The organism is Streptomyces sp. NPDC042102, from assembly GCF_055582305.1.
Window position 1 is genome coordinate 1 of the sequence record NZ_JBVJDL010000004.1, and the last position, 57671, is coordinate 57671.

Annotated in this window: 29 protein-coding genes and 1 pseudogene (1 of these 30 running past the window's edge); 4 read left to right on the plus strand and 26 right to left on the minus strand. The window is 74.7% G+C overall.

Annotated elements, in window-relative coordinates:
* The 8 genes and pseudogenes from ACZ6KO_RS18375 to ACZ6KO_RS18410 form a co-directional block, all read right to left on the minus strand.
* Positions 1–11096 (minus strand): SDR family NAD(P)-dependent oxidoreductase (locus tag ACZ6KO_RS18375; protein WP_469305699.1); only part of this gene is annotated, 11096 nt, incomplete at its 3' end.
* Between the two features lie 21 nt (positions 11097–11117).
* A pseudogene (locus tag ACZ6KO_RS18380) lies at positions 11118–11168 on the minus strand (hypothetical protein); the annotation flags it as partial.
* 39 nt (positions 11169–11207) lie between these two features.
* Positions 11208–12398, minus strand: a complete 1191-nt coding sequence (locus ACZ6KO_RS18385) for a 4-hydroxybenzoate 3-monooxygenase (RefSeq protein WP_469305019.1) — start codon at positions 12396–12398, stop codon at positions 11208–11210.
* The gene (locus tag ACZ6KO_RS18390; RefSeq protein ID WP_469305020.1) at positions 12395–14806 is read right to left on the minus strand and encodes a beta-glucosidase; all 2412 of its coding nucleotides are present in this window, start codon (positions 14804–14806) and stop codon (positions 12395–12397) included. The genes ACZ6KO_RS18385 and ACZ6KO_RS18390 overlap by 4 nt, the downstream gene beginning before the upstream one ends.
* Positions 14803–17019: an aminodeoxychorismate synthase component I gene (pabB, locus tag ACZ6KO_RS18395; RefSeq protein ID WP_469305021.1), complete on the minus strand. Its 2217-nt coding sequence runs from the start codon at positions 17017–17019 to the stop codon at positions 14803–14805. Before pabB ends, ACZ6KO_RS18390 begins: the two co-directional genes overlap by 4 nt.
* 5 nt (positions 17020–17024) lie before the next feature.
* Positions 17025–18602, minus strand: coding sequence for an FAD-dependent monooxygenase (locus tag ACZ6KO_RS18400; protein WP_469305022.1), 1578 nt, complete (start codon positions 18600–18602; stop codon positions 17025–17027).
* Positions 18599–19816 carry a macrolide family glycosyltransferase gene (locus ACZ6KO_RS18405; RefSeq protein ID WP_469305023.1) on the minus strand — a complete coding sequence of 406 codons (1218 nt, stop codon included), beginning with the start codon at positions 19814–19816 and terminating at the stop codon, positions 18599–18601. Before ACZ6KO_RS18405 ends, ACZ6KO_RS18400 begins: the two co-directional genes overlap by 4 nt.
* 103 nt (positions 19817–19919) lie before the next feature.
* Entirely contained in the window at positions 19920–32348 is a 12429-nt protein-coding gene (locus tag ACZ6KO_RS18410) for an SDR family NAD(P)-dependent oxidoreductase (protein WP_469305024.1), read from the minus strand.
* A 245-nt stretch (positions 32349–32593) separates the two neighbouring features.
* On the opposite strand from ACZ6KO_RS18410, the gene ACZ6KO_RS18415 reads away from it, so the two are divergent.
* Positions 32594–33787, plus strand: a complete 1194-nt coding sequence (locus ACZ6KO_RS18415; RefSeq protein ID WP_469305025.1) for a cytochrome P450 family protein — start codon at positions 32594–32596, stop codon at positions 33785–33787.
* 114 nt (positions 33788–33901) lie between these two features.
* Here the strand turns inward: ACZ6KO_RS18415 and ACZ6KO_RS18420 are convergent, their stop codons facing one another.
* The 15 genes from ACZ6KO_RS18420 to ACZ6KO_RS18490 all read right to left on the minus strand — a co-directional run bounded on the left by ACZ6KO_RS18420 (position 33902) and on the right by ACZ6KO_RS18490 (position 51047).
* Entirely contained in the window at positions 33902–39718 is a 5817-nt protein-coding gene (locus ACZ6KO_RS18420) for a type I polyketide synthase (protein ID WP_469305700.1), read from the minus strand.
* A gap of 5 nt (positions 39719–39723) precedes the next feature.
* A complete protein-coding gene (gene zapE, locus ACZ6KO_RS18425) occupies positions 39724–40773 on the minus strand; it encodes a cell division protein ZapE (RefSeq protein ID WP_469305026.1) in 1050 nt (349 codons plus the stop codon).
* 197 nt (positions 40774–40970) lie between these two features.
* Positions 40971–42158: a cytochrome P450 gene (locus ACZ6KO_RS18430; RefSeq protein ID WP_469305027.1), complete on the minus strand. Its 1188-nt coding sequence runs from the start codon at positions 42156–42158 to the stop codon at positions 40971–40973.
* 237 nt (positions 42159–42395) lie between these two features.
* Entirely contained in the window at positions 42396–43037 is a 642-nt protein-coding gene (locus ACZ6KO_RS18435) for an RICIN domain-containing protein (RefSeq protein ID WP_469305028.1), read from the minus strand.
* Positions 43038–43147: 110 nt separating this feature from the next.
* Positions 43148–43621, minus strand: a complete 474-nt coding sequence (locus tag ACZ6KO_RS18440) for a hypothetical protein (protein ID WP_469305029.1) — start codon at positions 43619–43621, stop codon at positions 43148–43150.
* A gap of 124 nt (positions 43622–43745) precedes the next feature.
* Positions 43746–44423, minus strand: coding sequence for a maltokinase N-terminal cap-like domain-containing protein (locus tag ACZ6KO_RS18445; protein ID WP_469305030.1), 678 nt, complete (start codon positions 44421–44423; stop codon positions 43746–43748).
* Positions 44424–44539: 116 nt separating this feature from the next.
* Positions 44540–45205, minus strand: coding sequence for a contact-dependent growth inhibition system immunity protein (locus ACZ6KO_RS18450; RefSeq protein ID WP_469305701.1), 666 nt, complete (start codon positions 45203–45205; stop codon positions 44540–44542).
* Positions 45206–45240: 35 nt separating this feature from the next.
* Positions 45241–45570 carry an RNase A-like domain-containing protein gene (locus ACZ6KO_RS18455; protein ID WP_469305702.1) on the minus strand — a complete coding sequence of 110 codons (330 nt, stop codon included), beginning with the start codon at positions 45568–45570 and terminating at the stop codon, positions 45241–45243.
* A 4-nt stretch (positions 45571–45574) separates the two neighbouring features.
* Positions 45575–46141, minus strand: a complete 567-nt coding sequence (locus tag ACZ6KO_RS18460; RefSeq protein ID WP_469305031.1) for a hypothetical protein — start codon at positions 46139–46141, stop codon at positions 45575–45577.
* The gene (locus ACZ6KO_RS18465) at positions 46138–47778 is read right to left on the minus strand and encodes an RNase A-like domain-containing protein (protein WP_469305032.1); all 1641 of its coding nucleotides are present in this window, start codon (positions 47776–47778) and stop codon (positions 46138–46140) included. The genes ACZ6KO_RS18460 and ACZ6KO_RS18465 overlap by 4 nt, the downstream gene beginning before the upstream one ends.
* Positions 47779–47866: 88 nt before the next feature.
* Positions 47867–48172, minus strand: a complete 306-nt coding sequence (locus ACZ6KO_RS18470) for a WXG100 family type VII secretion target (protein ID WP_469305033.1) — start codon at positions 48170–48172, stop codon at positions 47867–47869.
* Positions 48173–48180: 8 nt separating this feature from the next.
* Positions 48181–48564, minus strand: a complete 384-nt coding sequence (locus tag ACZ6KO_RS18475; RefSeq protein ID WP_469305034.1) for a WXG100 family type VII secretion target — start codon at positions 48562–48564, stop codon at positions 48181–48183.
* Positions 48565–48726: 162 nt separating this feature from the next.
* Complete coding sequence (locus ACZ6KO_RS18480) at positions 48727–50151, minus strand: chloride channel protein (protein ID WP_469305035.1); 1425 nt, start codon at positions 50149–50151, stop codon at positions 48727–48729.
* 45 nt (positions 50152–50196) lie between these two features.
* Entirely contained in the window at positions 50197–50472 is a 276-nt protein-coding gene (locus ACZ6KO_RS18485) for an SHOCT domain-containing protein (protein WP_469305036.1), read from the minus strand.
* Positions 50473–50573: 101 nt separating this feature from the next.
* Positions 50574–51047 (minus strand): DUF6325 family protein, encoded by a 474-nt coding sequence (locus ACZ6KO_RS18490; RefSeq protein WP_469305037.1) that lies wholly within the window; start codon positions 51045–51047, stop codon positions 50574–50576.
* A 178-nt stretch (positions 51048–51225) separates the two neighbouring features.
* On the opposite strand from ACZ6KO_RS18490, the gene ACZ6KO_RS18495 reads away from it, so the two are divergent.
* Positions 51226–52128 (plus strand): YhjD/YihY/BrkB family envelope integrity protein, encoded by a 903-nt coding sequence (locus tag ACZ6KO_RS18495; RefSeq protein WP_469305038.1) that lies wholly within the window; start codon positions 51226–51228, stop codon positions 52126–52128.
* A 105-nt stretch (positions 52129–52233) separates the two neighbouring features.
* Positions 52234–53658 (plus strand): DUF2252 domain-containing protein, encoded by a 1425-nt coding sequence (locus ACZ6KO_RS18500; protein WP_469305039.1) that lies wholly within the window; start codon positions 52234–52236, stop codon positions 53656–53658.
* An 84-nt stretch (positions 53659–53742) separates the two neighbouring features.
* Here the strand turns inward: ACZ6KO_RS18500 and ACZ6KO_RS18505 are convergent, their stop codons facing one another.
* Complete coding sequence (locus ACZ6KO_RS18505) at positions 53743–55074, minus strand: hypothetical protein (RefSeq protein ID WP_469305040.1); 1332 nt, start codon at positions 55072–55074, stop codon at positions 53743–53745.
* 176 nt (positions 55075–55250) lie between these two features.
* Between ACZ6KO_RS18505 and ACZ6KO_RS18510 the strand changes: the two genes are divergently transcribed.
* Positions 55251–55646: an SHOCT domain-containing protein gene (locus tag ACZ6KO_RS18510; RefSeq protein WP_469305041.1), complete on the plus strand. Its 396-nt coding sequence runs from the start codon at positions 55251–55253 to the stop codon at positions 55644–55646.
* A 21-nt stretch (positions 55647–55667) separates the two neighbouring features.
* Here the strand turns inward: ACZ6KO_RS18510 and ACZ6KO_RS18515 are convergent, their stop codons facing one another.
* Positions 55668–57572, minus strand: a complete 1905-nt coding sequence (locus ACZ6KO_RS18515; RefSeq protein WP_469305042.1) for a peroxidase family protein — start codon at positions 57570–57572, stop codon at positions 55668–55670.
* Between the two features lie 86 nt (positions 57573–57658).
* A protein-coding gene (locus tag ACZ6KO_RS18520; RefSeq protein ID WP_469305043.1) for a cytochrome P450 crosses the window boundary here: on the minus strand, positions 57659–57671 show its 3' portion. It continues 1349 nt past the right edge of the window; 13 of the gene's 1362 nt are visible here — the last part of the coding sequence; its start codon lies off the right edge, out of view; the stop codon is at positions 57659–57661.

A 57671-nucleotide genomic window follows, 5' to 3' on the forward strand; every position in this document is an offset into this window, starting at 1 on the left:
GGATCAACCAGCCGATCCCCCACACCCACCGACACCGCACCACGCGTCACACACCACAACCGAGCCGCAACACCGGCATCACCCAACGCCTGGACCAGCGTCAACGACCCCGCCACACCAAGCCCCGACACCACACCGTCCACCCGGCCACCCACACCCGCCAGCAGACCCGCCACCTCACCACGCGAAGCCCCACCAACAACCAGCTCCACCACGTCCACACCAGCCGACCGCAACACACCAGCCACCGCAGACCCGTCCACCACCACCCACCGACCGGACAAACCAGCAGTGAGGTCGGCGCGGGCAGGCTGCCACGTCACCTCGTAGAGCAGGTCGTCCAGCGCGTGCGCGCCGCGGCGCGGCACGAGCCAACTCGGCGGTTCGGGCTGCTCCGTGATGCGCGGCCAGTAGCGCTCGTGCTGGAAGGCGTACGTCGGCAGGTCGACAACGGCGTCCGGCGTCCCCGCGAACAGCGCGGGCAGGACGGGCGCGAGGCCGCGTGCGTGGGCCCGGCCGAGGGCGCCGACGAGGGTCGTGGCCTCGGCGCGGTCACGGCGCAGTACGGGCAGGAAAGCGGCGGGCGCGTCGAGGCACGCCTGGCCCATGCCGGTCAGCACGGCGTCGGGCCCGATCTCCACGTACGTCCCCACGCCTTCGGCGGCCAGGGTGCGTACCCCGTCGAGGAAGCGGACGGCTTCGCGGACGTGCCGGACCCAGTAGTCGGAGGACGACAGCTCCCCGGCGCTCGCGACCCGCCCGGTCAGCGTCGAGACGAATGGAATCGTCGGAGCCGCGTACGTGAGCCCTTCCGCGACCTCGCGGAACGCGTCGAGCATCGGTTCCATCAGCGGCGAGTGGAAGGCGTGCGACACCGTCAGCCGCTTGGTCTTGCGGCCCTGCCCGGCGAACCGGGCGGCCACGGCCAGGACGGCGTCCTCGGCACCCGAGATGACCACGGACCGCGGCCCGTTTACGGCCGCGATGCCGACATCTGCGCCCAGCAGCGGACGTATCTCGTCCTCCGTCGCCTGGACGGACACCATCGCACCACCCGCAGGCAGCTCCCCCATCAACCTGCCTCGGGCCGCCACCAGACGCGCCGCGTCCGCCAGCGAGAACACCCCCGCCACGTGCGCAGCCGCGATCTCACCGATCGAATGACCCGCCACGAAGTCCGGCCGCAGACCAAACGACTCGACCAGCCGGAACAGCGCCACCTCCACCGCGAACAAGGCCGGCTGGGTGAACTCGGTCCGGTCGATCTCCTCACCGTCCCCGAACACCACCTCCTTCAGCGGCAGTTCGAACTGCGCACACACCTCGTCGAAGGCCGCGGCGAACACCGGGAACGACGCGTACAGCTCACGCCCCATCCCCGCCCGCTGCGCACCCTGCCCCGAGAACAGGAACGCCGACGCGCCCGTCCCCGACGGCACGTGGTCGGTCTCCGCTTCGCCGCGCGCCACCGCGTCGAGTGCCGCGAGGTACGCGTCCCGGTCGGACCCGATGACGACGGCCCGGTGCGGGAACAGCGTGCGGGCCGCGGCCAGGCCGCGGCCGACGGCGGTCGGGTCGAGCCCGGGCCGGTCGGCGACGTACTCGCGCAGGCGCAGGGCCTGGCCGCGCAGGGCCCGGTCCGAGGTGGCCGACAGCAGCCATGGGGCGGCGGCCGGAGCCGGTGCCTCGGGCGTGCCGGGTGCGTGCGCAGGCGCGGCGGGCGCCTGTTCCAGGATCAGGTGGGCATTGGTGCCGCTCATGCCGAACGAGGAGACCGCCGCCCGCCGGGGCGCGCCCGTCTCGGGCCACGCGGTCGGCTCGGTGAGCAGGGCGACCGTTCCGGCCGACCAGTCGACGTGCGGGGTCGGCTCGTCCACGTGCAGCGTGCGCGGCAGGACGCCGTTCCGCATCGCCATCACCATCTTGATGACGCCGCCGACGCCCGCGGCCGCCTGGGTGTGGCCGATGTTCGACTTCAGGGACCCGAGGTGGAGGGGCTGGTCGGCGGTCCGCTCCTGGCCGTACGTCGCCAGCAGGGCCTGCGCCTCGATCGGGTCGCCCAGCGGGGTGCCCGTGCCGTGCGCCTCGACGGCGTCGACGTCGCGGGCCGCCAGGCCGGCGTTGGCGAGGGCCTGCCGGATGACGCGTTGCTGCGCCGGGCCGTTGGGCGCGGTCAGACCGTTGCTCGCCCCGTCCTGGTTGACGGCGGAGCCGCGGATGACGGCGAGGACCTGGTGGCCGTTGCGGCGGGCGTCCGAGAGGCGCTCGACGAGCAGCAGGCCCACGCCCTCCGACCAGCCGGTGCCGTCCGCCGCGGCCGCGAACGGCTTGCACCGGCCGTCCGGCGACAGCCCGCGCTGACGGCTGAAGTCGATGAAGGACTGCGGGGTCGACATCAGGGTCACACCGCCGGCCAGGGCGAGCTCGCACTCACCGCGCCGCAGCGACTCCGTGGCCAGGTGCAGGGCGACCAGGGACGACGAGCAGGCGGTGTCCACGGTCAGGGCGGGGCCCTCCAGGCCCAGGGCGTACGCGATCCGGCCGGAGGCGACGCTGCTCGCGCCGCCCGTACCGAGGTAGCCCTCCAGGCTCTCGGCCGACTGGGCGGCGAGCGCCGTGTAGTCCTGGCCGTTGGTGCCGACGAACACACCCGTGGCAGTACCGCGGGCCGAGCCGGGTGGCAGTCCCGCCCGCTCGAACGCCTCCCAGGCCACCTCCAGCAGCTGCCGCTGCTGCGGGTCCATGGCCAGCGCCTCGCGCGGCGAGATCCCGAAGAAGCCCGCGTCGAACTCGGCCGCCTGCCGCAGGAATCCACCGGCCCGCGTGTACGTGGTGCCCTGGCGGTCGGGGTCGGGGTCGTAGACCGCGCCGACGTTCCAGCCGCGGTCCCGCGGGAAGGGGGTGATCGCGTCGGTGCCGGAGGCGACGAGGTCCCACAGGTCCTCGGGGGAACTCACGTCGCCGGGGAAGCGGCAGCTCATGCCGACGATGGCGATCGGCTCGTCGCTGCCGACCGTACGGCGTACGGCGGCCTGGCCTGCCGTACCGCCCAGCAGGACGGACTTCAGGTGGCCCACCAGCGCCGCCGGGGTGGGGTGGTCGAACACCAGGGTGGCGGAGAGCGGCAGTCCGGTGGCCGCGCCGAGACGGGTACGGAACTCGACCGCGGTCATCGAGTCGAAGCCGAGGTCGCGGAAGGCGCGGTCGGGGTCGGCGGTCTCCTGTTCGGTGTGCCCGAGGACGGCGGCGACGGTGTCGCGGACCAGGTCGAACAGGACGCGCTCGGGGTCGTCCGCCGACTCCATCCGCTGCGCGAGCGGGGAGGCGGGCGGCACGTCCCAGGCGGGGACCAGGTCGGTGTCGGGCCAGTAGCGCCGCCGCTGGAAGGCGTACGTCGGCAGGTCGACGCGCCGGCCGGGCACGAGCGTGGGCCAGTCGGCGGGCAGGCCGCGGGTCCAGGCGTCGGCGAGCGCGCCGAGGAAGGCCTCCGCCTCCGGACGGTCCTTGCGCAGGACCGGCGTCAGCAGCCCGGCGAACTTCTCCGGCAGCGACTGACCCGCCATCGCGGACAGCACGCCCTGCGGACCCAGCTCCAGGAAATGCCCCACACCCTGCTCGACCAGGTGCCCGATCCCGTCGCCGAAGCGGACCGCACCCCGCACGTGCTCCACCCAGTAGCCGGCCGAGAACTCCGTGACGAGCTCACCCGTCACGTTCGACACCACCGGGACCACCGGAGCCGCGTACGTCAGCCCTTCCGCGACCTCGCGGAACGCGTCGAGCATCGGCTCCATCAACGGCGAGTGGAACGCGTGCGACACCGTCAGCCGCTTCGTCTTACGGCCCTGCCCGGCGAACCGTTCCGCCACGGCCAGCACGGCGTCCTCCGTGCCGGAGACGACCACCGACCGCGGACCGTTCACCGCGGCGATGTCGACATCGGCGCCCAGCAGCGGACGTATTTCCTCCTCGGTCGCCTGGACGGACACCATCGCGCCGCCCTCAGGCAGCTCCCCCATCAACCGGCCCCGAGCAGCGACCAACCGGGCCGCGTCCGCCAGCGTGAGAACACCCGCCACGTGCGCGGCCGCGATCTCACCGATGGAGTGACCGGCCACAAAGTCAGGTCGCAGGCCGAACGACTCGACCAGCCGAAACAGCGCCACCTCCACCGCGAACAGCGCCGGCTGCGTGAACTCGGTCCGGTGGACCCGATCCCCGTCCTCGAACACCACCTCCTTCAGAGGCAGTTCGAAGTACGCACACACCTCGTCGAAGGCCGAGGCGAACACGGGGAACGACGCGTACAGCTCCCGCCCCATCCCCGCCCGCTGCGCACCCTGCCCCGAGAACAGGAACGCCAGTCCACCACCGGAGACCGCGCCCTCGGCCACACCGGCCGCCGAACGCCCCTCGGCGAGGGCGGCGAGTCCCGCCATCAGGCCTTCGCGGTCCGCCGCGACGACGGCGGCGCGCGAACCGAGCGCCGCCCGGGTCGTCATCAGCGAGTGCGCCACGTCGGCCGCGGCCGGCGCGCTCTGCCCCGACACCAGCTCCAGCAGGCGGGCCGCCTGGCCCCGTACCGCGGCCGCGTCCCGGCCCGACAGCACCCACAGGGGCGGTACGGGGGAGGCCTCGGCCTCCGACGCGCCGGCCGGCATCTCGTCCGGGGCCTGCTGGAGGATCGTGTGCGCGTTGGTGCCGCTGATGCCGAAGGAGGAGACGGCCGCGCGGCGCGGCTCGCCGGTCTCCGGCCAGGCCACCTGTTCCGTCAGCAGCCGGACCGCGCCCGCCGACCAGTCGACGTGCGGGCTCGGCGCGTCCACGTGCAGGGTCTTGGGCACGATGCCGTGGCGCAGGGCCATGACCATCTTGATGACGCCGGCCATGCCGGCCGCCGCCTGGGTGTGGCCCAGGTTGGACTTGACCGACCCCAGCAGCAGCGGGCGGTCGGTGGGGCGGTCCTGGCCGTACGTCGCGAGCAGGGCCTGGGCCTCGATGGGGTCGCCCAGGGTGGTGCCCGTGCCGTGGGCCTCCACGACGTCGACCTGGCGGGAGGTCAGGCGGGCCCGGTCCAGGGCCTGTTCGATGACGCGTTCCTGGGAGGGGCCGTTGGGGGCGGTCATGCCGTTGGAGGCGCCGTCCTGGTTGACGGCCGAGCCCTGGACCACGGCCAGGACCCGGTGGCCGTTGCGGCGGGCGTCGGAGAGGCGCTCCAGCAGGAGCATGCCGGCGCCCTCGGACCAGGAGGTGCCGTCGGCCGCGGCCGCGAACGGCTTGCAGCGGCCGTCCGGTGCCAGGCCGCGCTGGCGGCTGAACTCGATGAACGTGTTCGGGGCGGCCATGACCGTCACGCCCCCGGCCAGGGCCAGGGTGCACTCGCCCTGCCGCAGCGCCTGGCCGGCCAGGTGGACGGCCACGAGGGAGGAGGAGCAGGCGGTGTCGACGGTGACGGCCGGGCCTTCCAGGCCCAAGGTGTAGGCGATGCGGCCGGAGGCGATGCTGCCGGCGCTGCCGTTGCCCGCGTACCCCTCCAGGCCCTCCTGGTCGTGGAGGAGGTTGACGTAGTCGTGGTACATGACGCCGGTGAACACGCCGGTGCGGGTGCCGCGGACGCTGTCCGGGGCGATGCCGGCGCGTTCGAAGGCCTCCCAGGAGGTTTCCAGGAGGAGCCGCTGCTGGGGGTCCATGGCGAGGGCCTCGCGCGGCGAGATCCCGAAGAAGACGGGGTCGAAGTCGGTCGCCCCGTCGAGGAAGCCGCCTTCGCGGACGTACGAGGTGCCGGGGTGCGCCGGATCGGGGTGGTACAGGGTGGCCAGGTCCCAGCCTCGGTCGGCGGGGAACCCGGCGATGGCGTCGCCGCCGGAGAGCACGAGCTGCCAGAGGTCCTCGGGGCTCTGGATGCCGCCGGGGAAGCGGCAGCTCATGCCGACGATCGCGATCGGCTCCTCGTCGGCGGCCGGGGTGCCGGCCGGCCCCGGGCGCCGGGCAGTGCCGGTGCCGGTGTCGGTGAGGCGGGCGCGCAGGTAGCCGACGAGGGCTGCCGGGGTGGGCTGGTCGAAGACGAGGGTGGCGGGCAGGCGCAGGCCGGTGACGGTGCTGAGCCGGTTGCGCAGCTCGACGGCGGAGAGCGAGTCGAAGCCGATGTCCTTGAACACCTGGTGGGGTTCGGCGGCTCCCGGGGTGCCGTTGCCGAGTACGGCGGCGACCTCCGTGCCGACGAGGTCCATCAGGAAGCGTTCGTGACGGTCTTCGGGCAGGGCGGCGAGGCGCTGGCCGAGGGGCGTGCCGGTGGCGCGCGCGGCCTGGGAGGCGGCGCGGCGCGGCGGGGTCGGGGTGAGCGCGCGCAGGACGGCGGGCCTCGGGGAGGTGCCGGTGGCGAGTGCGGCGGTGTCCAGGCGCATGGGGTGGAGGACGGCGCGGTCGTGGGAGGGGGCGGTGTCGAGGAGGGCGAGGGCCTCCTCGGTGGCCAGCGCGGTCATGCCGCCGCGCGCGATGCGCTCGGTGCCGGTGGTGCCGAGGGCTCCGGTCATGCCGCTGGACTCGGCCCACAGGCCCCAGGCCAGGGACTGGGCGGGCAGGCCCTGCTGCCGGCGGAGTTGGGCGAGTGCGTCGAGGTAGGCGTTGGCGGCGGCGTAGTTGCCCTGCCCGGGTGCGCCGAGGACACCGGCGGCGGAGGAGAACAGGACGAAGGCGCTCAGGTCCATCCCGCTCGTGAGCTCGTGGAGGTTCCACGCGGCGTCGGCCTTGGGCCGCAGGACGGTGTCGAGGCGTTCAGGGGTGAGGGACTCGATGACCCCGTCGTCGAGGACACCCGCGGTGTGGATCACGCCGGTCAGGGGGTGCGCCGCGGGTACGGACGCCAGCAGCGCGGCCAGCGCCGCACGGTCGGCGACGTCGCAGGCCGCCACGGTCACCGAAGCACCCAGCTCCGCCAGCTCGGCCACCAGGTCCGCACCACCACCCGACCGACCGACCAGCAGCAGACTCCGCACACCGTGCCGCACCACCAGGTGCCGCGCCACCGCCCGGCCCAGCGTCCCGGTACCACCCGTCACCAGCACCGTACCGCCCACCGCGAAGGACACCTCACGCGGCTCGAGAGCGGCCGGAACCCGGACCAGGCGGGGTACGCGGGCCACGCCCGCGCGGACCGACAGCTGCGGTTCCGGGGAGGTGAGGTAGGGCGTCGGGTCCTCGCCGGGGGCGAGGTCCAGCAGTGCGAAGCGGCCGGGGTGTTCCGACTGGGCGGCGCGGACCAGTCCCCAGACGGCGGCGCCGGCCGGATCCGTCGCGTCGTCGCCCGCCGCGTCGCGGGTGACGAAGACCAGGCGCCCGGGGGTCTCCGGGGCGTCGGTGGCGTCCCCGGTGGCCAGGGACGTCTGGAGGGCCGCCAGGGCGTGGCGCAGGGCGTCGCGGACGCCCGTGCGGGTGTCGGCCTCGACGACCGTGGCGGCCGGGAGGGGCTCGCCGGCCGGGGCGGGGACCCAGTCCAGGCGGAAGAGGGCGTCGGCGGCGGGGCGGAGCTGTCCGGGGGCCAGGGGGCGCAGGGTGAGGGCGCCGACGGTCACCACGGGCAGGCCGCCGGCGTCGGTGGCGGTCAGGGCGACGGCGTCCTCGCCGGCGCGGCGGAGCCGGACGCGCAGGGTGTCGGCGCCGGCCGCGTGCAGGACGACGTCGCGCCAGGCGAACGGCAGCCGGGCCGGGCCGTTCTCGCCGAGCAGCGTGCCGACGCCGACGGCCTGGAGTGCGGCGTCGAGGAGGGCCGGGTGCAGTCCGAAGCGGCCGGTGTGGTGTGCCTCGCGATCGAGGCGGACCTCGGCGAGGACCTCGTCGCCGAGCCGCCAGGCCGCGTGCAGGCCCTGGAAGGCGGGCCCGTAGCCGAATCCGGCGGCGGCGCGGTGCGCGTAGAAGGAGTCCAGGTCGACCGGTTCGGCTCCGGCGGGCGGCCACGCGGCCCCGGCGGAATCGGTCATCACCGGGGCGCCGGGAGTGCCGGAAGGGACGGGAGCGGCGGGCGCCAGGACGCCCCGGGCGTGCCGGGTCCAGCCGGTGGAGGTGTCGTCGTCCGGGCGGGCGTAGACGGTGACCGTGCGCCGGCCCTCGGTGTCGGCGGGGCCGACGGCGAGCTGGATGCGGACGGCCGCGTGCTCGGGCAGGACGAGCGGCGCTTCCAGGGTGAGTTCCTCCAGGTGCCCGCAGCCGGCCTGGTCGCCGGCGCGGACGGCGAGCTCGACGAACGCGGTGCCGGGCAGCAGGACGGTGCCCTCCACCGCGTGGTCGGCCAGCCAGGGCTGGGCGGCCGCGGAGAGCCGGCCGGTGAACAGCAGGTCGTCGGAGGCGGCGACGGTGACCATCGCGCCGAGCAGCGGATGGCCGGCGGGGTCCAGGCCGGCGGTGGTGACGTCGCCGGTCGCGACGCCGCTCGCCAGCCAGTACGGGGTGCGCCGGAAGGCGTACGTGGGGAGGTCCACGGGGCGGGCGCCCGCGAACACGGTGTCCCAGTCCAGGGTCAGGCCGTGCGTGTGGGCCTCGGCCAGGGCCCGGCCGAAGGTGGCGGTCTCCGGCTGGTCGCGGCGCAGCAGCGAGGTCCAGCGGGTGGTGGCGGACTCGGGCAGGCAGTCCTGGCCCATCGCGGTGAGGACGCCGTCGGGGCCGAGTTCGACGAAGGCGGTGACGCCGTGGTCGGCGAGGGTGCGGATGCCGTCGTGGAAGCGGACGGTCTCGCGGACGTGGCGGACCCAGTAGTCGGCGGAGCGCAGTTCGTGGGCGGTCGCGATGCGGCCGGTGAGGTTGGAGACGATCGGGATCCGCGGGTCCTGGAAGGTGAGCCGCTCGACGACGCCGCGGAACTTCTCGAGCATCGGTTCCATCAGCGGCGAGTGGAAGGCGTGGCTGACGTTGAGCCGCTTGGTGCGGTGGCCGGCGGCCTCCAGGGCGGCGGCGATCGTGTCGAGGGTGGCGGCGTCGCCGGAGAGGACCACCGACGCGGGGCCGTTGACCGCCGCGATGTCGACGCCGGGCGCCAGCAGGGGCCGTACGTCGGCCTCGGCGGCCCGGACCGACAGCATGGCGCCGCCGCCGGGCAGGGCCTGCATCAGCCGGCCGCGGGCGGCGACCAGGGCGGCCGCGTCGGGCAGCGGCAGCATGCCGGCGACGTGGGCGGCGGCCAGCTCGCCGACGGAGTGGCCGAGCAGGAAGTCCGGTCGCAGCCCCCAGCTCTCCAGGAGCCGGAAGAGGGCGACTTCGAGGGCGAACAGGCTGGCCTGGGTGTATTCGGTGCGGTCCAGCAGCGCCTGGTCGCCGCGCCCCTCATCGCCGAGGACCACGTCGCGTACGGGGGTGTCGAAGAAGCGGTCGAGCTGGGCGCAGACGGCGTCGAAGGCTTCGGCGTAGACGGGGAACCGGGCGTGGAGCTCCCGGCCCATGCCGGCGCGCTGGGCGCCCTGGCCGGTGAAGAGGAAGGCCAGCCGCGCGTCGGCGTGGGCCTCGCCGCGTACGACGTGCGGGGCGGGGGTGTCCTCGGCGAGGGCGCGCAGGCCCGTACGGAAGTCCTCGGCGCCGCTGCCGAGGACCACGGCGCGGTGGGTGAGGGCGGCCCGGGTGGTGGCGAGGGCGTGGGCGGTGTCGGCGAGGGCGTCGGCGCCGGCCTCCAGGCCCGAGAGGTCGGTGCGGGCCAGGAGGGTGCGGGCCTGGGCGCGCAGGGCGTCGGGGTCGGCGGCGGACAGCGGCCAGGGGATGACCGGGGGAACGGCGGCGCGTTCGGCGGGGGCGTCGCCGCCGGGGGCGGCGGGGGCCGCCTCGACGATCAGGTGGGCGTTGGTGCCGCTGATGCCGAAGGAGGAGACGGCCGCGCGGTGCGGCTCGCCGGTCTCGGGCCAGGGGGCCGCTTCGGTGAGCAGCCGGACGTCACCGGCGCTCCAGTCGACGTGCGGGGTGGGCTCGTCCACGTGGAGGGTGCGGGGCAGGACGCCGTGGCGCAGGGCCTGGACCATCTTGATGACGCCCGCGACGCCCGCCGCGGCCTGGGTGTGGCCGATGTTGGACTTGACCGAGCCGAGCAGCAGCGGCCGCCCGGCGGGGCGGTCCTGGCCGTACGTGGCGAGCAGGGCCTGGGCCTCGATGGGGTCGCCGAGGGTGGTGCCGGTGCCGTGGGCCTCGACGGCGTCGATCTGGCCGGTGGTCAGGCGGGCCTGTGCCAGGGCCTGGCGGATGACGCGCTGCTGGGCGGGGCCGTTGGGGACGGTGAGGCCGCTGCTGGCGCCGTCCTGGTTGACGGCGGACCCGCGGATGACGGCGAGGACGGGGTGGCCGTTCGCGCGGGCGTCGGAGAGCTTCTCCAGGAGCAGCAGGCCGGCGCCCTCGCCCCAGCCGGTGCCGTCGGCGGCGGCCGCGAAGGGCTTGCAGCGGCCGTCGGCCGCGAGGCCCCGCTGCTGGCTGAAGTCGACGAAGAGGGCGGGGTCGGCCATGACGGTGACGCCGCCGGCCAGCGCGAGGGAGCATTCGCCCTGGCGCAGGGCCTGGGCGGCCAGGTGCAGGGCGACGAGGGAGGAGGAGCAGGCGGTGTCGACGGTGACGGCGGGGCCCTCCAGGCCCAGGACGTAGGAGATCCGGCCGGAGGCGACGCTGCCGGCGTTGCCGCTGCCGAGGTACACCTCGACGCCCTCGGGCACGTCCTGGGCGCCGGCGGCGTAGTCGTGGTGCATGACGCCGGCGAAGACGCCGGTACGGCTGCCGCGCAGGGACGTGGGATCGATGCCGGCGCGTTCGAAGGCCTCCCAGGAGGTTTCCAGGAGGAGCCGCTGCTGGGGGTCCATGGCGAGGGCCTCGCGGGGCGAGATCCCGAAGAAGCCGGCGTCGAACTCGGCGGCGCCGTCGAGGAATCCGCCGTCGCGGACGTAGCTGGTGCCCTGGTGGTCGGGGTCGGGGTGGTAGACGGCGCCGATGTCCCAGCCGCGGTCGGCGGGGAAGCCGCCGACCGCGTCGCGGGCGTCGGCGACCAGCCGCCACAGGTCTTCGGGGGACCTGACGCCGCCGGGGTAGCGGCAGCTCATGGAGACGATCGCGATCGGCTCGGGCTCCTCGGCCGACCGCAACCGCTCCCGGGTCTGGTGCAGTTCGGCCGTCATCCACCGGAGGTGGTCGAGCATCTTGTCTTCGTTTGTCATGACGTACCGAAACTCCCGTTGATCAGGTCAGGGTCGCCGTCAGCGGCGAGAGAGCCCCACGTACTGCTCGGCGAAGTCGGTCGCCGCGGCGGTGGAGCCGGTCAGGTGGTCGAAGCGGGCCCGCAGCAGGCCCCGGTCGAAGGCCGTGCCGTCCGGCCGGGTGTGCAGCAGGTCCGTCATCCAGCGCGAGAACTCCTGGCCGAGCCAGGCGCGCCGCAGGGCGGTGTCCGAGTAGCCGTCGAGGGCCTCGCGGCGCCCGGAGCCGTACCAGACGGCCAGGGCGCCGGCGAGGAGCTCGGCGTCGGCGACGGCGAGGTTGAGGCCCTTGGCGGCGCTGGGCGGCACGATGTGCGCGGCGTCGCCGAGCAGGAACAGCCGCCCGTGCTGCATGGGTGCGCACAGGAAGCTGCGCAGCGGCACCAGGCTGCGCTCCAGGACCGGTCCCGTCGGCAGGGTGCCGGCGCCGCCGGTCAGCCTGCGGTCGAGCTCGGTCCAGATCTCGTCGTCGGAGCGGTCGTGGAGGCCCTCGGAGGTGGGGACCTGGAGGTAGAGCCGGCTGACGGTGGCCGAGCGCATGCTCTGCAGGGCGAAGCCGCGGTCCCCGACGGCGTAGATCAGCTCCGGGGAGAGCGGCGGGGCCTGGGCGAGGACGCCCAGCCAGGCGTACGGGTGGCTGTGGGCGTGGGTGGTGAGCGCGGCCGTGGGGACGGCGGCGCGGCTGACGCCGTGGAAGCCGTCGCAGCCCGCCACGAAGTCGCAGGTGATCTCGGTGGGCCGGCCGTCGACGGTGCAGGTGAGCGTCGCGCCGTCGGCGGCCAGGCGGGCCACGCGGACGTCGTCGACGCCGAAGTGGAGCGCGCCGGGGCCGGCCGTACGGGTGGCGATGAGGTCCTTGACCACCTCCTGCTGCCCGTACATCCACACCGAGGCGCCCGCGAGCTTGGCGAAGGGCAGCCGGTAGGGGTCGCCGTCCAGGCGCAGTTCGAAGCCCTCGTGGACCAGGCCCTCGCGGTCGAGGCGCTCGGCCGCGCCGGCCCGGCGCAGGGTCTCCACGGTGCCCTGTTCCAGCAGGCCGGCCCGCACGCGCCGCTCGACGTGGGCGCGGTCGCGGCGTTCCAGGACGACGGAGGCGATGCCGTTCAATTCGAGCAGCCGGGCCAGCACCAGGCCCGCGGGCCCGGCGCCGACGATGCACACCGGGGTGCGGATCCGGTGCGGGGCCGCCTTCACCGGTGCACCGTGCCGTCGGCCTCGACGCGGACGGTGGCCGACAGCGGCAGGTCGGCCGAGGAGCGGCCGACGAGGACGGTGCGATCGCCGGGGGCGACGGCCCAGGCGCGGGTTCTGTCGTCCCAGTACGTGAACCGGGGGGCGTCGAGGACGATCTCGACGATGGCCGAGGCGCCGGGCTCCAGGTCGACGGTGGCGAACCCGGCGAGCGCCTTGAGGGCCTGCGGGACGTCGAGTCGGGGGCTGCGGCCGAGGTAGACCTGAACGGTCTCGCGGCCGGCGCGGGCGCCGGTGTTGCGGACGGTGCAGGAGACCTTCAGCTGCCGGCCGGCCGGGGTCAGGGCCAGGTCGTCGTAGGAGAAGGTGGTGTAGCCGAGGCCGTGGCCGAACGGGAAGCGGGGGGCGACCTGGTGCTCGTCGTGCCAGCGGTAGCCGACGAAGAGGCCCTCCTGGTACTCGACGCGGCCGTCGACGCCGGGGTAGCTCAGCGGGTCCCCGGCGACGGAGGTGTGCCCGGCGTCCACGGGGAAGCTCTGGGTGAGGCGGCCGCTGGGCTCGGCGTCGCCGAAGAGCAGGGCGTCGGTGGCCTCGGCGCCCATCTCGCCGGGGTACCAGACGTCGAGGACGCCGGCGACGAGGTCCAGCCACGGCATCGTCGGGGACGAGCCGGTGTTGAGGACGACGACGGTGCGGGGGTTGGCGCGGGCGACGGCGGCGATGAGCTCGTCCTGGAGGCCGGGCAGGGCGAGCGCGGGGCGGTCGAGGAGCTCGGCGAGCTCGTCGTACGCGAAGACGACCGCGACCTCGGCGCCGCGGGCGGCCTCGGCGGCCTCCTCGATGTCGGCGCGCGCCTGTTCGGGGGTGACCCAGCCCAGCGTCAGGCGCACCGGGCCCGAGGGCATGGGCAGGGCGGACAGGACGAGCTTGTACGTGCCGGGCTCCAGGTCGACGGTCAGGCCGGCGGTGTCGCCGAAGGAGCTGCCGGCGAAGACGCGGGGGTGGCCCTCGAGGTCGATGGCCGCGTAGCCGCCGAGCGCGGTGACGGCGATCCGGTAGCGGCCGGCCGTCTCGATGGTCAGCTGCCCCTCGTAGAAGTAGTCGGGTTCGGTGGACGGGCCGGCCGGGACCTCACCCGCGCGGAAGGCGGGCACCAGCGCCGACTCCGGGATGGGCCGGCCGGCCGGGTCCTCGCCGACGTGGTAGCTGACGGCCCGCTCGCCGAGGCGGCCGCGCAGCACCTCCAGCGGGGTGCTCGCCTCGGCGGGGACGACGAGGGCGCTGCCGACGCCCGAGGTCTTGGGTACGGCGGCGGGGAAGCCGATGACGGCGAGGCCGCCGCGCGTCAGCTCCGTGCCGGACAGGGGCAGGACGCCGCGGGGGTTGTGGAGCAGGACCGAGCCGGCGCGGGCGACGTCGAGGGCCAGCTCCCGGCCGCGCCGCGCGTCCCGCTCGGGGTACGTCCGCTCGGGGTACGCCCGCTCGCCGGCGTCCGCCGTGAGGAGGCCGAAGCGGGCCATCTGGCCGAGGATGCGGGTCACCGCGCGGTCCAGGACGGCCTCCGGCACGCGGCCCTCGGTGATCGCCTCGCGCAGCGGCTCGCCGAGGTGGGCGCCGTTCGGCATCTCCTGGTCGAGGCCGCGTTCGATGGCGGCGGTGTCGTGCACGGCGTCCCAGTCGGACATCACCCAGCCCTCGAAGCCCCACTCCTCGCGCAGCACGGTGGTCAGCAGGGTCTCGTTCTCGCAGGCGAAGTGGCCGTTGACGCTGTTGGTGGCGCCCATGAGCGCGCCGGCGCCGGCCTCGACGACGGCCTGGAACGCGGGGAACTCGATCTCGCGCAGGGTCCGTTCGGAGACGACCGTGTCGATCGTCATCCGGTTCTCCTCCTGGTTGTTCGCCGCGAAGTGCTTGGGCATCGCGATGACGCCCTGCGACTGGATGCCCCGGACCACCGCCGTGCCGATGGCGGTGACCAGCAGCGGGTCCTCGCCGTACAGCTCGAAGTTGCGGCCGCCGAAGGGCTGGCGCAGCACGTTGAGCATGGGGCCGATGAGGACGTCCTGGCGCTTGGCGCGGGCCTCGTGGCCGAGGTAGGCGCCGTAGCGGAAGGCCAGGTCCTCGTCGAAGGCGCAGGAGAGGGCGACGGGCGCGGGCAGGGCCGTGGTGGTCCGGCGCTTCATCCGGACGCCGGCCGGTCCGTCGGTCATGCGCAGCGGGGGGATGCCCAGGCGGGGTACGCCGGGGATGTAGCCGGACTGGCCGAGCTGCTCGGGGTCGTCGGCGCCGTGGACGAAGGAGAGCTTCTCGTCGAGGGTCATCGCGGCGACGAGGGCGGCGACGTCCGGGGTGGCGGCGGGGACGGCGGCGGCCGTGGCGGGGGTGGCGTCGGCGGTGGTCTGGGCGGTCATCGGGGGTCACTTCCGGTTCGGTCGGCGGCGGGGAGCGGGAGGCGGGCGCCGCCGGGGTGCGCGAGGGCGCGGGCCGGGGCTTCGGCCTTGAGGAGCATTTCGTCGTACTCGTCGTCGGGGTCGGAGCCGAGCACGATGGCGCCGCCGGCGCCCACCTGCCAGCCGCCGTCGTGGCGGACCATGGTCCGGATGACGATGTTGAGGTCGGTGACGCCGTCGCAGCCGAGATAGCCGAGGGCGCCGGAGTAGATGCCGCGGGCGCGGCCCTCCAGGGCGTCGATGATCTCCAGGGTGCGCAGCTTGGGCGCGCCGGTCATGGAGCCGCCGGGGAAACAGGCGCGGACGCAGTCGATGGCGTCGTGGCCGTCCTTGAGGGTGCCGCGGACGGTGGAGACGAGCTGGTGGACGGTGGCGTAGCTCTCGGCGGCCATCAGGACGGGGACGTGGACGGAACCGACCTCGCAGACGCGGCCGAGGTCGTTGCGCATGAGGTCGACGATCATCAGGTTCTCGGCGCGGGTCTTGGTGCTGGAGACCAGCTCCGCGCGGTTGCGCTCGTCCTCGGCCGGGGTCGCGCCGCGCGGCGCGGTGCCCTTGATCGGCTTGGCCTCGGCGACCCGGTCCGCGGTGATCCGCAGGAACCGCTCGGGCGAGGAGCAGGCCACCTCCGTGTCGTCCAGGCGCAGGTAGGCGGCGTAGGGGGCGGGGTTGAGCCGGCGCAGCCGCCGGTACGTGGCGAGGCCGCCGTCGGCCGCCGGGACGTGGGCGACGTTGGTCAGGCAGATCTCGTAGCTCTCGCCCGCGGTCAGGAACTCCTGGGCGGCGCGGACGTCGGCGGTGTACGCGGCGCGGTCGCGGGCCAGTCGCGGCTCGACCGGGGCGGGCCCGGCGCCGTCGGCCACGGGCTGGGACGCCGCGCCGGGCTCCGGGCCGGCGAGGGTCTCGGCCGTCTCCGCCAGCCAGCGTTCGGCCGCGGCGGCGGTGGCGTCGTCGGCGCTCAGGGCGAGCAGGTAGGTGCGGCCGGTCTCGTGGTCGGCGGCGAGGAACCGGTCGGCGAAGATCCAGACGGCGTCGGGGGTCGGCGCGGTGCGCCGGGCGGGCGAGCCGCAGTCGGCCCCCATTTCGTAGCCGAAGTAGCCGACGTAGCCGCCGGTGAAGCCGAACGGCAGCGGCGGGGCGTCGATGGTGCGCCGGGCGAGCTCGCGCTGGAGGTAGTCGAAGACGGACTCGCGGTGGGCGGCCGGGGCGGCGCCGGTGGCGGCGACCTCGACGACGCCGTCCCGGACGCGGTAGCGCACGGTCTCGGCGAGCGGTCCGCGGGCGTCGCCGAGGAAGGAGAAGCGGGACAGGCCGGGCTCCACGTGGGAGCTGTCCAGCCAGAAGGCGTACGCGGAACCGGCGTAGAGGCGGGCGAACGCGGCCTCGGTGTCGACGGGGACACCGGCGGGCGTGCGGGCCTCGGCCACGTGCAGCCGGTACCGGACGGGCCCGGCGGCAGCGGCGGCGGGCGCCGTACGGGCGGACCCCTCGGCGGCGGGCGCGGCGGACCCCTCGGCAGCGGGCGCGGTGGGCGCCGTACGGGCGGGCGCGGGCCGCGGCGCGGTGGTCGGCCGGCCGCCGGTGCGCTCGGCGCGGTCGGCCAGCGTCAGGTCCCGGAAGTTGGCCAGCATGCGCCGCCCGTACTCGGTCTCGATGGACTCGGGGTGGAACTGCACGCCCCAGCGCGGCAGCAGCCGGTGGCGCAGCGCCATGACCACGCCGTCCTCGGACCAGGCGGTGGCCTGGAGGTCGGAGGGCAGCGGCTGGGCCACGCACAGCGAGTGGTAGCGGACGGCGCCGAACTCGGCCGGTATGCCGGCGAAGAGCTCGTCACCGTCGTGCCGGACGCGGGCGACCTCGCCGTGCACGGGCACGGGGGCGGGCACCACCTCTCCCCCGGCCCACACGGCCAGGCCCTGGTGCCCGAGGCAGACGCCGAGGACCGGTACGCCGGCCTTGGTCAGGACGTCGCGGGAGACGCCGAAGTCGCGCGGGCGGGCGGGGTGTCCGGGGCCGGGCGAGATGACGATGTTGTCGTAGGCGTCCAGGTCCAGGTCGGCGATGGTGGCCGCGTCGTTGGCGAGGACGACGGGCTCCTCGCCGTTCACGTCGGCCAGCAGCTGGAAGAGGTTGTAGGTGTAGGAGTCGTAGTTGTCGATGAGGAGGGTGCGCATGGGGCTCACCTGCTTCGCGTGGGGGCCGGCGGCCGGCTGCCGAACCGGTCGAGGTGGCTGAGGACGTCGCCGGACCGCTCCACGGCGGCGAGCCGGGCCAGATGGCCGTCGGGGCGGACCAGCGCGATCACCGGCCGGGCGCCGAACACCGGGGTCAGGGCGGCCCGTCCGGAGGGCGCGAGGGAGGCCAGGTCGTGCACCGCGACCCGGTCCGCGAGGGTGGCGCGGGCCCGGTCGGCGGTGTGCTGCCAGCCGGCGTGCGGCCGCCGGCCGGGCCACAGCAGGACGGTGTGGTCCCGCTGGTCGAGGACGGGGGCGCCGGCGTGCAGGCGGGTGCGGTGGAAGAACGGCAGCCGGTCGCCGGGGCGGGCCCGGCGGCGCAGCTGGGCGCGCCACAGCGGGGCGTCCCCGGGTCCGTAGCCGAGGCCGAGCTGGCTCATCACGGGGGCGGCGACGTACCGCAGGAAGCCGGTGCGGTGGGCGGCGGCCACCGTCAGGTCGCGCAGGGTGCGCTCGCGCGGCGAGGGGGCGCCGGAGAGCCGCATCTCGGTGCGGATGAGCGTACGGACCTGCTCGACGGCCTGCCGGCGTTCGGTGTCGTAGGTGTCGACGATCCGCTCGTCCCAGGTGCCGCGCGCGACACCGCCGAGTTTCCAGCCGAGGTTGACGGCGTCCTGGAGGCCGAGGTTGAGGCCCTGCCCGCCGAGGGGGACCACGGAGTGGGCGGCGTCGCCGGCGAGGACCACGCGTCCGTCGCGGAAGCGGGTCGCGACCCCGGGGCGGGGGAAGTAGGTGCGGGTCCACAGGGGTTCGCCGAGCCGGTAGGGCAGGCTGGTGCGCTCGTCGACCATCGCCTGCCAGTCGGCCAGCGGCCGGCCGGACCAGTCTGGTTCGCCCGGGGCGACGACGGTGGCGAGGCGGCAGACGCCGTCGGGCAGGTGGACCAGCGGCAGCAGTCCGCCGTCGGCGTAGTGGTACTCGACGGTGGAGACCCGGGGTCCGGTGACGGGGAAGTCGCCCAGGGCGATGCCCAGCGGGAAGGGGATGCCGGGGTAGGGGATGCCGAGCAGCCGGCGGGTGGCGCTGCCGGCGCCGTCGGCACCGATGAGCCAGTCCGGTTCGGTCACCTCCACGGAGCCGTCGGCGTGCCGGAGGGTGGCGACGGGGAGGGTCTTGGCGTTGTCGAGGGCCTCCAGCGTGGTGCCGTACTCGATCCGGCCGCCCAGTTCGGCGAAGCGGGCGCGCAGCAGGTCCTCCAGCTCGCGCTGGACGATGCCCAGGCCGAAGGGGCGGGCGGCGCCCGGCACGCTCATCGGTACGGTGCCCAGGCGGCGGCCGCGGGAGAAGAAGCTGACGTCGTCGGCGCGGAAACCGCGGGCGACGAGCTCGTCGGCGATGCCGCTCTTCTCCAGGAGCTCCAGGACGCGCGGCCAGATCATGACGGCGCGCGAGTGCGGGTCGAAGTCCTCCTCCGGCGGCTTGCTGTCGATCAGCCGGACGGGGACGTCCTGCTGGAGGAGGTCGCAGGCCAGGAGGGTGCCGACGGCGCCGGCTCCGACGATGAGGATGCTCTGTGCGGTCACGACGTCGCCGCCTTCGCGGTGGTGGGGGCCAGGTGGGCCTCGAGGGCCTCTGCGGCGCGGCGGGCGCCGCCGGCCGCGCGGGTCAGCTGCCGGGTCCGGGCGGCGGCCGCGGCGATGCCCGGGTCGGTGCTGACGGTCCGTACGGCCGCCAGCAGCCGCTCGGCGTCGGCGTCGGCCGCGTCCAGGCGCACGCCGAGGCCGAGTTCGGCGACGCGGTCGGCGATGATCTCCTGCTCGACCATCTGCGGCACGACGACCATCGGGGTGCCGAAGGCGAGGGCTTCCATGGTGCTGCCCATGCCGCCGTGGGTGACGAACGCGGCGGCCTGCTCCAGGACCGACAGCTGCGGGACGCTGCGGTGGACCTCGCAGTGGGCCGGGAGCGGTCCGAGGCCGGCCGGGTCGACGTGCTGGCCCACGGACAGCACCAGGTGCAGGCCGCTGTCGGCGAACGCGTTCACGCAGGTCCGGTAGAAGTCGGCGGCCCGGTTGAAGACCGTGCCCAGCGAGACGAGGACGGTGGGGCGGTCCGGATCGGCCGGGCGCCAGGTTCCCTCGGCCTCGCGGCCGCCCAGGCTCGGTCCGACGAAGCGGTAGTGGCCGCCGAAGGTGTCGGCCGCGGGCTGGAACTCCCGGGGCAGGAAGGCCAGGTTGAGCTCCTCCTCGAAGTCCATGAACTCCTCGGTGGAGATCCCGCCGAGCCCGGCCTCGGCGAGGAACCGGGTCAGGTGCTCCTCGAACGCGGCGCTGTTGGCCGCGTGGGCGGCGGAGCGGCCGGTGCGCGCCAGCATCGCGTCCATCAGGGCGTACGTGCGGTTGGACGCCAGGGTGGGGAAGAACTGGGCGGCGCGGCAGCCCCAGCGGCGGGCCAGGGTGCGCCCGGCGAAGGGGGCCGTGTTGTCGTACACGACGAGGTCGGGACGGTCCTCGCCGACGAAGGACTCGGCGAGCGCGATCCGTTCGGCGCTGCCCGCGAGGAAGAACAGGGGCAGGGCGCTGGGGTCGTTGTCGGTGAAGGCCCGCGGGGAGTGGTTCGGGGAGGTCGCGACGTCGTAGCGGCACACCTGCGCGCCCAGGCGGGTCAGGCGGTCCTCGAAGGCGCCGGTGGTGAAGTAGGTGACCCGGTGTCCGCGCGAGACCAGCTCGTCGACGATGCCGAGGGTGGGCGAGACGTGCCCGTGGGCGGCCACGCTGAAAAATGCGATGTGTGCCATCTGTTCCTCAGGGTGTGCGAGAGGTTGAGGGGTACGGGTGGGCCGCGGCGGACGGCGGCGGGCAACGGGCCGGCGGCTCGGATGCCGGTGGGCGCGGTGCGGCTCAGATGCCGATTTCTCCCTTCAGGATGTCGAAGAGCTCCTCGTCGGTGACGTCGTCCACGTCGGTGGTGGCGGCGGGTGGCCGCTGCCCGGCGCCGAGTTCGGCGAGCAGAGCGCGCAGCCGGTCCTCGATGTGGCGGGCGGTGTCGGGGTCGGGCGTGCCGGCGCGCAGGTCCGCGGCGAGTTCGTCGAGGCGGCGCAGGGCGGTGCGGTCGGGGGCGGGTGCGGCGGGCGCCAGTTCGCGGTCGATGTGGGCGGCGACGGCGGCCGGGCTCGGGTGGTCGAAGACGAGGGTCGGGGAGAGCCGCAGGCCGGTCTCCTCGCCGAGGCGGTTGCGCAGTTCGATGGCGGCCAGGGAGTCCAGTCCCAGCTCGCGGAAGGAGCGTTCGGCGGGCACCTGGGCGGCGCTGCCGTGGCCGAGGACGGCCCCGGTCTGCGCGCGCACCAGGTCGGTCAGGAGCCGGCGGCGGGTGTCGTCGTCGGCGCCGGCCAGGCGGCGGACGAACGCACCGCGCTCGGTGGCGGGCCGGCGCGGCGCGGGCCGGGCTGCGGTGGTCCGGGCGGTGGCGGCCGCCGGGCGGGCGGCGACCAGGTTGGTGGCGTCGGGCAGGGCGAGCGCGGCGTCGAGGAGGGCGAGCGCCTCGTCGCCCGCCAGCGGTACGGTGCCCTGCCGGGCCATACGGGCGACGGCGTCCGCTCCGAGCCGGCCGGCCATGCCGCGTTCCTCGGCCCAGGGGCCCCACTGGAGCGACTGGGCGGGCAGGCCGAGCGTACGGCGGTGGTGGGCGAAGGCGTCGAGGAAGCCGTTGGCGGCCGCGTAGTTGGCCTGGCCGGGGCTGCCCATCACGGCGGCGGCCGAGGAGAACAGGACGAACGCGTCGAGTCCGGCGGCGGCGGTCAGCTCGTGCAGGGCGACCGCGCCGGCCGCCTTGACGGCCAGGACCCGGGCGAACTGTTCCTCGGTGAGGGTGGCGAGCAGTCCGTCGTCGACGACGCCGGCCGCGTGGATCACCGCGCGCAGGGGGCGGTCCGCGGGGACGCCGGCCAGGATGCCGGCCAGCGCCGTGCGGTCGGTGACATCCCCCGCGGCGAGGGTGACCCGGGCGCCCAGCTCGCGCAGGGCGGCGGCCAGTTCGGTGCCGTGCGGGTCGGCGCCGCCCGTACGGCTGAGCAGGAGCAGGTCGGTGACGCCCCGCTCGCGTACGAGGTGCTCGGCGACGACCGCGCCGAGGCCGCCGGTGCCGCCCGTGATCAGGACGGTGCCCTCCCAGGCGGGGGCGGCGGTCACGGACTCGGCCCGGTGCACCAACCGCGGGACCAGCAGGCGGCCCTGCCGGATCGCCGTCTCGGGCAGGCCGGCGGCGAGGGCGGCGGGCAGGGCCGCCCAGGACTCCGGCCGTCCGTCGGCCTCGACGACCTGCACCTTGCCGGGGTGTTCGGCCTGGGCGGTACGGATCAGGGCCCGCACGGCGCCGTACGCGGTGGCGTGGGGCGTGGGTCCCCAGGCGGCGCCGCCGGCCGTGCCGGGCTCGGCGCCCGCCGCGGGGCCGTCCGGCGCGCCCTGCGCGGTGGCGTGCGCGGATCCGTCGGCGGTGGCTCCCGGGACCGCCGGGCCGGGGTGGGCCAGCAGGACGAGGCGGGCGTCGTCCGACAGGGGCGCGGCGAGCCACTCGCGCAGCAGGGTCGCCGTGTGCCACGCGGCGGCCAGCGCCTGCCCGGGGAGGTCGGCCGCCGGGTCGGCGGTCGGGTCGGCCGGCGCGGGCAGGTCCAGGACGCGCACGACGACGTCGGGAGTGTCCCCGCCGGCCACCGGACCCGTGGGGCCGGGGAGCACGGTGGTGCGGACGCCGGCGCCTTCCAGCGCCTCGGTCAGGACCGCGGTCAGGGCGCCGTCGACGAGCGCGGCCCGACCGGTGAAGGGCCCCGGCGCGGTCGCCGACGGCTCCCAGTGGGTCTCCAGCAGCGCGGCACGGTCGGCGCCGAGGTCCTCCGTCCGCATCCGGCGCAGCGTCAGCGAGTCCACGGAGGCCACCGGCGCACCGAACCCGTCGGTGATCAGCAGCGACAGCGTGTCGGGCCCGCTCCGGGTCAGGTGCACCCGTACGGCCTGGACGCCGGCCTTGTACAGGGTCATGCCCTGCCAGGTGAACGGCAGCCGCCCGGCCTCGTCCGACCCGCCGGCCGCCTCGATGAACCCGGTGTGCAGGGCGGCGTCGAAGAGCGCGGGGTGGAACGCGAAGCGGCCGGCCAGGTCGCCGTCCGCCGCGGGCAGCGCGACGTCGGCGAAGATCTCGTCACCGCGCCGCCAGGCGGCCTTCAGGCCCTGGAACGCGGGCCCGTAGTCGAAGCCCATCCCGGCCGCGCGCACGTACGTGTCGCCCGCCTCGACCGGCTCGGCCCCGGCCGGCGGCCAGTCGAGCGGTACGGCGAACGGCTCGGCCCCCGCCCCGTCCGCCGACGCGGCGAGCGCACCGCTCGCGTGCCGGGTCCAGGCGGCGTCCGGGTCCCCGGCGTTCCGGGCGTGCACGGTCAGCGACCAGCGGCCCGGCCCCCCGTCGGCGTCCCCGGCGGGGTCGACGGGGACGGCCACGGCCTGCACCTCCACGACGCCGTCGGCCGGCAGCCGCAGGGGCGCCAGCACGGTCAGCTCGTCGACGGTGTCGCAGCCGATCTCGCGCCCGGCGTGCAGCGCCATCTCGACGAAGGCGGTACCGGGCACGATCACCGTGCCGCTGACCACGTGGTCGGCGAGCCACGGGTGGGTACGGGCCGACAGCCGGCCGGTGAGGATCAGCTCGTCGGCGTCGGCCCGGCGCAGCACACCGGCGAGGAGCGGGTGGGCGGCGGCGCCCCCGTCGCGTGCTCCGGCCGCCAGCGGCGTGGGCCAGTAGCGCTGCCGCTGGAAGGCGTAGCCGGGCACGCCGGACGCCCCCGGCCCGGGGCCGAAGACCTCGGCCCAGTCGAGGTCGGTGCCGGCCGTGAACAGCGCGCCGAGCGCGGCGGCGAGCGTGTGCTCCTCGGACCGGCCGCGGCGCAGGAGGGGGACGAACGCGGCCGTGTCGGCGTCCTCGTCGGTGAGGCACGGGCCGGCCATGGCGGTCAGGACGGCGTCGGGCCCGATCTCCACGTACGTGCCGACGCCTTCGGTGGCCAGGGTGCGCACCCCGTCGAGGAAGCGCACGGCTTCCCGGACGTGCCGAACCCAGTAGTCGGCACGACCCAGCTCCTGGCCGCCCGCAACCCGCCCGGTCAGCGTCGAGACGAACGGGATCACCGGAGCCGCGTACGTCAGCCCCTCCGCGACCTCGCGGAACGCGTCGAGCATCGGCTCCATCAACGGCGAGTGGAACGCGTGCGACACCGTCAGCCGCTTCGTCTTACGGCCCTGCCCGGCGAACCGGTCCGCCACCGCCAGCACGGCATCCTCCGCGCCGGAAACGACCACCGACCGCGGACCGTTCACCGCGGCGATGTCGACATCGACGCCCAGCAGCGGACGTACCTCCTCCTCCGTCGCCTGGACGGACACCATCGCACCGCCCGCAGGCAGCTCCCCCATCAACCGGCCCCGGGCCGCCACCAGACGCGCCGCGTCCGCCAGCGACAACACCCCCGCCACGTGCGCCGCCGCGATCTCACCGATCGAATGACCAGCCACGAAGTCCGGCCGCAGACCAAACGATTCGACCAGCCGGAACAGCGCCACCTCCAACGCGAACAGCGCCGGCTGAGTGAACTCGGTCCGGTCGATCTCCTCGCCATCCCCGAACACCACCTCCTTCAGCGGCAGTTCGAAGTGCGCACACACCTCGTCGAAGGCCGAGGCGAACACCGGGAACGACGCGTACAGCTCCCGCCCCATCCCCGCCCGCTGCGCACCCTGCCCCGAGAACAGGAACGCCAGCCCGCCCCCGGTGCCGCTCGAGGTACCCGTCACCGCTGCCAGTTCGGCCAGCAGGCCGTCCCGGTCCTGGGCGATCACGGCCGCCCGGTGGTCGAAGGCCTTGCGGTGCACGGCCAGGGCCCGGCCCACCGCCGTGAGGTCCAGGCCCGCGTCGGCCGCCAGGCGTTCCCGGAGCCGGTCGGCCTGGTCGCGGACCGCGTCCGCGTCGCGGCCCGACAGCAGCCAGGGCACGGCGGCGGGAGCCGGCGCGGCCGCCACCGCAGTGACGGTGTCGTCCTGCGGCGGTGCCTGCTCCAGGATCACGTGCGCGTTCGTGCCGCTGATCCCGAAGGAGGACACGGCCGCGCGGCGCGGCCCGCCGGTCTCCGGCCAGGCCACCGGCTCCGTCAGCAGCCGCACCGCGCCCGCCGACCAGTCGACCTGCGGGGTCGGCGCGTCCACGTGGAGCGTGGCGGGAAGGACACCGTGCCGCATGGCCAGGGCCAGCTTGATGACACCGGCCACGCCGGCCGCCGCCTGGGTGTGGCCGAGGTTGGACTTCAGCGACCCGAGCCACAGCGGGCGGTCGGCGGGCCGGTCCTGGCCGTACGTCGCCAGCAGCGCCTGCGCCTCGATCGGGTCGCCCAGCGGGGTGCCCGTGCCGTGCGCCTCCACGGCGTCGACCTGCCCGGCCGTCAGGCCGGCGTTGGCGAGGGCCTGCCGGATGACGCGCTGCTGCGAGGGACCGTTGGGCGCGGACAGGCCGTTGCTCGCGCCGTCCTGGTTGACGGCCGAGCCGCGCAGCACGGCCAGCACCTCGTGGCCGGCCCGGCGGGCGTCCGACAGCCGCTCGACGAGCAGCAGGCCCACGCCCTCCGACCAGCCGGTGCCGTCGGCCGCGGCCGCGAACGCGCGGCAGCGGCCGTCGGGCGACAGGCCGCGCTGGCGGCTGAAGTCGATGAACGCGTTGGGGGTGGACATGACGGTGACGCCGCCGGCCACCGCCAGGTCGCACTCGCCGCGCCGCAGCGCCTCGGCGGCCAGGTGCAGGGCGACCAGCGAGGACGAGCACGCCGTGTCGACGGTGAGGGCCGGCCCCTCCAGGCCGAAGGTGTAGGCGATCCGGCCGGAGACGACGCTGCTCGCGCCGCCCGTGCCGAGGTAGCCCTCCAGGTCGTCGGCGGAGCGGGCCACCAGCGCCGTGTAGTCCTGGCCGTTCGAGCCGATGAACACACCGGTCCGGGTGCCGCGCAGGGAGTCGGGGTCGACACCGGCCTGCTCGAACAGTTCCCAGGAGGTTTCCAGCAGCAGCCGCTGCTGGGGGTCCATGGCCAGGGCTTCGCGCGGCGAGATCCCGAAGAACGCCGCGTCGAAGTCGCCCACGCCGTCCAGGAACCCGCCCGCCGTCGCGTACGTCGTACCGGGCGCGTCCGGATCCGCGTCGAACAGACCCGCCAGGTCCCAGCCCCGGTCCGGCGGGAACGGGCCGATCGCGTCGGCGCCGTCCGCGAGCAGGGTCCACAGGGCGTCGGCCGAGCGCACGCCGCCCGGGAAGCGGCAGGCCGCGCCGACGAGGACGACCGGGTCGTCCCGGTCGGCCACCGGGCCCGCCACGGCGGCCCTCCCGGCGGAGCCGGGCCGTGCGCCGTGCGGGTCGCCGAAGAGTTCACCGCGCAGGTGGTCGGCCAGCAGGACGGCGCTGGGGTAGTCGAACGCCAGCGAGGCGGGTAGCCGCAGCCCCGTCAGGGCGCCCAGCCTGGCGCCCAGCTCGACCGAGGCGAGCGAATCGAACCCCAGCTGCCGGAAGGGCTTGTGCGGGTCGACGGCGTCGGGCGAGGGATGCATGAGCAGTTCGGCCGCGAAGCCGCGGATCAGCGCGACCAGGGCGGCCTGCTGCTCCTGCGGGGTCCGGCCGGCGAGGCCGGCGGCGAATCCGGACGGCCGGTCGGCGGCCGCTTCGGTGGCCGGCGCGCCGGTGAGCGGGCGCAGCACCGGCCGGTGCGCCGCCGGGCCGTGCGCCCGTACGTACCGCTCCCAGTCGATGTCGGCGGCCAGGACGCAGGTCTCGCCGTGCCGGACGGCGCCGTCGAGGACACGCAGGGCCGCGTCGGGGCTCATGGGGCGGAACCCGGTGTACCGCATGCGTTCGCGTACGACCGGGTCGGCGGCCGCCATCCCCTCGCCCTCCCAGGCGCCCCACGCGACGGCGGTGGCCGGCAGGCCCTCCCGGCGGCGCTGTTCGGCGAGGGCGTCCAGTACGGCGTTGGCCATGGCGTAGTTCGCCTGCCCGGCCGCCCCGACGACCCCGGCGAGCGAGGAGAAGAGGACGAACGCCTCCAGGTCCGTGCCCCGGGTGAGCCGGTCCAGGGTGAGTGCGGCACCGGCCTTGGCGGCCAGGACGCCGGTCAGCTGGGCGGGGGTGAGGGAGCCGAGCACCCCGTCGTCGAGGACGCCCGCCGTGTGCACGACGGCGGTCAGCGGGTGCCGCGCGGGGATGTCCGCGAGGAGCGCGGCCAGCGCGCTCTCGTCGGCGACGTCACAGGCGGCGACGGTGACCTCGGCGCCCAGGGCGCCGAGTTCGGCGGCGAGTTCCGCGGCGCCGGGCGCGTCCGTACCGCGCCGGCTGACGAGCAGCAGGTGGTCGGCGCCGGTCGCGGCGAGCCTGCGCGCGACGTGGCCGCCGAGGGCGCCGGTGCCGCCGGTGATGAGCACGGTGCCGCGCGGGGACCACTCCCCCGCGGTACGGTCCCGCCATCCGGTGCGCACCAGGCGCCGTCCGTAGGTGCCGGTGGCGCGCACGGCAACCTCGTCCTCGGTCCCGGTGTCCGGGGTTTCCGCGGTGTCCGCGCCCGAGAGGACGGCGCACAGCCGCCGTACGCCCTCGGGGTCCAGGCGCCGTGGCAGGTCCACCAGGCCGCCCCAGCCGGCCGGGATCTCCAGCGCCGCCACCCGGCCCAGGCCCCACAACCGCGCCGGGAGGGGCCGCGGGGGCGCGTCCGTCTCGTCCACCGCCACGGCGGCGTGGGTGGCCAGCCACAGCGGCGCCGTCACGGCGGCGTCGCCGAGCGCCTGGATCAGGGACAGCGTCGCGGTGGCCGCGTGGTCGCGGTCACCGTCGAGGAGCGAGAGCACACCGGCGAACCCGTCCGCCGTCCCCGTCGCCGCGTCGGCCAACCGGCCGGTCAGTACGGCCCGGTCGTGGTCGTCCGCGGTCAGGGCGAGCGGTACGACGTCGGCCCCGTGCGCGGCCAGCCCGGCGAGGACGTCGCCGGCGAGCGCGTCCGGCCGGTCGGCGTCGGTGACCACGAGCCAGGTGCCCAGCGGCCGGGGCTCGTGCGCGTCCGCGGCCGCCTCGGCGAGGGGTTCCCAGATCACCCGGTAGAGCAGGTCGTCCGTGTCGGGCCGGCCACCGGCGGCGGGCATGGGCGCGGCGGGCCAGTAGTGCTCGCGCTGGAAGGCGTAGGTGGGGAGGTCGATGTGGCGTCCGCGCACGACACGGGTCCAGTCGGGGGCGAAGCCCCGGACGAACGCTCCGGCGAGGGCGGCGGTCAGGGTGTGCGCCTCGGCGCGGTCGCGGCGCAGGAGGGGCAGGAAGGCGGCCGTGTCGGCGTCCTCGTCGGTGAGGCACGGGCCGGCCATGGCGGTCAGCACGGCGTCGGGCCCGATCTCCACGTACGTCCCCGCGCCTTCGGTGGCCAGGGTGCGCATCCCGTCGAGGAAGCGGACGGCTTCGCGGACGTGCCGGACCCAGTAGTCGGGGGACGCCAGCTCCCCGGCGGTCGCGACCCGCCCGGTCAGCGTCGAGACGAACGGAATCGCCGGAGCCGCATACGTCAGCCCCTCCGCGACCTCGCGGAACGCATCGAGCATCGGCTCCATCAACGGCGAGTGGAACGCGTGCGACACCGTCAGCCGCTTGGTCTTGCGGCCCTGCCCGGCGAACGTGGCCGCGACCTCCAGCACCGCGTCCTCGGCACCCGACACCACCACCGCCTGGGGACCGTTCACCGCGGCGATGTCGACATCGGCGCCCAGCAGCGGACGGACCTCGTCCTCCGCCGCCTGCACCGACACCATCGCACCGCCCGCAGGCAGCTCCCCCATCAACCGGCCCCGAGCAGCGACCAACCGAGCCGCGTCCGCCAGCGAGAACACCCCCGCCACGTGCGCGGCCGCGATCTCACCGATGGAGTGACCGGCCACGAAGTCCGGCCGCAGACCGAAGGATTCGACCAGCCGGAACAGGGCCACCTCCACCGCGAACAGCGCCGGCTGCGTGAACTCGGTCCGGTGGACCCGATCCCCCTCCCCGAACACCACCTCCTTCAGCGGCAGTTCGAACTGCGCACACACCTCGTCGAAGGCCGAAGCGAACACCGGGAACGACGCGTACAGCTCACGCCCCATCCCCGCCCGCTGCGCACCCTGCCCCGAGAACAGGAACGCCAGCCCGCCGCCGGAGACCGCGCCCTCGACGACACCGCCCGCCGGACGCCCTTCAGCCAGGGCCGCCAACCCCGCCACCAGCCCGTCGCGGTCCGCCGCGACGACCGCGGCCCGGGACCCGAGGGCCGCCCGCGACGTGGCCAGCGTGTACGCCACGTCGGCGGCGGCCGGCGCGCTGTCCCCGGACACCAGGTCCAGCAGCCGGGCCGCCTGCGCGCGTACCGCGGCCGTGTCCCGGCCCGACAGCACCCACAGCGGCAGCACACCGGGGGCCGACGGGGATTCCGGGGTCCGGGGGGTCGGCGGTGCCTGCTCCAGGATCACGTGCGCGTTCGTACCGCTGATCCCGAAGGAGGACACGGCCGCGCGGCGCGGCCCGCCGTTCTCCGGCCAGGCCACCGGCTCCGTCAGCAGCCGCACCGCGCCCGCCGACCAGTCGACGTGCGGGGTCGGCGCGTCCACGTGGAGCGTGGCGGGAAGGACACCGTGCCGCATGGCCATCAGCATTTTGATGACGCCGCCGACGCCGGCGGCGGCCTGGGCGTGGCCGATGTTGGACTTCAGCGACCCGAGCCAGAGCGGGCGGTCCGCCGGCCGGCCCCGGCCGTAGGTGGCGAGCAGGGCCTGGGCCTCGATGGGGTCGCCCAGGGTCGTGCCGGTGCCGTGGGCCTCGACCGCGTCGACCTGATCGGCCGTCAGGCCGGCGTGGCTGAGGGCCTGCCGGATGACGCGCTGCTGCGCCGGGCCGTTGGGCGCGGACAGGCCGTTGCTCGCACCGTCCTGGTTGACGGCCGAGCCGCGGACGACCGCGAGGACCCGGTGGCCGTGACGGCGGGCGTCGGAGAGGCGCTCCAGCAGGAGCATGCCGGCGCCCTCGGACCAGGAGGTGCCGTCGGCCGCGGCCGCGAACGGCTTGCAGCGGCCGTCCGGCGCCAGCCCGCGCTGGCGGCTGAAGTCGACGAAGGAGGCGGGGGTGGACATGACCGCGACGCCACCGGCCAGGGCGAGTTCGCATTCGCCGCGGCGCAGCGACGCGGCGGCCAGGTGGAGGGCGACCAGGGACGAGGAGCAGGCGGTGTCCACGGTCAGGGCGGGGCCCTCGAAGCCGTAGAAGTAGGAGAGCCGGCCCGACAGGACGCTGCCGGCGACGCCCGTGCTGAGGTAGCCCTCCAGGCCGCTCTCACCGGTGAGCCGGGGCGCGTAGTCGTGGTACATCTGGCCGGCGAAGACGCCGGTGCGCGAGCCGCGCAGGCCGTGCGGGTCGATGCCCGCCTGCTCGAACAGTTCCCAGGAGGTTTCCAGCAGCAGCCGCTGCTGGGGGTCCATGGCCAGGGCTTCGCGCGGAGAGATCCCGAAGAACGCCGCGTCGAAGTCGCCCACGCCGTCCAGGAACCCGCCCGCCGTCGCGTACGTCGTACCGGGCGCGTCCGGATCCACGTCGAACAGACCCGCCAGGTCCCAGCCCCGGTCCGCCGGGAAGTCACCGACGGCGTCCGTACCGTCGGCCACCAGGCGCCACAGCTCCTCGGGCGAGCCGGCGCCGCCCGGGTAGCGGCAGGCCGCGCCGACGATGACGACGGGGTCGTCGCTGTCCGCGACCGGCTCGCGCTCGTGCTCACGCTCGCGCTCGTGCTCCGGCTCCTCCCGCGGGGTGGTGCCGAGCAGTTCGCCGTGGAGGTACGTGGCCAGCTGGGCGGGCGTGGGGTGGTCGAAGGCGAGGGATGTGGGCAGCGGCAGTCCGGTCTCCTCGGTCAGGTGGGCGCCGAGCCGGACGGAGGCCAGCGAGTCGAATCCCAGTGGCCGGTGGGCCTCCTGGGGGTCCCGGGCGGCGGAGCCGTCGGTCGCGGTGCCGCGGACGTGGGCGACGGCGGTGGAGACGAGCCGCAGCAGGTGCGGGCGGCGGTCGGCGGGGCCGAGCGCCCGCAGCCGCGCGGCCAGCTCGCCGGCCCTGGCCGGGTCGCCGGCGGCAGGCGTACCGGACGGGCCGGCGGGGGCGGCGGGCGGCTCGGGCTCGCGGCCCGACTCCAGGACGTGTACGGCCGGTTCCCGCTCCAGGAGCGCCGCGTCCAGGCCCTCGCACAGCTCGCGCGCGGTGACGGCGGCGGGCGCGGTCAGCGACACGGCCGTACGGCCCCGCGCACGCAGCTCGCGGGCGGCGGCGTCGAAGGCCGTCACCCCCGTACCGGTACCGGTACCGGTGAACAGGACGACGGCGCCGGTGTCGTGCCCCGCGAGGATCCGCTCGAGGGTGCCGACGGTGTCCCCGTCGGCATCGGCGTCACCCGGGGCGCAGGTGGCGCGCCGTACCCCGGCGGCACCGTGCGCGGCGGTCAGATGGCGGGCGAGGGCCTCGGCCCGCTCGTCGTCCGGGCCGCCGGTCAGCAGGAGGACGTCCGTACCGGCCAGGGCGGAGGTGTCGGCGGCGGGCAGCGAAGCGGGCACGGGCGCGGGCCCGGGCAGGGCGCGGACGATGCGCGTGTGGTGGGTGGAGCCGACACCGATCAGCCGGGAGACGGGTGCGTCGGCCGCCGCTGCGACGAGCCGGCGGACGATCTTCCCGGAGGATGTGCGCGGGATGCCGGTGGTGCGGTGGAGCGTGGCGGGCACCTTGAAGTGGGCCAGTTGTTCGCGGCACCGGTCCAGCAGGTCCGCGGGGGAGAGCGTGCGGCCGTCGCGGGGGACGACGTGGGCGGCGGGGACCTCGCCGAGGCGGCCGTGCGGCTGGGCCACCACGGCCGCGTCGGCGACGTCGGGGTGTGCGCGCAGCACGTCCTCGATCTCGGCGGGGTGGATGTTCTCGCCCCCGCGGATGATGAGTTCCTTGAGCCGTCCGGTGATGGTGAGGAAGCCGTCGGCGTCGAGCCGGCCGAGGTCGCCGGTGCGGTACCAGCCGTCGTGGAACGCGGCGGCGGTCGCCTCGGGAGCGTTGTGGTAGCCGGCCATGAGGCTGGGGCTGTCGACCTGGATCTCGCCCTCGTGCCCGGTGGGTACGTCCCGTCCGGTCGCGGGGTCGGTGATGCGCAGCCGCAGGCCGGGGACAGGGCGTCCGCAGGAGCCGGGTACGCGCGGGCCGCCGGGCGGGTTGCAGGTGATGACACCGGTCGTCTCGGTGCTGCCGTAGCTGTCGATGAGCGGGACCCCGAAGGCCGCCGCGAAGCGCTCGCCGAGGGCGGCGCCGGTCACGGCGCCCGCGACGAGGAAGGCGCGCAGCCCGGTGAGGGCCGGGGCGTTCTCGCCCGCGGCGTCCAGCAGGTGGTGGCAGAGCGTCGGCACGGCCGCCATGAGCGTGTACGGCGCCGCGCGCAGCGCGGTGAGCACACCGACCGGGTCGGCATCGGCGAGGAGGGTGGCCGAGGCGCCGGTGGCGGTGACGCCGAGGACGCAGAGGTTGAAGGCGAAGCTGTGGTGCAGCGGGAGCGGCCACAGCAGCCGGTCGTCCTCGGTGATGCCGAGGACGGACGGGTATCCGGCCGCGACGGACCACAGGCCCGCGCGCTGGGTGGAGAGCACGCCCTTGGGCGCGCCGGTGGTGCCGGAGGTGTAGAGCATCCAGGCGACCTCGTCGAGGCCGAGGTCGTCGGGGGCGGGCACGGCCGGTTCGGTGGCGCACAGGTGACGGAAGTCGTGGACGTCCCCGACGTCGTGGGCGCCGTGGACGGCGTGGACGGCGTCGAAGGGCTGTGGGTCGTCGCCCCGGTCGGGGACGAGTACGACGTGGATGCCGTGCCCCATCCGGTCCAGGCGGCGGTACTGCGCGAGGCGGCGGCTGTCGGTGACGACGATCCGGGCGCCCGAGTCGTCGAGGATGTGCGCGAGTTCGGCGTCGCCGGCGTACGGCCCGACGGGGACGGCGACCAGGGCGGCGCGGGTGGCCGCGAGGCAGCTCTCGACCATGTCGACCCGGTTGCCGAGGTGCACCAGGACGCGTGCGCCCCGGGCGGCGGCCAGGGCGGCGAGGTGGCCGGCCAGGCGGCGCGTGCCCGCCTCCAGCTGTCCGTAGGTCAGGCTGCGCGCGCCGTCGTCGAAGGCGGGGCGGCCGGGCCGTTCGAGGGCGTGCTCCCGCAGGAGGTCAGAGACCGGCCGCACCAGGGCCGTTCGCACTCCGTGCTCCTGCATTGCCTGTCCCCCGTATCCGGTCGCGCACATTGATCCAGACCAACACTCTTGCGATGCGGGGAATATGAATTACTTGAGCTCCCCGCTCGACGGCCGATATTATTCAAGCCATCCAGCGAGATCAACTTCAATAAGGGTGTTACCAGGGGCCACCCCTATCGACCCCAGAGAAACCCTTAAAAACAATTCCGGGAGTTTTCGTGTCCCTTCCCGTAATGGACGATGAGTTCTTGACCAACCCCTATCCGGCCTTCGCCTCGCTCAGGGCGCAGGGGCCGGTGCACCGGATGCTGCTGCCCAGCGGGCTGCGCGTGTGGGCGGTGGTCAGCCACGAGGAGGCCCGGGTGGCGATGACCCATCCCGCGCTGTCGAAGGACATCGACACCTCGGTCAAGCTGGGCTACTTCGACCGCGAGATGAGCGCCGGCGGCACACCGCGGCTGGAGCACAGCTCGGTCGGCCAGCACATGCTGAACATGGACCCGCCGGGGCACACGCGGCTGCGGAAGCTGGTGAACAAGGCGCTGACGGCGCGCGGCGTCGAGCGGCTGCGGCCCCGGATCGAGGCGATCAGCGCGGAGCTGCTGGACGCCGTCGAGAAGACGGCCGCCGAGTCCGGCGACGGCGTGGTGGACCTCGTCGAGCACTACACGGCGGTCTTCCCCGTCGAGGTGCTGGGCGAGCTGCTGGGCATCACGGCCGAGCACCTGCCGGTCCTGGTCGACCTGACGGCCGCCATCATGTCGAACGACAACGAGAACGCCGGCGCGAACATGGCCGCGTTCGGCCAGCACATCGGCCGGATGATCCACGAGAAGCGCGCCGCGCCGGGCGAGGACCTCATCAGCGCGCTGGTGACGGCCCGCGACGAGGAGGACAAGCTCTCCGACATCGAGCTCGTCTCCACGGTGTTCCTGCTGGTGGTGGCGGGTTACGAGACCACCGTCAACATGATCGGGCACGGGCTGCGGGCCCTGCTGGCCCACCCGGACCAGCTCGCCGCCCTGCGCGCGGACCCGGGTCTGATCCCCGCCGCCAACGAGGAGTTCCTGCGGTACGAGGGGCCGGGCAACCGGGCGACGCTGCGGTTCGCGAAGGAGCCGCTGGAGCTGGGCGGCACGGCGATCGCGGCCGGCGAGTACGTGTCGGTGCTGCTCGGGTCGGCCAACCGGGACGAGACGAAGTTCGCCTGTCCGCACCGCCTCGACGTCTCCCGGTCCACCAACGGGCACCTCGGTTTCGGGCACGGTATCCACTACTGCGTCGGCGCGCCGCTGGCACGGGCGGAAATGGAAATCGCCCTGCGCGACATCCTGAGCCGCTTCCCGGAGCTGTCCCTGGCCGTCCCGGACACGGAGCTGCGCTGGCGCAAGAGTTTTATGATGCAGGGGCTCGAGACGCTCCCGGTGCGCCTGCACGGCTAGCACCGCCGGAGAAATACGGGCGGGAACGCCCGAGGGGCCGCGAAGGGAACACCGAGGGCCTGCGGTATTCGGATCGCTCCGGATACCGCAGGCCCTCCCGTGTTTCCCGCCGCGCTACTTGCCGAATTCGGCCCGGATGAAATCGAAGATCTCGTCCGCGGACGCGCTGCCCAGCGCTTCGGCGGCCGGTGCGGACCCGGCGGCCCCCGGGACGGCCGGGGCGGCCGAGGCTCCAGTGGCCGCGGCCGTCTCCTCGATCGGCACCTCGTCCGGCTCCTCGGCCGTGACCAGCGCCAGCAGGGCCCGCAGGCGGCCCGAGACGTCCGCCCGTACCCCGGAGCCCTGCGCCCCGTCCGCGGCGAGGGCGCGCAGCGTCTGCTCCAGCCGGTCGATCTCGCCGAGGACCGGCGCCTTCGCCTCCGGTACGGCCAGCAGCGTCCGCAGGTGCGCGGCGAGCGCGGCCGGGGTCGGGTAGTCGAAGATCAGCGTGGTGGGCAGGCGCAGTCCGGTGGCCGTTCCGAGCCGGTTGCGCAGCTGGACCGCCGTCAGCGAGTCGAGCCCCATGTCGAGGAAGCCCCGGGAGGCCTCGACGTCCTGGGCCCCGGTGTGCCCGAGGACGGTGGCGGTGTGCCCGCGCACCAGATCCGACAGGATCCGGGTCCGCTCGCTCTCCGCCACGCCGGCCAGCCGCTGAGCCAGCGTCACCTCCGGTACGGCGCCCGCCGCGGCGGCGGCCCGGCGGGCGGGCGCCGGCACGAGACCGCGCAGCAGCGCGGGTACGGCGTCGCCGGCCGCCTGCGCGCGCAGCGCGGCGAGGTCCACCTTGAAGGGGACGAGCACGCTGTCGTCGGAGCCGAGCGCGGCGTCCAGGAGCGCCAGCCCCTCCTGCGTCGTCAGCGCCTGGGCCCCGGCGCGTTCGATCCGGGCCAGTCCGGCCCCGTCGAGGTGACCGGTCATACCGCTGCGCTCGGCCCACAGGCCCCAGGCCAGGGACTGCGCGGGCAGGCCCCGGTCGCGACGGTACTGGGCGAGGGCGTCCAGGTAGGCGTTGGCGGCCGCGTAGTTGCCCTGACCGGGCGCGCCGAACAGGCTGGCGGCGGAGGAGAACAGCACGAACGCCGAGAGCTCCAGCCCGCTCGTGAGCTCGTGGAGGTTCCACGCGGCATCGGCCTTGGGCCGCAGGACGGTGTCGAGGCGTTCAGGGGTGAGGGACTCGATGACCCCGTCGTCGAGGACACCCGCGGTGTGGATCACGGCGGTCAGGGGGTGCGCCGCCGGTACGGACGCCAGCAGCGCGGCCAGCGCCGCACGGTCGGCGACGTCGCAGGCCGCCACGGTCACCGAAGCACCCAGCTCCGCCAGCTCGGCCACCAGGTCCGCACCACCACCCGACCGCCCGGCCAGCAGCAGACTCCGCACACCGTGCCGCACCACCAGATGCCGCGCCACCGCCCGGCCCAGCGTCCCGGTACCACCCGTCACCAGCACCGTACCGCCCACCGCGAAGGACACCTCACGCGGCTCGGCAGCCGCCGGAACCCGGACCAGGCGCAGGGCGTGGACGGTTCCGGCGCGGACCGCGGTCTGCGGCTCGCCGTACGCCACCGCCCGGGCCAGGCTCTCCTCGTCGGCGGTGCCGTCCACGTCGACGAGGAGGAAGCGGCCGGGATGTTCGGACTGGGCCGAGCGCACCAGGCCCCACAGCGCCGCCTGCACGAGATCCGGCGCCCGGTCGCCGGCGCGGGCGCTCACCGCGCCGCGGGTGACCAGGGCGAGGCGGGAGTCGGCGCAGCGGGGGTCGGCGAGCCAGTCCTGGAGCAGCTCCAGGGCGGCGGCGGTGGCGGTGCGCAGGTCCGTGGCGGCCGGCGGGAAGGCGAGGACCAGGTCCGGCACGTTGGTCAGGTCCGCGAGCCGGGCCAGCGGCGCCGGACCGGCTGCCGGAGCGGCGTTCGGCTCCAGGGGGTTGTCCCCCAGGGTGGCCCAGCGGCCGGTGACGGACGCGGGCGCGGGCGTGGCCTCCGGGTCCCCTCCGGCGGCGGGCAGTGGGGTCCAGTTGAGGCGGAAGAGGGCGTCACCGCCGCGGGCCGCGGCGAGCTGACCACCTGTCAGCGGGCGCAGCACCAGGGATCCCACGGTGGCCACCGGCAGCCCGGTGGCGTCGGCCGCGTGCAGCGACACCGCGTCCGTGCCCGCGGGGGCGAGCGCGATGCGCAGCACCGGGGCGCCGGTGGCGTGCAGGCGGACGTCGCGCCACTCGAAGGGCAGCCGGCCCCCCTCGATACCGCCGTCGTCGCCGGGCAGCGCGCCGAGCGGGATCGCGTGCAGGGCGGAGTCGAGCAGGGCGGGGTGGAGGCCGTAGCGGGCCGCTTCGGCCTGCTGGTCCTCGCCGAGGGCGACCTCGGCGAAGACCTCGTCGCCGCGCCGCCAGGCGGCGCGCAGGCCCTGGAAGACCGGCCCGTAGCCGAAGCCGGCGGCGGCGAAGTCGTCGTAGACACCGGTGACGGGGATCTCGGCGGCGCCCTGCGGGGGCCAGAGCGCGGGCACGCCGGGCTCCGCGGCCGGACCGGAGCGCGAGTCCGCGCCCGCGCCCGCATCCGCATCCGCATCCGGGGCGAGGAAGCCGCCGGCGTGGCGGGTCCACGGGGTGTCCGCGGCGGCCCCGTCGTCGGGCCGGGCGTACACGGCGAGCGGCCGGGAGCCCCGCTCGTCGGGGGCGCCCACGGTCAGCTGTACCTGGACGCCGCCCTCCTCGGGCAGGAGCAGCGGTGCCTCCAGGGTCAGTTCGGCGACGCGGGGGCAGCCCGTCTCCCGGCCCGCGTGCAGCGCGAGCTCCAGGAAGGCCGTGCCCGGCAGCAGGGCGGTGCCGTGCAGGGCGTGGTCCGCGAGCCAGCCGTGCGTGCCGTGGGCGAGGCGGGTCGTGAAGAGGTGTCCGTCGGTGCCGGGCAGCGCGAGCGCGGCCCCGAGCAGCGGGTGCCCGGCGGCGCCCAGCCCGAGCGCGGTGACGTCGGCGGCCGGCGCGGCGGGCCGCGGCCAGTACCGGCTGCGCTGGAAGGCGTACGTCGGCAGGTCGGCGCGGCGGCCCGCGGGGCCGGCGGTGCCGGCGGGCAGGGCCGCGGCCCAGTCCGCCTCGATGCCGTGGACGTGGGCGGCGGCGAGCGCGGCCAGGAAGCGGTCCGGGCGGCCGCTGCCGCGGCGCAGGGTCTCGCCCACGAACGCCTCGGCGCCGGCGTGCTCGACGGTCTCGCCGAGTCCGACCCCGAGCACCGGGTGCGGGCTGATCTCCAGGAAGTACGCGTAGCCGTCGGCGGTGAGGGCGCGGACGGCCGGTTCCAGCAGCACGGTGTGCCGCATGTTGCGGTACCAGTAGCCGGCGTCCAGCCCGGTGGTGCTCTCCAGCGGGCCGCCGGTCACGGTGGAGTAGTACGGGACGGTCGACTCGGCCGGTATGACGGGGGCGAGCGCCTCCAGCATCCGCTCCCGGACCTCCTCGATGCGCGCCGAGTGGCCGGGGGTGTCGACCCCGGGCACGAGGCGGGCCCAGACGCCCTCGGCGGTCAGCTTCTCCAGGAGCTCGGTGACCGAGGCGCGCTCCCCCGCGACGACCACGGAGGTCGGGCCGTTGACGGCGGCGACCGACAGCCGGCCCTCCCAGGCGGGCAGCAGCCCGGTGACGGTCTCGGACGGCAGGGCGACCGAGGCCATCGCGCTGGTGCCGGACAGCTCCAGCAGGGCCTGGCTGCGCAGGGCGACGATCCGCGCGCCGTCGGCCAGGGACAGCGCGCCGGCGACCACGGCCGCGGCGACCTCGCCCTGGCTGTGACCGACGACGGCGGCGGGCTCCACCCCGCAGGCCCGCCAGAGCGCGGCGAGCGAGACCATCACCGCGAACAGGGCGGGCTGGAGGACGTCGACCCGGTCCGGGGAGGGGCTGCCCGGTACGCCGCGCAGGACGTCGGCGAGGGACCAGTCCACGTACGGGGCGAGCGCCTGCGCGCAGGCGTCGACGCTGTCGGCGAAGACCGGGGAGGAGTCGAGCAGTTCGAGGGCCATGCCGGTCCACTGGGAGCCCTGGCCGGGAAAGACGAAGACGGGGCGGACGCCGGTGGCCCGCGCCACGCCGGCCACGGTCGCGGCGGTGTCCTCGACGGCGGCCGGTCCGGCGGCCGCCGGACCGGCGGTGGCCAGTGCGGCGAGCTCGCGCAGGAGCGCGTCCCGGTCCCCGCCGAGCAGGACGGCGCGGTGCTCGAAGGCCGACCGTCCGTGCAGGAGCGCATCGGCCACGTCGTACGGGTCCGCGCCGGCGCCGCCGTGCGTGAGCCGGTCGTGGAGCCGCCGGGCCTGGGCGCGCAGCGCGGCGGCGGAGCGGCCGGAGAGCAGCCAGGGCACGGGCGGCGCGGTGGCGCCGGCCGCGGAACGGAAGGCGGCGGAACGGAAGGCGGCGGGAGCCGTGTCCGTACCCTCGGGTCGCTGGTCGCCGTGCGGTGTGATCGCGTCCGGCTCGTCGGCGGGGGCCTGTTCGAGGACCGCGTGGGCGTTGGTGCCGCTGATCCCGAAGGAGGACACGGCCGCCCGGCGGGGGCGGCCCGTCTCCGGCCACGGCCGGGCCTCGTCCAGCAGCCGTACGGCGCCGGAGGACCAGTCGACGTGTGGGGTCGGCTCCTCGGCGTGCAGGGACTTGGGCAGGACGCCGTGCCGCATCGCCATCACCATCTTGATGACGCCGCCCGCGCCCGCGGCCGCCTGGGTGTGGCCGATGTTCGACTTCAGCGATCCCAGGTGCAGGGGCCGGTCGGCGGGCCGCTCCTGACCGTACGTCGCGAGCAGCGACCGGGCCTCGATCGGGTCGCCCAGCGGGGTGCCGGTGCCGTGCGCCTCGACCGCGTCGATCTGGTCGGCGCTCAGCCGGGCGGCGGCCAGGGCCTGCCGGATGACGCGCTCCTGGGAAGGGCCGTTCGGCGCGGTGAGGCCGTTGGACGCGCCGTCCTGGTTGACGGCCGAGCCGCGGATGACGGCGAGGACCTCGTGGCCGTTGCGGCGGGCGTCGGAGAGCCGTTCGAGGAGGAGCATGCCGACGCCCTCGGACCAGCCGGTGCCGTCCGCGTGGGCCGAGAACGGCTTGCAGCGGCCGTCGGGAGCGAGGGAACGCTGCCGGCTGAACTCCACGAACGACGCGGGCGTGGACATCACGGTGGCGCCGCCGGCCAGGGCCAGCGCGCACTCGCCGCGCCGCAGCGACTCGGCGGCCAGGTGCAGGGTGACCAGCGAGGAGGAGCAGGCGGTGTCGACGGTGAGGGCCGGCCCCTCGAACCCGAAGGCGTAGGAGATCCGGCCGGAGGCGATGCTCCCGGCGCTGCCGTTGATCACGTACCCGGCCAGGTCGTCCCGGCCCTCGAGGAGGGTGGCGTAGTCGTGGTACATCACGGAGAGGAACACGCCGGTACGGCTGCCGCGCAGGGTGCCCGCGTCGATCCCGGCGCGCTCGACGGCCTCCCAGGCGGTCTCCATCAGCAGCCGCTGCTGGGGGTCCATCGCGAGCGCCTCGCGCTGGTTGATCCCGAAGAAGGAGGCGTCGAACTCGGCGACGCGGTCGATGAATCCCCCGTCACGCGTGTACGTCGTACCGGGCCGGTCGGGGTCCGGGTCGTAGAGCGCGGCGGTGTCCCAGCCGCGGTCGGCGGGGAACGGGGAGATGGCGTCGATGCCGGCCTCGAGGAGGTGCCAGAGCTCTTCGGGGGTGGTCACGCCGCCCGGGTAGCGGCAGCCCATGCCGACGATGGCGATGGGTTCGTGTGCCTGTTCCTCCGCGTCGTGGAGCTGTTGCTTCACGGTGCGCAGCTCGACGGTCGCCCGCTTGAGGTAGTCGCGGAGTTCTTGTTCGGTCGCCATCGGATCAGCCCTTTGCTGTCGGATCGGGGAACGAGGAGGTGGGATGCCCCCTACGCGTCCGACGCGGCCGTGGTGGACAGCAGCGTCAGACGGCTGGCGGTCCGGTTGACGTCGACGGGCAGGGACTCGCCGCGCAGGACCTCATCGAGCGGGGCCGCGCCGACGAGGACGAGGCGGATGTCCCGGTCGCAGAGCACGTCGATCAGGTTGGCGAACCGCTGGGCGGCGTCCGCGCTCTCGCCGGCCAGGCGGGGCAGGCCGGAGAGCACCCAGACGGGGAAGCGGTCGGCGAGGGCGAGGTAGTCGCCGGTCGAGTGGGGCCGGTCGCACAGGTCGTGGAAGTCGAACCAGACGAGGTCGTCGCGGACGGCGCGGGCGGGGACCGTACGGCCGCCGGACACCTCCACCGCGGTGCGCTCGGCCTCGCCGGGTGCGGTCAGTCCGTACGCGGCGAGCCGCTGCGGGCTGCCGGGCCAGAGGTAGGCGCCGCGCTCGAACTCGGAGCGGGGCGCACCGCCGGCGTACGCGGTGCGGTAGTCGTGTCCGCCGCCGAGTTCGACGACGTCCATCGACTCCTCCAGGAGCGCGATGGCCGGCTGGAACATCTCGTGGAAGACGGGGTTGGGGAGCAGGCCGGCCGGCGGGTAGTTCGAGGTGGTGAGCAGGGTGATCCGCTGGTCGAGGATCGAGCGGAGCACCCGGCCGATCAGCATCGCGTCGCCGGCGTCGTGGACGTGGAACTCGTCGAAGACCAGGAAGCGGCAGTCGCCGAGGAGTTCGGCGACGGCGCGGTCGGTGACGCGGTGGTCGTTGCGGTTGCGGTGGTAGGCGGCGTGGAACTCGCGGAAGAAGTCGTGGAAGTGCAGCCGGCGCTTCTCGCGGACGGGTACGGCGTCGAAGAGGGTGGTGGTCAGCCAGCTCTTGCCGCGGCCGACCGAGCCCCAGAGGTAGACGCCGCGCGGCGGGGCGGGGCGGGAGAAGAGGCCGCGGCGGCGCGAGACGTCGGCGCCGAGCCGGGCCAGACGCCCGGCGGCCTCCCGCTGGGCGTCGTCGAGGACGAATCCGGCCTGCTGCGCGGCGCGTTCGAAGTGCTCTATCACGTGGTGGTTCCTCTGCTGTCCCGTGGTGTCGGAAGATCCTGGTTCATCCTGATGCGCCCCGGCGATCAAGAGATGATCAGAATTCCAGACACGTCCGGCCCGCCCAAGAGTGGATCATGGTTGACCGCACCGGTTCAGCCCCTGAACCGCCCCCGCACACCCCTGCGCCGCACCCCTGCCACCCCTACTCCCCTGACTCACCAGGTCACGGGCAGTCGGACGATGCCCTGGATGGTGTCGCCCGGCTTGAAGGGGACCTCCTCGGCGGGAACGGCCAGCCGCAGTCCGGGCAGCCGGGCCAGGAGCGTGCCGAGGGCGATCTCCATCTCGGCGCGGCCCAGTTTCGCCCCGAGGCACTGGTGGATGCCGTGGCCGAAGCCGACGTGGTGGCGGGTGGTGCGCTGCCAGTCGAGGGTGTCCGGGTCGGGGTAGACGCTCTCGTCGCGGTTGATGAGGGACAGGGAGAAGACCACCCCGTCGTCCTTGCGGATGGTCTCCCCGGCGATCTCGATGTCGTCGACGGCGACCCGCAGCATGCCCTCCACGATCGACAGGTGGCGCATCAGTTCCTCGACGGCCGCCGGCAGGAGCGAGGGGTCGGCGCGCAGCTCGGCGAGCCGCCGCGGGTGCTCCAGGAGCGTGTACGTGCCCAGCGCCACCATGTTCGCGGTGGTCTCGTGACCGGCGATCAGCAGGATGAAGGCGAGGCCCGCGAGCTCCTCGGCGTCGAATTCGCCCTCCTCGACCTGACGGCGGACGATGTCGTCGAGCATCCCGTCGCCGGGCGCGGCGCGCTTGGCCTCGATCAGGTCCCGGAGGTAGCCCTCGAGCCGGTCCCGCGCGTCCTCGACGTCGGAGAGCTCCGGGCCGCGCAGCAGGCGGCGCGACTGCTCCTCGAAGAAGGCGTGGTCGGCGTACGGCACGCCGAGCATCGAGCAGATCACCTTCGAGGGCATCGGCAGCGCGAAGTCGCCCACCAGTTCCGCGCCGGGCCCCTTGGCGATCATGTCGTCGATCAGCTCGTCCACGATCTCCTGGATGCGCGGCCGCAGGGCGTGGGTGCTGCGGAGGGTGAAGCTCGGGATCAGCAGCCGGCGCTGCCGGTTGTGCTCGGGGTCGTCGACGCCCAGCAGCGGCGTACGGCGGCGCAGCAGTCCCACGTAGCGTTCGGAGGGGACCGGGAAGGCCTCGTTCTGGCTGTCGGAGGACAGCCGCGCGTCGGCGAGCAGGGTCCGGGCGGCCGCGTGGCCGGTCACCGCCCACACGGAGCGGCCGTCGAAGAAGGTGACGCGCTGGAGCGGCGCGCCCGCACGCAGCGGATCGTAGGCGGCGGGCGGCTGGTAGGGGCAGGTGCGGTCCTGGGGGAAGGCAACGGACTCGGTCATCGCGGCGGCCTCGCAGGTGCGGTTACGGGGCTTCCGGCCGGGCGTACGGAGGTCGCGGAGCCGCCCCGTACGGTGCTGTGGAGCCCGTGACGTCCCCCGGCGGTCGCCGGGGTCGGCGGCCGGCGCCGCCGCGCCCCAGGGTCGGCCCCGGCCGTTGCGCCCCGCTGAAGGACCCCTTGCGTCCACTTGGTCCGCCGGTCCGGCCGGACGCCTCGGCGGACCTCCCCGTCTGCGGGGTCAGGACACGGCGGGGCCGCTCGCCGTGACCAACCGCCACCATTGGTCGGCGAAGTGCTCACCGCAGGAGATCTGCACCGCGGGCCCGGCCACCGCCGCGCCCTGCGCCACCAGGCACTTGGCGCTGCCGGTGCTGCGCAGCATGAACTGCCCGGCCCGGTCGCCGTTGCCCCGCAGCAGCTCCCAGCGCTGCCCCGGCTGCCCGGCGGCGCAGGCGAGCTGGCGCGCGGGGGCGAAGTTCTCCGGGCTCGCCAGGGCCAGGCAGCGGCCGCTGTGCGCGTTGCGGAGCGTACGGGTGGCGCCGCCGTCCCGCGATTCCAGCGCCCAGGTCCGGTCGGCGCCGTCGGTGCACGTGTCCTGCACCGGGACCAGGCCCTCTTCCGTCCCGGGCACCCGCAGGCACAGCCCGCCGTCGCCGTTGACCAGCCGCCCGGTGAGCACCGGGGGATCCGCGCCGGGCGTGCCCGGTGGCGTGGGGGCGGGGGTGCGCGTCGCGGGCGGGGTGCCGGGGGACGGGTCGTCACCGCCCACCCGTACGGCGATCACGGTGGCCACGCACACCAGGGCGACGGCGCAGGCCGAGAGGAGGCCGGTGCGGTGCTCGTGCAGGTTGATCTGGAGGTTCCCGCTCCCCCGCTGCACCCCGGCCGGCCCGCGGAACGCGTCCCCTACCCGGCCCTCACCACCCCGGCCCTCACCACCCTGACCCTCACCACCCCGGCCCTCGTCACCCCGGTGGGGCCCGGTCCCGGTCACGGGCGGGCGTCGAACCGGTTCACCTGGACGTTGCCGTCCCCGGACTGGACCGCCGCCGGGCCGTGGAACACGTTCCCCACCACTCCCCCGGCGGCCGGCCGGGCCGCCCGCGCCGTCTCGTCGAGCAGCGCCCGCAGCTGCGCCACGACCTCGGCCCGCTGGTGCGGTTCCAGTGCCTCCAGCAGGTCTTCGGTACGGGTCCGCCAGGCCGCGCCGTGCCGGGTCCGCACCTCGTCACGGTCGTCGCCGGCGGGCCCGATGTCCGCCGGCCCGCCGCCCTCCTGTCCCGCCGTCAGTTCGGCAGCGGTCCGGTCCAGCCGTTCCATCTGGACGCTCTCCTGCTGCCGGTCGCCCCGGCCCAGCACCCGCGCCAGCCGGCCGCGCAGCGCCTGCCAGGCGTCCGTACCGGCCGCCTGTACGACGCCCGAGCCCACCGCGGCCGCCAGCGCGACCAGTGCCTCGTCCAGCATGACGCTCCCCCTTCACCGTCCCCACCCGCGCGGTCCCGCAACGGTAGCCCCGCCCGCCACCGCCGCGACAGCCGTACGGGCGCCGGATCAGGCCGAGTTGCCCGTGCCGACGGGCGAGAGCCGCTCAGCGGGCGGCGGTACGCAGGGTGGCGAAGAGCCCCCGGGCGCGGCTGCCGTCCGGCTGCCGCCAGGCGCCGGCGACATGGCCGGCCGTCCCCGGCGCGGACACCACCGCGCCGTCCGGGACGGGGCGCAGCACCCGGTGCAGACGGAGGGTCAGACCGGCGGGTGCGGGCAGCTCGGTGCCCTCGTCGTCGTCACCGCCCGTGCCGGGGGAATCCGTGGCGACCGCATCAGTGGCGAAAGAGTCGTCGACCGTGCAGGAACGGGTGACCTCCCGGTCCACGGCGTCGCTGGTGTTCTGGTCCTGGGCCTGCACCCGCCCCGCGATCAGGGCACGCAACTGGGCGGCCGCCACCGGGTCCTGGCAGCCGTCGTAGGCCCAGCGCCGGCCCAGCACCTCGTGCTCCATGGTGCCTACGAGCGCGTGCTCGGCCCCGGCGAGCGGGGCGCCGCGATAGGTGAGCGGCACCAGGTAGGCGACCGGGAGCGGGCCGGAGGCATCGGTGACCACCATGAACTCGATCCCGACCTCGCCCCGCGGGTCGTCCAGCCGGAAGCCGCCGGCCTTGGCCGGCCGCGGCGCCCCCGCCCCGCCGCGGTACCACGGGCGGGTGGGCAGCCAGTGGGTGAGCAATTCCAGCTTGGCCGGCCGGAGGGCGACGTTGTGGATGACGGCCATACCGGGGGTTCTCCTCCGTCGGACGGGTACGCACGAACCCCCTCACCCTCTCACCCACGCGACAGCGGAGGACCGGCTGCCCAACGGGCAAGATCTCGGCCGGAGTTCCCGGACCCCTACACTCCCGCTCCGTCACCGTCACCGGGCGGACCGGGTGCCGTGAGCAGGTCCGCGAGGACCGCGAGCCACACGGCGGCGCCGTATCCGTCCGGCGGCTCCGTCTCCATGCCGAGGTCCGCCAGCACCGCGTCGTAGTCGGCGTCCTTCAGGTCCAGCGCGAGCAACTCGCGCAGTTCCCCGACCGCACGGGCCACCAGGCGCGGATGCGTCCCCGCCCGGTAGTCGTCCACGGCCGCCTCGTGGCCGGCGAACTCGTCGGGCATGTCCTGGGAGAACCAGCCGCCGAGCAGCTGGGCCGCCTCGGGGAACTGGGCGTGCCATTCCCAGCGGGTCTGCGGGATCCCGGGCTCGGGTACGTCGGCCGACTCGACGCTCTCCCGGATCCGGTCGGCCAGCTCCCGCAGCCGCTCGGCGTCGAAGCCCGCGTCGGGCAGGGCGTAGTACTCGCCCAGCCGCTTGCGCAGCCGCCCGGGCGGGTTGTCGGCGTAGGCGCGCAGTTGCTGTTCGGCCAGGGCGAGCGCCCAGGGCCGGCTGTGCCAGGTGTGGCGGAGGTAGGCGCGCAGGGCCCGCTCGTACTCCGGGCCGTCCCCCGGCACGCCGACGAAGGCGCGCATCAGCTGCTCCAGCTCCCCGTACCGGCGGTCGAATTCCAGCGGGTTCATCGGCACGACGACGGCTCCTCGGCGGATCGGGCGGATCAGAAGTAGCAGGGGAAGGTGGAGTGGACCACGAAGCCGTGGGGGCTCTCGGGGGCCAGGCGCAGCACGACGCGGGCCGCTCTGACCGGTACGGGCTCGCGTCCCGCGAGCATCATGGCGCGCAGCGCCACCCGGCCGACCGGCTCGGGCCGCGAGGGCCAGGCCGCCTCGATGGTCAGCCGGCTGCGGGTGCCCTGCGCGAGCCAGCGCCGGACGACGTGTTCGTTGAGGGTGACCACCTGCTGGGTGGCCCACTGTGCGGTTTCCCGGTCGGGGTAGCTGGAACTGCGGGTGAGCATCGCGGTGGTCTCCTGGGCTCGGACGTACAGATGTTCAGGCGCTGTTGAAGGTCCAGAACACGCCGATCTCCCGGTCCGTGACGCAGACGAGCCCGAAGTCGGTGGTGTAGGGGGTGAAGGGCGTCCAGGAGAACGGCCCGTCGCCGTCGGTCCATTCGGGGCTCAGGTTGGTGAAGTACTCCGCCTTCTCGCCGTAGCGCGCCAGCAGCGTGGACGCGAGCCCGAGGAGCCGCTGCGGGTCCTCCTGGAAGCCGGGGGCGTCGTAGATCCGGCACCAGCCGTCGGTGAGGGCCACCAGCAGGTACGCGGCCCGCCCGGCCTCCACGGGGCGCAGCCACTCGGCCGGTCGCGCGAGGCGGTCCGCCAGGAAGGGTGAGGAGGGAACGGATCCGTCGGCGCCGGATTCGGGGTCGAGGTCCTCGTCCCGGCCGAAGTCGATCCCTGCCCAGCCGCGTGGATCGGTCACCGTCCGCTCCAGGACGGCGGCGAGGTCGGTCTGCCAGCCCGGTCCGGCCCGGCGCGGGCCGACTGCCACGAAGCAGTAGGTGGAACGGAACAGGCTCAGCGCCTCTTCCCAGGTGTGGCGTTCGATGTCGCTCATGGTGCGCCCACGGTAGTCGCCGGATTGACGTTGTCGGGCATGGCCGTGTGCACGACGAACGGCGGGACCAGTCCCGGCCGGTAGCGCAGCTCGACCTTGATCCCGTACACCGGCTGGGCCTGGGCGCGATCGCCGTACATCACCCAGTCGGAGCGGGTGACCGACCGCCCCGTCGGCTCCGGGCCCGGGCCCGGCACGCTGAGGGGGTAGGGGGCCCCGTCCGCCGGGGGCGGTACCTTCGAGATCCAGGCCGTGATCTCGGGGGACTTGGTGTCGATGGCGTACTGGACGTACCGCTGGGCCGCTTCCAGGCTCTCGAAGGTGGAGGCGGCGGTGGGCTTCGGGATGAGCACACCGGCGACGTTCTTCGCCTCGTCCCGGAGTCGCTGGTTCAGCTGTTCGTCCGTCTTGGCCACGTGCTTGTCGATCGCATGGGCGTCGAACATGCCTTCCTGGGCGGCGAGGTCGATCTTGTAGGTGTGCTGGGTCCGGTCCTCCACCCCCCACGGATGGGCGAGCTGGAAGTCGTCCAGAGCGCGGATACCGAAGGCCTCGGCCCGCGCCTGTTCGGCCCGGTAGGTCGGGGCACTCAGGTACGCCTCGTCGAGCGGGCCCATGAGGTTGCCGAGCCGGGTGGTGAGTGCCTCGACCTTGAGTTCGTACTCGTTGACGATGCGGCTCAGTTCGTCCTTGTCGAGGTTCAGGACGACGCCGACGCCGAGCCCCGCCGCCCCCTTCTTGATCAGGTCCTTCCCGACCTTCTTGAAGTCTCCCCAGTCGAGTCCGTCCTTGACGGCATCCTGGCCGGGAATCTTGATGAGGTCCTTCACGGTTTCCTTGACGGCCTCCTTGTATTCCTCCCACACCCGCTTGTGCAGCGTCTCCGCCGCCTGGGCGAGCTCGAACAGGATCTGGCTCAGCTCGGCCGCCGTGTCCATGAGCACGGAGAACACGGGGTGCGAGACGTTCCCGGCGACCTTGTCATGCTTCCAGCGGCGATTGAAGCGCTGTCCCTTGCCCCACGCCGTCGTGCCCCACAGCGAGCTGAGGAACGCGCGGGCCGCCGCCTGCCATTCGTCGTGCCCCTGGGCGGGGTTGGTGATCGAATCCACCTCACCGATCAGCGCTCCGCCGACCGCGCTCAGGGCCTGATTCATCTGCAGCCACTCGTTGGAGAGGGACAGCAGATGGTGATGGTGCGGCAGCGGGTAGACGGAGGCGACCCTGCCCCACCTCAGCGCTTCGGCGACGATCCGGCTCACGATCTCGCGGATGAACTCCGGTACGCCCTCCAGCAGGGAGGTGAGCATGCCTTCGGTGCCGTCCCGGTCGCCCCAGCGCAGATCCGGTACCGCTCCGTAGTTCGGGGCTTTGTCGATCACCAAAGGCGGGGGGAAGGTGAGCGGCTGGATACCGCCCGGGTGGGACGCGGCGTCGGCGATGACGTAGTGGGTCGCGGTGGTGGCGAAGCCGACTGCGGCCCCGCCGATGGCCTCCACCGCCTTCGCCCACACCTCCAGATAGCGGTTGGCCACCCGTACGTACTCTTGGCCGAACTCGGCCACGGCGGACCCGTTGCCTCCCGCGTCCGGATACTTGCGCAGCCCCTCCAGCAGCTTCTTCGGCGCCTGGTCCATCAGCTTCTGGTGGGTGGCGAACCGGGAGGCAACGATGATCAGGCTGAGAGGTACGACGTTGAAGCCGCCGGTCGGCTGGGCGGCGTGGTCACTCGGCCCCCCAGCCCCGTAACACGGCCCGGTGTGCGGCCGTGTAGTTCAGGTGGCCGTTGACCACCGCGGTGTGCAGGTTCTTCTGCGCCGTCCGCAGGTCCTGGGCCGAGCGGTCCCAGGCGTCGAGCTGGTCGATGAAGGCGTCCCGGGCCTCGCCCCGCCAGGTCAGGACCACCTTCTCGGCCCGGGTGTAGAGGGTTTCCAGCTGCTCGTTGAGCTGGCGCAGGATGTCCTCCAGTTCGCCCGTCAGCTCCGCCAGGCCCTTGAAGTCGACCGATATCGCGTCGTCGCCGCCGCTCATGTCCCCTCCTACACGTCCGCGATCCGGCTGCGCGGGGCGGCCGGTGCGGTGGTCGTGGGCAGCGGGCCCGCGGTGCCGGGGAGCTCCGCCTCGTGCTCGGCGCGCAGCCGCCGGACGGTCTCGAGTTCCTGGTCGGTGAATCCGTCCCGGCTCAGGACGACCGCCTGCTGGAGCCGCGCCAGCACGCCTTCGATCCGCCGGGCGTCGGCAGCCGCGTCCCGGTGGAGGCGGCGGTACGCCGAAGCGGTCGAGCTCTGCCAGCGGCCCTCGATGACCTGCACGAGGGCGTCCATCCGGGCCACCTGCCGCCGGAGGTGCCCGCACATGGCGCCCAGATCGTCGCTCAGTCCCGTGAGGTGCGCCTCGTCCACGTCGAGGTCTGATCGGTCCATCGGTCCCCCTCCATCGGCCCCCGCATCCCACCAGCACCCCGCACCGCGCGACAGCACGGAATCAGACATACCGGGGTCGGATGGCCGGATTCCCCGGGGGCACGAGTACGCCGACAGCGCCCCGCGAGCGGTGCCGAGACCGGTGCTGCCGTCTGCGCCCGCCTACGCGGACGGCGGAGTGGCCGCCGGGGCGGCAGGGGCCGGCGGGGCCGGGGCCGCCGTCCTGCCGACCGGCGGGATCGCCGGGCCGGCCGGCAGGAGCTCGGTGGTGGCGAAGGCGACGACCGCCGCGAGGATCGCCACCGCGATCATGTCCGCGTTGCCGAGGATCAGGACGACGAGCACCACGCTGCTGACCGGCAGCCGCATCGCGGCCGTCGCGGCGGCGGCCATGCCGGCCGCGAGTCCCGCGCCGACGCCCAGCCCGGGCAGCGGCGCGGCCAGGACCCCCGCGGCGGCACCGAGGAAGAGCGCCGGGAAGATCGGGCCGCCGCGCAGACTGCCCAGGCACACGGCGTACGCGGCGCCCTTGAAGAGGAGGACGGCGATCAGCGCGCCCACACCCCAGGCGTGCGGATCGGCGGCGAGTTCACCCAGCGTGGACTGCCCGGACGAGGCCACCTCCACCGGGGTGCGGCCGGTGACCAGCGCGTAGCAGGCCGCCAGGGCACCGGCCAGGAGCCCGCACACGGCGGTGACGGGCACCGGGCGCCTGGCGACCTGGACGGCGGCCAGCCGGCCGACGTACTGGATGTAGTGCACGAAGGCGCCGAGTGCGGCGGCCAGCAGGATGGACCAGAGCACGTCCCCGGTGTCGAGCCGGTACGACGGCGCGGTGTACGCCGGTTCCAGGGCGCCGGTCCCCAGGCCGGTCCAGCGGCCGAAGCCGGTGAAGACGAGGGACCCTATCCCGCTCGACAGCAGGGCGGGCAGCATGATGGCGAACAGCTGCGGTCCGCCCACTCCGACGACCTCCATCAGCAGCACGGCGGCGATCAGCGGATTGCCGAAGATCGCGGCGATTCCCGCGGCGGCCCCGGCGGCGCCCAGCAGAGCGGTGCCCTGTGGTGTCGCGGGGGCGCGGGAGAGGTTGCGGAAGGCGAGGGCGAGTCCGCCGCCCAGCGCGATGAGCGGGGACTCGGGGCCGAGGACGGCGCCGAGCGGGAGGCTGAACAGCGCGGCGAGGACCACGCCCGGCACGGCCGCCGCGCCAGGGCCGGTCGCCTGGAGGCCGGCGGCCGGGATGTGCCCTCCGGCGCCGGGGAAGTGGGTGACGATCAGTCCCACGCAGACGCCCGAGAGGAGCAGCAGCGGAAGCGGCCACCACCAGGGCGGGCCGTCCCAGCCCAGGGCCTTCGGGGCATCCGTCCACACCAGGTGCTGCAGTTCGTGCAGGGCGGCGAGGAACCAGAACGCCGCGAGCGAGACGGGTACGCCGATGAGCGCGCTGAACACCAGCGTCTTGCGGTATCCCGGCGTACGCAGCAGCCGGCGCAGTGCCTCGGTCTCCCCCGACCCCCCGCCCGCCTGCCCCGGCTGCGGCCGGGGTTGCGGCTGTGGCTGCGGCTGCGATCGCGGCTGCGTCATGGAGCCGTCCTTTCGCATCCCCGCCGGTACGTCCGTACCGCCCGGTCAGCCGAGGAGCCGGCGCTTCTGCTCGGCGAACTCCTCATCGGTCAGCACGCCCTGCTCGTGGAGGGCGCCGAGTTCCTTGAGCTGGTCGATCTTGCTCGTCATGTCGTCGGCCGGGGCGGCCGGCGCGGCGGGCGGCGGAGCGGCGGGGGCCGGCGCCGGGGCCTCCTGCTGCGCCCAGCGGCCGGCCTGCCGGCGGGACACCCGGTTGGATACCGCGGTGGCGGTTCCGGCGACAACGGCGGTGCGGGCGACGCCGCGAAGGAGTCCGGGCACGGCACTCACCTCCAGGCTGGGGGGATCTGATCGGTGCAACGAACGGGGACCCGGGTGGCGGGGCCGGCGGAACGTGCGGGCGGCACACGCGCCGCCCGCGCTCACTCACCCTCGCCCGGATCCTCCATGGCTTCCAGCGACGCCAGCAGCGCCTGGACGGGGATCCGGCCCGACGCCACGAGCTGGGCTCCGCCGCGCCGCAGGGCGCGGGCGAACGGCGCCGCCCACGTGTTCTCGTACACGAGGACCCCGGCGGAGTTCCCGGGTTCCAGGGCGGTGGCGGCGTCGTCGATGTCGCTCTGGTCCAGCAGGCCCGAGGAAGCGCCCTCGAAGACGGTGAGGTCGACCTCGTCGCCGAGGTCGCGCAGTTCCAGCGCCGTGACCGTACCGTCCTCGTCCTTGCGGATGAAGGAGAGGTCGAGGATGCGGATGATGCCCCGGTCGACCAGGTCGACCAGCAGGGGAAGGCCCTCGCCCGTCATGCGGTTGCCCGGGAACTCGACCACCAGGTAGTCGACGGGCCCCATGTCCTCGATGCCACCGGGCTCACTGCGGTACTCGGCCTCGCTGCTCATCGCGGCTCCTGTCGGACGTCGGACGGTGGGCGGAAGCGGACGCCCCCTCGCGTCCATTCCAGCACCGCGTCCGCTGCTTCGCATGTGCGGACTGCGGACGGCGGGCGGCCCCGCGCGCCGTTCGAGATGCCGCGCCCACCCCGGTCCGCCAACCTGGACGCACACGAAGGAGGCCGCCATGACCCGGACCTCGGCCGCGTGGTGGCGGGCCCGTTCGCGGAGGATGGCGGCGGCCGGGCTGCGGGTGCGTCACGAGGCCGAGGCCCGGTTCCCGGTGATCACCCACCTGGCCGAGCGCATGGTCACGGTGAGCATCTTCGACTCCGCGACGCGCGTGGCCGCTCAGGTATTCCTCACGGCGGTGCCGCTGCTCTTCCTCCTCGCCTCCTTCGCCCCGACGGCGGTACGGGAGCAGTTGTCCTCCTCCATCCGGGCGGTGTTCGGGCTCAACGGCGAGGCCGCCAAACAGCTGAACGACCTCTTCGGCGCGTCCGACGAGGAACTCCAGGATGCGGTGGGGCTGGTGGGGGGCCTGATGGTGCTGCTGTCGGCGACGGCGGTGAGCCGTGCCGTACAGCGGCTGTGCAAGCGGGCGTGGGAGCTGCCGCGGAACGTGGCCCGGGTCGCGGCCTGGCGGTGGGTGGTGTGGATCGCCGTCTGGACCTCCCTGCTGGCCGTCCAGGGCCCGGTGCGCGACGGGTTCGGCGTGGGGATGTGGCTGGGGGTCCCGCTCACGTTCCTCTTCCAGACGGGGATCTGGTGGTGGACCCAGCACCTGCTGCTGGGCGGCGCGGTCGGCTGGCTCGCCCTGCTGCCGGGCGCCCTGCTCACCGGCGGCGCGGTCACCGCGCTGTCGGTCACCGCGCGCTACTACATGCCGGTCGCCCTCGACCGGGCGCTGGGCGAGTACGGCGCGGCCGGCTCGGTCTTCGTCCTGCTGTCGTGGCTGATCGTGCTGTGCGTGGCCGTCGCGATCGGCATCAGCGCGGGGGCCGTACTGGCGCAGGAGCCGTTCCTGGCCCGCCGCCTGGGCAGCCCCGCCCCGCGCTGGGGCGCACCGGACGGCACCGGCGAGGAGTAGCGAGGAGTAGGCGGTGTCGGTCCCCGGGCGGGGCCGGTGTCATAGCAGCGTCGCCGCCCGGGTGCCATCCTGGAAGGCGCAGGACCGGCGGTCAGGAGGCTTCCGATGACGGCGATCTACGCGGCGACCGCGGCAGGCGGCGGACCATGGCTCTCCCCGGCGGACCGGGCGGCGCGCGGCCGGGCCGCGCGCAAGCTGGCGCCCCGGTCCGGTCACGGTGACTTCGAGCCCGCCGCGCACCGGCCGGATCCGGTGGACGTGATCGAGCGGCAGTCGGCCACCCGGCTGCCGGAACTCGTGCCGATCCGGTACGGGCGGATGACGGAATCGCCCTTCCGCTTCTACCGGGGAGCCGCCGCGATCATGGCCGGTGACCTGGCCGGAACCTCGGACTCCGGCCTGCGGGTCCAGCTGTGCGGCGATGCGCACATGCTGAACTTCCGGCTGCTGGGATCCCCGGAACGCAACCTGCTGTTCGACATCAACGACTTCGACGAGACGCTGCCCGGCCCGTGGGAGTGGGACGTCAAACGGCTGGCGACGAGCCTGGTCATCGCGGGGCGGGAGAACGGCTACAGCGATGCCGAGCGGGCCACGGTCGTCCGCCTCGCGGTGCGGTCGTACCGCGAGCAGATCCGCCGCTTCGCGGCCATGCGCAACCTCGACGTCTGGTACGCGCGCCTCGACGCCGACCGGCTCCAGGAGCTGGCGGCCGAGTCGCTGCGCACGCGCGGGCGCAGGATCCTGTCCGAGACCCTGTCGAAGGCCCGCGGCCGCGACAGCCTGCAGGCGTTCGAGAAGCTCACCGAGGAGGTGGGCGGCGAGCGCCGGTTCGTGACCGTGCCGCACCTGATCACGCCGCTCGCGGAGCTGATGCCGGACAAGGAGCGCGCGGTGCTGGAGGAGCAGATCCGCGACCTGATCGAACGGTACGGGCACACCCTCCCGACGGACCGGCAGCACCTGCTGCGGCAGTACACCGTGGTCGACATGGCGCGCAAGGTGGTGGGCGTCGGCAGTGTCGGCACCCGCTGCTGGGTCGTGCTGCTGCTGGGCCGGGACGGGGCGGACCCGCTGATCCTCCAGGCGAAGGAGGCCGGCGAGTCGGTGCTCGCCGCGCACGCCGGCGCGAGCGAGTACGCCTCGCAGGGCGAGCGGGTGGTGGCCGGGCAGCGGCTCATGCAGGCGGCCAGTGACATCTTCCTCGGCTGGAACCGGGTGCACGGCATCGACGACCTCGAACGGGACTTCTACCTGCGGCAGCTGCGCGACTGGAAGGCGATCGCCGAACCCTCCCGGATGGAGCCGCGCGGGATGGGGCTCTTCGCCGAGGTGTGCGGGTACACCCTGGCCCGGGCGCACGCCCGGTCCGGGGACCGGATCGCCATCGCCGCGTACCTGGGCCGCCGGGACGTCTTCGACCACGCGCTGGTGGCGTTCGCGGAGGGGTACGCCGATCTGAACGAACGCGACCACCGGGCCCTGGTGGACGCGGTGGCCGCGGGCCGGGTGTCCGCCGTCGCGGCCTGAACCCCTGCGCGGAACGAACCCTGCGCGGGACGCGGGTCCGCCCGGCGCCGGTGGTGACCGGTGCCGGGCGGACCCGCGCCGGAGCTATCCGGTGGGCGGTGTCCCCGCCGTGCCCGCCTTGTCCCCCCTGTCCCCCGTGTCCGCCGGCGCCGGCGCCGGCTCCTCGGCGAGGAAGTCCACGATGGCCAGCGCGAACAGCAGCCCGAGCGCGAGACCCACGACCACCCAGCCGGTGGGGTCGGGCCACAGGATGTACGTGAGCGCGGCCGCCGCCACCAGGATCCAGGTGATCCAGCCGCGCCGCCGCTGGACGAACGGGCCGACAGGACCGGTGCGCATCCCCAGCCGGTCGGCCGTGGCACGGGTGGCGCGGATGCCGGAGTGCCACACCTCGCGCACCGCACGGGCGTACCGGCCGGGCCCGGAGAGCCAGGCGGCGAGGGCGAGGACCACGCCGAGGAGGACGACCGCACGGATGCTGAGCCGCAGGAGGCTGACCATGGCGTCGTAGACGGAGCCGGCGGCCGGCTGCGAGACGGTGTCGGGCAGGGCGTTCAGATAGACCGTGCGGAAGACCGCCAGGGCGATGCCGAGGACCAGGGCCGCGACGGCGAAGCCGAGCGCCGCGGCGATGAAGGTCCGGCGCCGGTGGGCGGAGAGCAGGATGCCGGCGGCGGCGAGGAGCACGGCGAGGACGGGCAGCCACAGGCCCATGATCTCCAGGAGCCGGAAGCCGGTCTTGACCTTCCCGATGTCCTTCGACTGCACGACGGTGAAGTCGGTGTGGACCTCCGGGATCTTGTTCGCGACGCCCAGCCCGGCCTTCACGAGCCGCTGCTTGACCTCTGCGATCACGGGCGCGAGGTCGATGGTCACGGAATCGTTCTTGATCTGTACGGCGCCGTCGCCGCCGCCGGTCAGGGCGCGGACGAACGCGGTGTGGATCGTACGGTTGGCGTTGGTCCAGATCGTCGCGAAGGCGTCCGAGGAGACGACCTCCTGCGCCTTGTCCCGTACGAAGCTGCTCAGCGCGCTCTCCAGCCCGCCGCCCACCTTGCCCAGCGCCTTTTGCAGCAGCGGCCGCTGGTCGGGGGCCACGTCCTCCAGCAGCGCGGGGAGGTCGATGTGTTCCATGACCACGCCCGTGACCCGGTTCGCGACGGCGGCCTGCACGTCGGGGTCGGAGGCGAGCGGGGCGACCGTGGTGACGTACCGGTCGGTGTCGCCGACGATGTCGGAGGTCCAGGCCGCCACGATGCCCAGGGGTGCCAGGAGGCAGCCGAGGACGATCAGGACGGCGGCCAGGAGCGAGCGCATGCGGTGCTTGCGCGGCGGCCGCGCGGCGGCCTCCGACTCCAGTGCGGCGACCCGGGCCCGCAGTGCGGCCAGTTCGCCCTGCGTGTTCTCCTGCGACATCGCCGGCCTCCTCCGGGTCGGCCTCCATCGCAACCCGCCCGGGGCGAACGCGCGCGGCGGGGCGGTCCGACCGGGTGAGGGGGGCCGTCCCCGGCCGGACCCTCCGGGATGCGGATGACGCGGAGCGGACGAATACTGCCGATCAGGGGCACTCGGCCCGTGCAACGGAGGCTTCGATGGACGACTACCCCGCGATGAGCGTCTTCTGGTCCATGCTGTGGTTCTTCCTGTGGATCATGTGGCTGTTCCTGCTCTTCAAGATCGTCATGGACATCTTCCGCGACCACGAGATGAGCGGCTGGGGCAAGGCGGGCTGGCTGATCTTCTGCATCGTGCTGCCCTTCCTCGGCGTCCTGGTCTACGTCATCGTCCGCGGCAAGGGCATGACCCAGCGGGACATGAAGCAGGCCAGCGAGTCCGAGGCGGCCTTCCAGGACTACATCCGCAAGACCGCCGGGAGCTCGTCCGGCGGATCCAGCGTGGACGAACTGGCCCGGCTCGCCGAGCTGAAGGACAAGGGCGCGCTCAGCGAGGCCGAGTTCCAGCAGGCCAAGGCGAAGCTCCTGTCCTGACGAGCGCCGCCCGCCCCCTGCCTAGCGCCCCGCCGGCCCCCGGCGCCACGGGGCGAAGGCGTTCGTCACCCCGCCGAGGGCGGGCGCGAGTTCGGGATGGTGCCGCAGCAGCACGCTGACCATGCCGTTGCGGTCCACCCACTCCAGGCCCTCGGCGGTGTAGACCTCCGGCCGGTAGTCGCGGGTGAAGAACCGGTCGCTCTTCAGCCGCCGGCTGGCCATCAGGATGAAGATGCGGAACAGCGAGTCGCTGAACCCGAAGCCGGCCGGGCGGGGTTCGGCGAGGTTGCCGACGAGCGTGTCCACGCGGTCGAGCCGGCCCTCGTACAGGTCCTCCAGCAGCCGGCTGTCGGCGCGGTGGCCGCCGGTGAGCTCGTCGAAGGAGGTGACGGGCCGCTTGCGCAGCATCGCCCGGTAGGCGTTGTAGCGGGGGACGCCGCGCTCGCGGTCGCGCAGGATGTCCACGGTGCCGAGGTCGACGTGTTCCCCGTTGATGCGCAGGAAGTCGCGCAGGGCGTCGGGGTGGTTGTGCAGGACCAGGGCGCCGGGGTGCGCGGTGCCCAGGGAGTACAGGAGGTCGCTCATCCCGTACTCGTCGACGGCCGTGCGGGTGGTGCGGCCCTGCATGTCGTCGAAGCCGATGGTGGCGCGCAGGCCCCCGCCGCGGTGGTCGCGCACGGCGAGCTCGTCCGGGATCAGCGGGTGCATCCGGTACGCCGAGACGAACTCCTCCGTCATGGAGTACGGCGCCGCGTGGTGGTCGGTCGGGGAGCCGAGGATGCCGCTGAGCAGCTCGCCGTCGCCGAACCGCCCGAACCGCCGGCCGACCCAGCGGGGCAGCATGCCGTACCAGTTGGCGTTCATCGCGATGCGCAGCACCGGGGTGTCGAGGATGCCCGGGGTCCACTCCACGGTGTGGATCTTCGCCAGGAGGGCGGTGTTGACGAGCCGGGCGGTGTGGAACAGGCACTCGTCGTCCCAGGTGGGGCGGTGGGAGCGCAGGTAGTCGCAGATCGCGTTGTGTTCCTTGGCGAACAGCGTGTGCAGCAGGGACAGGCCCGCCCAGTAGTCGCTGTTCATGCCCGTCGCGTCCAGGCACTCCAGGCCCGGGCGCGGGTCCGTGGGCAGCCGCCCCTCGGGGGTGAGCCGCAGTTTGCCGTGCTCGCCGGTGCGCAGGGAGCGGCAGCGTTCCTCGGTCGACCCGTACAGCTGCGAGCCGTCCCACCAGTGCGTGACGGTGTTCTCGTAGGTGGGCGGGGCGTCGGGGGTGGTGTGGGCGACCGGGTCGGGGCGGGTGCGGTTGACGCGCATCGGGCAGCTGCCGCCGTGCGACTCCTCCCACTCGTCGTCGGGGGCGAGCGGGACGGTGAACGGTTCGGCGGTCTCGTTGTCGCCGTGGTTGGCCCAGCCGTGCATCTGGAACTGGATCCAGGCGGCGGCCAGCAGGTTCAGCGAGGTCGCGGGGACGAAGGAGCGCCGGGCGAGCAGCTGCCGGCTGACCTCGCGGGGGCTCGGGGAGAGCCGGTCCTCGTCGGATTCGGGGAAGGTGAGGTCCAGCGGGGCGTTGCGGTCCAGGCGGGTGCCGACACGGCCCATGTCGGCGTCGTAGGGGTCGTAGCCGGAGCCGTCGTACGAGCGGTACGGCCGCAGTTCCCCGGTGGCGCGGCGGGGCCGTTCCCCGCCGGCGCGGAAGGTGTCGTACAGGTTCTTGCGGCGCAGGTCGTCGCGGAGCACGTGCAGGTTGAGCAGGGCGAGCGGCAGCGGGAGTTCGTGCCATTCGCGGCGGGTGTTGATCTGCGCGAAGAGGGCCGATCCGGCCCGTTCGAGCAGTCCGGGCGGCCCGTACGGGGCGGCGACGTGGGTACGGGGCCGCGGGCCGTGAACGGGGCCCGCGGTCGGTCGGTCGGTGGGGGCGGTGCCGGTCATCGGGGCCTCGCTGTCGGGTGCGGTGTGCGTGCCGCTCGGCGGTGCGGCAGGGGCGTGGCGTGGGTGCGGGCGGGGTGGGGAGGGCGTCAGCGCGGGACG

Excerpts from the sequence above, each read along its gene's own strand:
- ACZ6KO_RS18390 (WP_469305020.1), bottom strand. The coding sequence starts at position 14,806 with ATGACCGCCCAGACCACCGCCGACGCCACCCCCGCCACGGCCGCCGCC.
- pabB (WP_469305021.1), bottom strand. The coding sequence starts at position 17,019 with ATGCGCACCCTCCTCATCGACAACTACGACTCCTACACCTACAACCTC.
- ACZ6KO_RS18405 (WP_469305023.1), bottom strand. The coding sequence starts at position 19,816 with ATGGCACACATCGCATTTTTCAGCGTGGCCGCCCACGGGCACGTCTCG.
- ACZ6KO_RS18430 (WP_469305027.1), bottom strand. The coding sequence starts at position 42,158 with ATGACCGAGTCCGTTGCCTTCCCCCAGGACCGCACCTGCCCCTACCAG.
- ACZ6KO_RS18440 (WP_469305029.1), bottom strand. The coding sequence starts at position 43,621 with ATGCTGGACGAGGCACTGGTCGCGCTGGCGGCCGCGGTGGGCTCGGGC.
- ACZ6KO_RS18445 (WP_469305030.1), bottom strand. The coding sequence starts at position 44,423 with ATGGCCGTCATCCACAACGTCGCCCTCCGGCCGGCCAAGCTGGAATTG.
- ACZ6KO_RS18450 (WP_469305701.1), bottom strand. The coding sequence starts at position 45,205 with ATGAACCCGCTGGAATTCGACCGCCGGTACGGGGAGCTGGAGCAGCTG.
- ACZ6KO_RS18460 (WP_469305031.1), bottom strand. The coding sequence starts at position 46,141 with ATGAGCGACATCGAACGCCACACCTGGGAAGAGGCGCTGAGCCTGTTC.
- ACZ6KO_RS18465 (WP_469305032.1), bottom strand. The coding sequence starts at position 47,778 with ATGGACCAGGCGCCGAAGAAGCTGCTGGAGGGGCTGCGCAAGTATCCG.
- ACZ6KO_RS18470 (WP_469305033.1), bottom strand. The coding sequence starts at position 48,172 with ATGAGCGGCGGCGACGACGCGATATCGGTCGACTTCAAGGGCCTGGCG.
- ACZ6KO_RS18475 (WP_469305034.1), bottom strand. The coding sequence starts at position 48,564 with ATGGACCGATCAGACCTCGACGTGGACGAGGCGCACCTCACGGGACTG.
- ACZ6KO_RS18480 (WP_469305035.1), bottom strand. The coding sequence starts at position 50,151 with ATGACGCAGCCGCGATCGCAGCCGCAGCCACAGCCGCAACCCCGGCCG.
- ACZ6KO_RS18490 (WP_469305037.1), bottom strand. The coding sequence starts at position 51,047 with ATGAGCAGCGAGGCCGAGTACCGCAGTGAGCCCGGTGGCATCGAGGAC.
- ACZ6KO_RS18495 (WP_469305038.1), top strand. The coding sequence starts at position 51,226 with ATGACCCGGACCTCGGCCGCGTGGTGGCGGGCCCGTTCGCGGAGGATG.
- ACZ6KO_RS18500 (WP_469305039.1), top strand. The coding sequence starts at position 52,234 with ATGACGGCGATCTACGCGGCGACCGCGGCAGGCGGCGGACCATGGCTC.
- ACZ6KO_RS18505 (WP_469305040.1), bottom strand. The coding sequence starts at position 55,074 with ATGTCGCAGGAGAACACGCAGGGCGAACTGGCCGCACTGCGGGCCCGG.
- ACZ6KO_RS18510 (WP_469305041.1), top strand. The coding sequence starts at position 55,251 with ATGGACGACTACCCCGCGATGAGCGTCTTCTGGTCCATGCTGTGGTTC.
- ACZ6KO_RS18515 (WP_469305042.1), bottom strand. The coding sequence starts at position 57,572 with ATGACCGGCACCGCCCCCACCGACCGACCGACCGCGGGCCCCGTTCAC.